61 protein-coding genes and 2 tRNA genes (2 of these 63 cut by a window edge) are annotated in these 53,264 nt (G+C 64.6%); 32 read left to right on the top strand and 31 right to left on the bottom strand.

Annotation, left to right across the window (positions count from 1 at the left end):
• Positions 1 to 1,004, bottom strand: the 5' portion of a protein-coding gene (gene nosP / locus ABC729_RS07065) for a nitric oxide-sensing protein NosP (RefSeq protein WP_495606927.1). Its footprint begins 136 nt before the window's first position; the window shows 1,004 of its 1,140 coding nt (coding positions 1-1,004); it begins with the start codon at positions 1,002 to 1,004; its stop codon lies off the left edge, out of view.
• Positions 1,005 to 1,208: 204 nt separating this feature from the next.
• Between nosP and ABC729_RS07060 the strand changes: the two genes are divergently transcribed.
• The 3 genes from ABC729_RS07060 (at position 1,209) to ABC729_RS07050 (ending at position 5,485) form a co-directional block, all read left to right on the top strand.
• The gene (locus ABC729_RS07060; RefSeq protein WP_495606926.1) at positions 1,209 to 2,390 is read left to right on the top strand and encodes an ABC transporter substrate-binding protein; all 1,182 of its coding nucleotides are present in this window, start codon (positions 1,209 to 1,211) and stop codon (positions 2,388 to 2,390) included.
• Positions 2,391 to 2,469: 79 nt separating this feature from the next.
• Positions 2,470 to 4,557 carry a 4Fe-4S binding protein gene (locus ABC729_RS07055; RefSeq protein ID WP_495606925.1) on the top strand — a complete coding sequence of 696 codons (2,088 nt, stop codon included), beginning with the start codon at positions 2,470 to 2,472 and terminating at the stop codon, positions 4,555 to 4,557.
• Positions 4,547 to 5,485: an FAD:protein FMN transferase gene (locus ABC729_RS07050; RefSeq protein ID WP_495606924.1), complete on the top strand. Its 939-nt coding sequence runs from the start codon at positions 4,547 to 4,549 to the stop codon at positions 5,483 to 5,485. The genes ABC729_RS07055 and ABC729_RS07050 overlap by 11 nt, the downstream gene beginning before the upstream one ends.
• On the opposite strand, the gene ABC729_RS07045 is transcribed toward ABC729_RS07050, so the two are convergent.
• On the bottom strand, positions 5,482 to 6,102 hold the full coding sequence (locus ABC729_RS07045; RefSeq protein WP_495606923.1) for a response regulator: 621 nt from the start codon (positions 6,100 to 6,102) through the stop codon (positions 5,482 to 5,484). The genes ABC729_RS07050 and ABC729_RS07045 overlap by 4 nt on opposite strands.
• Entirely contained in the window at positions 6,095 to 7,363 is a 1,269-nt protein-coding gene (locus tag ABC729_RS07040; RefSeq protein WP_495606922.1) for a sensor histidine kinase, read from the bottom strand. The genes ABC729_RS07045 and ABC729_RS07040 overlap by 8 nt, the downstream gene beginning before the upstream one ends.
• Positions 7,364 to 7,557: 194 nt before the next feature.
• Between ABC729_RS07040 and ABC729_RS07035 the strand changes: the two genes are divergently transcribed.
• A complete protein-coding gene (locus ABC729_RS07035; protein ID WP_495606921.1) occupies positions 7,558 to 9,825 on the top strand; it encodes a TonB-dependent receptor in 2,268 nt (755 codons plus the stop codon).
• Between the two features lie 27 nt (positions 9,826 to 9,852).
• On the opposite strand, the gene ABC729_RS07030 is transcribed toward ABC729_RS07035, so the two are convergent.
• From ABC729_RS07030 to ABC729_RS07020, 3 genes are all read right to left on the bottom strand, one after another.
• Positions 9,853 to 11,061 carry an NAD(P)/FAD-dependent oxidoreductase gene (locus ABC729_RS07030; RefSeq protein WP_495606920.1) on the bottom strand — a complete coding sequence of 403 codons (1,209 nt, stop codon included), beginning with the start codon at positions 11,059 to 11,061 and terminating at the stop codon, positions 9,853 to 9,855.
• Between the two features lie 126 nt (positions 11,062 to 11,187).
• Positions 11,188 to 11,730 carry an RrF2 family transcriptional regulator gene (locus ABC729_RS07025; protein ID WP_495606919.1) on the bottom strand — a complete coding sequence of 181 codons (543 nt, stop codon included), beginning with the start codon at positions 11,728 to 11,730 and terminating at the stop codon, positions 11,188 to 11,190.
• Positions 11,731 to 11,797: 67 nt separating this feature from the next.
• Positions 11,798 to 12,700 (bottom strand): LysR family transcriptional regulator, encoded by a 903-nt coding sequence (locus tag ABC729_RS07020; protein ID WP_495606918.1) that lies wholly within the window; start codon positions 12,698 to 12,700, stop codon positions 11,798 to 11,800.
• Positions 12,701 to 12,805: 105 nt separating this feature from the next.
• On the opposite strand from ABC729_RS07020, the gene ABC729_RS07015 reads away from it, so the two are divergent.
• The 4 genes from ABC729_RS07015 (at position 12,806) to ABC729_RS07000 (ending at position 15,385) form a co-directional block, all read left to right on the top strand.
• On the top strand, positions 12,806 to 13,984 hold the full coding sequence (locus ABC729_RS07015; protein ID WP_495606917.1) for an MFS transporter: 1,179 nt from the start codon (positions 12,806 to 12,808) through the stop codon (positions 13,982 to 13,984).
• 46 nt (positions 13,985 to 14,030) lie between these two features.
• Entirely contained in the window at positions 14,031 to 14,360 is a 330-nt protein-coding gene (locus tag ABC729_RS07010; protein ID WP_495606916.1) for an ArsR/SmtB family transcription factor, read from the top strand.
• Positions 14,357 to 14,815, top strand: a complete 459-nt coding sequence (locus tag ABC729_RS07005; RefSeq protein ID WP_495606915.1) for an SRPBCC family protein — start codon at positions 14,357 to 14,359, stop codon at positions 14,813 to 14,815. Before ABC729_RS07010 ends, ABC729_RS07005 begins: the two co-directional genes overlap by 4 nt.
• A gap of 102 nt (positions 14,816 to 14,917) precedes the next feature.
• Positions 14,918 to 15,385, top strand: coding sequence for an SRPBCC family protein (locus ABC729_RS07000; RefSeq protein WP_495606914.1), 468 nt, complete (start codon positions 14,918 to 14,920; stop codon positions 15,383 to 15,385).
• Here ABC729_RS07000 and ABC729_RS06995 read toward each other — a convergent pair.
• Entirely contained in the window at positions 15,367 to 16,266 is a 900-nt protein-coding gene (locus tag ABC729_RS06995) for an SDR family oxidoreductase (RefSeq protein WP_495606913.1), read from the bottom strand. The genes ABC729_RS07000 and ABC729_RS06995 overlap by 19 nt on opposite strands.
• Positions 16,267 to 16,384: 118 nt before the next feature.
• Between ABC729_RS06995 and ABC729_RS06990 the strand changes: the two genes are divergently transcribed.
• The 4 genes from ABC729_RS06990 (at position 16,385) to ABC729_RS06975 (ending at position 19,501) form a co-directional block, all read left to right on the top strand.
• Positions 16,385 to 17,308 (top strand): AraC family transcriptional regulator, encoded by a 924-nt coding sequence (locus ABC729_RS06990; protein ID WP_495606912.1) that lies wholly within the window; start codon positions 16,385 to 16,387, stop codon positions 17,306 to 17,308.
• 134 nt (positions 17,309 to 17,442) lie between these two features.
• A complete protein-coding gene (locus ABC729_RS06985; protein ID WP_495606911.1) occupies positions 17,443 to 18,627 on the top strand; it encodes an MFS transporter in 1,185 nt (394 codons plus the stop codon).
• A 90-nt stretch (positions 18,628 to 18,717) separates the two neighbouring features.
• Positions 18,718 to 19,035 carry an ElaB/YgaM/YqjD family protein gene (locus ABC729_RS06980; protein ID WP_495606910.1) on the top strand — a complete coding sequence of 106 codons (318 nt, stop codon included), beginning with the start codon at positions 18,718 to 18,720 and terminating at the stop codon, positions 19,033 to 19,035.
• 10 nt (positions 19,036 to 19,045) lie between these two features.
• Entirely contained in the window at positions 19,046 to 19,501 is a 456-nt protein-coding gene (locus tag ABC729_RS06975) for a hypothetical protein (RefSeq protein WP_495606909.1), read from the top strand.
• Here the strand turns inward: ABC729_RS06975 and ABC729_RS06970 are convergent.
• The 3 genes from ABC729_RS06970 to ABC729_RS06960 all read right to left on the bottom strand — a co-directional run bounded on the left by ABC729_RS06970 (position 19,486) and on the right by ABC729_RS06960 (position 20,711).
• Positions 19,486 to 19,788 (bottom strand): antibiotic biosynthesis monooxygenase family protein, encoded by a 303-nt coding sequence (locus ABC729_RS06970; protein WP_495606908.1) that lies wholly within the window; start codon positions 19,786 to 19,788, stop codon positions 19,486 to 19,488. The genes ABC729_RS06975 and ABC729_RS06970 overlap by 16 nt on opposite strands.
• Positions 19,785 to 20,096 (bottom strand): NIPSNAP family protein, encoded by a 312-nt coding sequence (locus ABC729_RS06965; RefSeq protein WP_495606907.1) that lies wholly within the window; start codon positions 20,094 to 20,096, stop codon positions 19,785 to 19,787. Before ABC729_RS06965 ends, ABC729_RS06970 begins: the two co-directional genes overlap by 4 nt.
• A gap of 72 nt (positions 20,097 to 20,168) precedes the next feature.
• Positions 20,169 to 20,711: a TetR/AcrR family transcriptional regulator gene (locus ABC729_RS06960; protein WP_495606906.1), complete on the bottom strand. Its 543-nt coding sequence runs from the start codon at positions 20,709 to 20,711 to the stop codon at positions 20,169 to 20,171.
• 87 nt (positions 20,712 to 20,798) lie between these two features.
• Between ABC729_RS06960 and ABC729_RS06955 the strand changes: the two genes are divergently transcribed.
• On the top strand, positions 20,799 to 21,185 hold the full coding sequence (locus ABC729_RS06955) for a hypothetical protein (RefSeq protein ID WP_495606905.1): 387 nt from the start codon (positions 20,799 to 20,801) through the stop codon (positions 21,183 to 21,185).
• A gap of 3 nt (positions 21,186 to 21,188) precedes the next feature.
• Here ABC729_RS06955 and ABC729_RS06950 read toward each other — a convergent pair whose 3' ends face one another.
• A complete protein-coding gene (locus ABC729_RS06950) occupies positions 21,189 to 21,887 on the bottom strand; it encodes an ArsR/SmtB family transcription factor (protein ID WP_495606904.1) in 699 nt (232 codons plus the stop codon).
• A gap of 169 nt (positions 21,888 to 22,056) precedes the next feature.
• On the opposite strand from ABC729_RS06950, the gene ABC729_RS06945 reads away from it, so the two are divergent.
• Entirely contained in the window at positions 22,057 to 22,944 is an 888-nt protein-coding gene (locus tag ABC729_RS06945) for a hypothetical protein (RefSeq protein WP_495606903.1), read from the top strand.
• Here ABC729_RS06945 and ABC729_RS06940 read toward each other — a convergent pair whose 3' ends face one another.
• The gene (locus ABC729_RS06940; protein ID WP_495606902.1) at positions 22,945 to 23,418 is read right to left on the bottom strand and encodes an Lrp/AsnC family transcriptional regulator; all 474 of its coding nucleotides are present in this window, start codon (positions 23,416 to 23,418) and stop codon (positions 22,945 to 22,947) included.
• Positions 23,419 to 23,519: 101 nt separating this feature from the next.
• Between ABC729_RS06940 and ABC729_RS06935 the strand changes: the two genes are divergently transcribed.
• From ABC729_RS06935 to ABC729_RS06925, 3 genes are all read left to right on the top strand, one after another.
• Complete coding sequence (locus ABC729_RS06935; protein ID WP_495606901.1) at positions 23,520 to 24,449, top strand: threonine ammonia-lyase; 930 nt, start codon at positions 23,520 to 23,522, stop codon at positions 24,447 to 24,449.
• A gap of 86 nt (positions 24,450 to 24,535) precedes the next feature.
• Entirely contained in the window at positions 24,536 to 24,898 is a 363-nt protein-coding gene (locus ABC729_RS06930; RefSeq protein ID WP_495606900.1) for a VOC family protein, read from the top strand.
• Positions 24,899 to 25,008: 110 nt separating this feature from the next.
• Entirely contained in the window at positions 25,009 to 25,908 is a 900-nt protein-coding gene (locus tag ABC729_RS06925) for a DMT family transporter (protein WP_495606899.1), read from the top strand.
• A gap of 266 nt (positions 25,909 to 26,174) precedes the next feature.
• Here the strand turns inward: ABC729_RS06925 and ABC729_RS06920 are convergent.
• The 10 genes from ABC729_RS06920 to ABC729_RS06875 form a co-directional block, all read right to left on the bottom strand.
• Positions 26,175 to 26,250 (bottom strand) — tRNA-Phe (locus ABC729_RS06920).
• Positions 26,251 to 26,367: 117 nt separating this feature from the next.
• Positions 26,368 to 26,568, bottom strand: a complete 201-nt coding sequence (locus ABC729_RS06915) for a DNA gyrase inhibitor YacG (protein ID WP_495606898.1) — start codon at positions 26,566 to 26,568, stop codon at positions 26,368 to 26,370.
• 12 nt (positions 26,569 to 26,580) lie between these two features.
• Entirely contained in the window at positions 26,581 to 27,732 is a 1,152-nt protein-coding gene (locus ABC729_RS06910) for a ribonuclease E/G (protein WP_495606897.1), read from the bottom strand.
• Positions 27,732 to 28,385, bottom strand: coding sequence for a Maf family protein (locus tag ABC729_RS06905; RefSeq protein WP_495606896.1), 654 nt, complete (start codon positions 28,383 to 28,385; stop codon positions 27,732 to 27,734). Before ABC729_RS06905 ends, ABC729_RS06910 begins: the two co-directional genes overlap by 1 nt.
• Positions 28,386 to 28,401: 16 nt before the next feature.
• A complete protein-coding gene (gene infA / locus ABC729_RS06900; protein WP_028097283.1) occupies positions 28,402 to 28,620 on the bottom strand; it encodes a translation initiation factor IF-1 in 219 nt (72 codons plus the stop codon).
• A gap of 128 nt (positions 28,621 to 28,748) precedes the next feature.
• Entirely contained in the window at positions 28,749 to 29,189 is a 441-nt protein-coding gene (locus ABC729_RS06895) for an arsenate reductase ArsC (RefSeq protein ID WP_495606895.1), read from the bottom strand.
• A gap of 11 nt (positions 29,190 to 29,200) precedes the next feature.
• Positions 29,201 to 29,683 carry a UPF0262 family protein gene (locus ABC729_RS06890; RefSeq protein WP_102111406.1) on the bottom strand — a complete coding sequence of 161 codons (483 nt, stop codon included), beginning with the start codon at positions 29,681 to 29,683 and terminating at the stop codon, positions 29,201 to 29,203.
• A 72-nt stretch (positions 29,684 to 29,755) separates the two neighbouring features.
• Positions 29,756 to 31,045, bottom strand: coding sequence for a histidinol dehydrogenase (gene hisD / locus ABC729_RS06885; protein WP_495606894.1), 1,290 nt, complete (start codon positions 31,043 to 31,045; stop codon positions 29,756 to 29,758).
• Positions 31,035 to 31,706 carry an ATP phosphoribosyltransferase gene (hisG, locus tag ABC729_RS06880; RefSeq protein ID WP_495608650.1) on the bottom strand — a complete coding sequence of 224 codons (672 nt, stop codon included), beginning with the start codon at positions 31,704 to 31,706 and terminating at the stop codon, positions 31,035 to 31,037. The genes hisD and hisG overlap by 11 nt, the downstream gene beginning before the upstream one ends.
• Positions 31,707 to 31,808: 102 nt before the next feature.
• A complete protein-coding gene (locus tag ABC729_RS06875; RefSeq protein WP_495606893.1) occupies positions 31,809 to 32,273 on the bottom strand; it encodes an Lrp/AsnC family transcriptional regulator in 465 nt (154 codons plus the stop codon).
• Positions 32,274 to 32,408: 135 nt separating this feature from the next.
• Here ABC729_RS06875 and ABC729_RS06870 point away from each other — a divergent pair, with 135 nt between their 5' ends.
• Together ABC729_RS06870 and gatB are read left to right on the top strand one after the other, a co-directional pair.
• A complete protein-coding gene (locus ABC729_RS06870; protein ID WP_495606892.1) occupies positions 32,409 to 33,326 on the top strand; it encodes an SMP-30/gluconolactonase/LRE family protein in 918 nt (305 codons plus the stop codon).
• A 116-nt stretch (positions 33,327 to 33,442) separates the two neighbouring features.
• Positions 33,443 to 34,897, top strand: coding sequence for an Asp-tRNA(Asn)/Glu-tRNA(Gln) amidotransferase subunit GatB (gatB, locus tag ABC729_RS06865; protein ID WP_495606891.1), 1,455 nt, complete (start codon positions 33,443 to 33,445; stop codon positions 34,895 to 34,897).
• Between the two features lie 51 nt (positions 34,898 to 34,948).
• On the opposite strand, the gene ABC729_RS06860 is transcribed toward gatB, so the two are convergent.
• Both ABC729_RS06860 and ABC729_RS06855 read right to left on the bottom strand, forming a co-directional pair.
• A complete protein-coding gene (locus ABC729_RS06860) occupies positions 34,949 to 35,914 on the bottom strand; it encodes a bile acid:sodium symporter family protein (protein ID WP_495606890.1) in 966 nt (321 codons plus the stop codon).
• A gap of 169 nt (positions 35,915 to 36,083) precedes the next feature.
• Positions 36,084 to 36,803: a DUF3313 family protein gene (locus ABC729_RS06855; RefSeq protein ID WP_495606889.1), complete on the bottom strand. Its 720-nt coding sequence runs from the start codon at positions 36,801 to 36,803 to the stop codon at positions 36,084 to 36,086.
• 223 nt (positions 36,804 to 37,026) lie between these two features.
• On the opposite strand from ABC729_RS06855, the gene ABC729_RS06850 reads away from it, so the two are divergent.
• From ABC729_RS06850 to ABC729_RS06830, 5 genes are all read left to right on the top strand, one after another.
• A tRNA-Ser gene (locus ABC729_RS06850) sits at positions 37,027 to 37,118 on the top strand.
• 178 nt (positions 37,119 to 37,296) lie between these two features.
• A complete protein-coding gene (locus ABC729_RS06845; protein ID WP_495606888.1) occupies positions 37,297 to 38,085 on the top strand; it encodes a LytR/AlgR family response regulator transcription factor in 789 nt (262 codons plus the stop codon).
• 102 nt (positions 38,086 to 38,187) lie between these two features.
• Positions 38,188 to 38,919 (top strand): TraB/GumN family protein, encoded by a 732-nt coding sequence (locus ABC729_RS06840; RefSeq protein WP_495606887.1) that lies wholly within the window; start codon positions 38,188 to 38,190, stop codon positions 38,917 to 38,919.
• Between the two features lie 33 nt (positions 38,920 to 38,952).
• Positions 38,953 to 39,372, top strand: a complete 420-nt coding sequence (locus ABC729_RS06835; protein ID WP_495606886.1) for a GFA family protein — start codon at positions 38,953 to 38,955, stop codon at positions 39,370 to 39,372.
• A gap of 248 nt (positions 39,373 to 39,620) precedes the next feature.
• Positions 39,621 to 40,478 carry an alpha/beta fold hydrolase gene (locus ABC729_RS06830; protein WP_495606885.1) on the top strand — a complete coding sequence of 286 codons (858 nt, stop codon included), beginning with the start codon at positions 39,621 to 39,623 and terminating at the stop codon, positions 40,476 to 40,478.
• Between the two features lie 23 nt (positions 40,479 to 40,501).
• On the opposite strand, the gene ABC729_RS06825 is transcribed toward ABC729_RS06830, so the two are convergent.
• Positions 40,502 to 41,788 (bottom strand): MFS transporter, encoded by a 1,287-nt coding sequence (locus tag ABC729_RS06825; RefSeq protein WP_495606884.1) that lies wholly within the window; start codon positions 41,786 to 41,788, stop codon positions 40,502 to 40,504.
• Between the two features lie 130 nt (positions 41,789 to 41,918).
• Between ABC729_RS06825 and ABC729_RS06820 the strand changes: the two genes are divergently transcribed.
• Positions 41,919 to 42,479, top strand: a complete 561-nt coding sequence (locus tag ABC729_RS06820) for a TetR/AcrR family transcriptional regulator (RefSeq protein ID WP_495606883.1) — start codon at positions 41,919 to 41,921, stop codon at positions 42,477 to 42,479.
• 151 nt (positions 42,480 to 42,630) lie between these two features.
• On the opposite strand, the gene ABC729_RS06815 is transcribed toward ABC729_RS06820, so the two are convergent.
• Complete coding sequence (locus ABC729_RS06815) at positions 42,631 to 43,494, bottom strand: universal stress protein (protein ID WP_495606882.1); 864 nt, start codon at positions 43,492 to 43,494, stop codon at positions 42,631 to 42,633.
• A 265-nt stretch (positions 43,495 to 43,759) separates the two neighbouring features.
• Here ABC729_RS06815 and ABC729_RS06810 point away from each other — a divergent pair, with 265 nt between their 5' ends.
• The 5 genes from ABC729_RS06810 to ABC729_RS06790 are packed head-to-tail and all read left to right on the top strand — an operon-like array spanning position 43,760 to position 46,832.
• The gene (locus ABC729_RS06810) at positions 43,760 to 44,260 is read left to right on the top strand and encodes a nuclear transport factor 2 family protein (protein WP_495606881.1); all 501 of its coding nucleotides are present in this window, start codon (positions 43,760 to 43,762) and stop codon (positions 44,258 to 44,260) included.
• A 49-nt stretch (positions 44,261 to 44,309) separates the two neighbouring features.
• Positions 44,310 to 45,458: an acetoin utilization protein AcuC gene (locus ABC729_RS06805; protein ID WP_495606880.1), complete on the top strand. Its 1,149-nt coding sequence runs from the start codon at positions 44,310 to 44,312 to the stop codon at positions 45,456 to 45,458.
• A gap of 6 nt (positions 45,459 to 45,464) precedes the next feature.
• Positions 45,465 to 45,998, top strand: a complete 534-nt coding sequence (locus ABC729_RS06800; protein ID WP_495606879.1) for a DUF192 domain-containing protein — start codon at positions 45,465 to 45,467, stop codon at positions 45,996 to 45,998.
• The gene (locus ABC729_RS06795) at positions 45,995 to 46,279 is read left to right on the top strand and encodes a TfoX/Sxy family protein (RefSeq protein ID WP_495606878.1); all 285 of its coding nucleotides are present in this window, start codon (positions 45,995 to 45,997) and stop codon (positions 46,277 to 46,279) included. The genes ABC729_RS06800 and ABC729_RS06795 overlap by 4 nt, the downstream gene beginning before the upstream one ends.
• 43 nt (positions 46,280 to 46,322) lie before the next feature.
• Complete coding sequence (locus ABC729_RS06790; RefSeq protein WP_495606877.1) at positions 46,323 to 46,832, top strand: hypothetical protein; 510 nt, start codon at positions 46,323 to 46,325, stop codon at positions 46,830 to 46,832.
• Positions 46,833 to 46,841: 9 nt separating this feature from the next.
• Here ABC729_RS06790 and ABC729_RS06785 read toward each other — a convergent pair whose 3' ends face one another.
• A complete protein-coding gene (locus ABC729_RS06785; RefSeq protein ID WP_495606876.1) occupies positions 46,842 to 48,494 on the bottom strand; it encodes a pectate lyase in 1,653 nt (550 codons plus the stop codon).
• 133 nt (positions 48,495 to 48,627) lie between these two features.
• Positions 48,628 to 48,999: a winged helix-turn-helix transcriptional regulator gene (locus ABC729_RS06780; RefSeq protein WP_495606875.1), complete on the bottom strand. Its 372-nt coding sequence runs from the start codon at positions 48,997 to 48,999 to the stop codon at positions 48,628 to 48,630.
• A gap of 144 nt (positions 49,000 to 49,143) precedes the next feature.
• On the opposite strand from ABC729_RS06780, the gene gstA reads away from it, so the two are divergent.
• A complete protein-coding gene (gene gstA / locus ABC729_RS06775) occupies positions 49,144 to 49,752 on the top strand; it encodes a glutathione transferase GstA (RefSeq protein WP_495606874.1) in 609 nt (202 codons plus the stop codon).
• Positions 49,752 to 50,147 (top strand): nuclear transport factor 2 family protein, encoded by a 396-nt coding sequence (locus ABC729_RS06770; RefSeq protein ID WP_495606873.1) that lies wholly within the window; start codon positions 49,752 to 49,754, stop codon positions 50,145 to 50,147. The genes gstA and ABC729_RS06770 overlap by 1 nt, the downstream gene beginning before the upstream one ends.
• On the opposite strand, the gene ABC729_RS06765 is transcribed toward ABC729_RS06770, so the two are convergent.
• The 3 genes in view from ABC729_RS06765 to ABC729_RS06755 are tightly spaced (at most 39 nt apart) and all read right to left on the bottom strand, a layout consistent with a single transcriptional unit that may run on beyond the window.
• Positions 50,144 to 50,872 carry an arginyltransferase gene (locus ABC729_RS06765; RefSeq protein WP_495606872.1) on the bottom strand — a complete coding sequence of 243 codons (729 nt, stop codon included), beginning with the start codon at positions 50,870 to 50,872 and terminating at the stop codon, positions 50,144 to 50,146. The two genes, ABC729_RS06770 and ABC729_RS06765, sit on opposite strands and share 4 nt — an antisense overlap.
• Before the next feature lie 39 nt (positions 50,873 to 50,911).
• Entirely contained in the window at positions 50,912 to 51,886 is a 975-nt protein-coding gene (locus tag ABC729_RS06760) for an alpha-E domain-containing protein (protein WP_102111367.1), read from the bottom strand.
• A gap of 14 nt (positions 51,887 to 51,900) precedes the next feature.
• Positions 51,901 to 53,264, bottom strand: partial view of a circularly permuted type 2 ATP-grasp protein gene (locus tag ABC729_RS06755; protein WP_495606871.1) — the 3' portion only. The gene runs 223 nt beyond the window's last position; only the last 1,364 of its 1,587 coding nucleotides appear in the window; its start codon lies off the right edge, out of view; it ends in the stop codon at positions 51,901 to 51,903.

Here is a 53,264-nt window from a genome sequence, read left to right as displayed (position 1 = left end):
TCGAGTTCCAGCGAGCGGAAAACGCAATCGAAGCCCAGGATCAGGTCGGGCCTGCCGATTTCCGCCGTCAGACCATCGAACAGTTCCTGAAGGTTGCGCACGATATCCACGCCGGTGGCCACCGTCAGCACGATGCCCTCATCAATGGCGCAGAAGAAGGTCAGGCTTTCATCCTCATTCACCTTCTGGATGGAGCGCACATAATATTCCCCGCCCACCCGGACCACGACCGGGTAGGAGGCGAAGATCATCGGCGTCAGCGGCTCGCCTTCCAGCCCCACCATGCGGGCATATTCGCGGGCCGCCGGTTCGGCATTGATTTCCGTGACGATGCGGCGGGTGGGGTCTGCCTGGGTGACCACCATCTTCTGGTCGGTATGAACAAAATGCTGGTTGCGGAACACCTTGAAGGGCCGCGTGGTGGTCAGGATCAGCAGCACGCCGGCATCGACATGGAATTCCCCATCATGCAGGACATGCGTCGCCTCAAACCGCATATCGTCGCCCGCCGACCCGCCGATCAGGGGCAAGCCGCCCAGCGCGTCATGCAGGGCGCTGATGATCAGTTCCTCCTTCACGCACAGGCCATCGACCAGGAACAGGGCGACATGACGGGCATCGGGGCCCATTTCGATGGCGGTATCCTCCGCCTCGGCCAGAAGCTCCCGCACCTTTGGCTTGGCGTCGCCGATCTCAAACCGGCTGACATGGTCAAAGCGCGCGATGCTGGCCGCGAAATCACCCTTGGGGAAGGCCACCGCCGTAATGGAGCCATCCATATATCCCAGCGGCGTCAGCTCCCCCGACGTCGTGCAGCCCACGGTCGGTACGCCCGGAAAGCGGGCGCGCAGCGAGGCCGCCACGGCGGGCAGGTCGTAGTGGGAGGAGCAGAACAGCACGATCAGTGCCGGATCTGCGGCTGCCAGATCGCTGTGAAGTTCGTCGATGGCCGCCGCCGGGTCCGCCAGATGTGTGCAGGCCCGTACCAGCGACCGGGTTGGCATTGGCGGCATACGCCCCTGGACCTCGGTTCTGTCACCCCCCGGCAACGGGCCGGGGGCTTTGACCGATGATGGTAAGGTGACGGACGGGTACTTGCCAAGCCGTCGTACCCGCACCGGCGCTTAGACCATAGTGCAATGTCACGCCTGCGCGCGCGGGCCTATCCGGGGATGGAGAATCCGCGTCGATGACGAGGGGGATGTTCCATGCTGCGCGCCCTGTTCCTTGCCCTGGCTTTATGCGGTGCCTTTCCTGCGCTGGCTGCCGATCCGGCGGTGACGCCGGGGGCGGGGATTGCCCGGCTTGCCATCGGCTTCATCGGCACCGACGACCCGCCCGCCACACCGCTTTCCTTTCTGGACCCGGTCATCCGCGATGGGGCGCTGATGGGCGCGCGGCTGGGTATTCAGGACGGTAATGTCACGGGCCGGTTCCTGAAGAAGGAGTTCATCCTGGTGGAGGGGCGGGAGGGTGATGTGGATGCCATGCTGGGCCAGGGCGTGCGCTTCATCGTCGCCGATCTGCCCAGCGATGCCTTGCTGCGCGTGGCGGACAAGGCGGCGGCCAAGGGAGCAATCGTGATCAATGCGCGGGCGCGCGATGATGGCCTGCGCAACGCGCAATGCCGCGCCAACCTGCTGCACACCATCCCCAGCCGGCGAATGCTGGCCGATGCGCTGGGTCAGTATCTGGTCACCCGGCGCTGGACCAGCTGGTTCCTGGTCACCGGTGCGGGGCCGGGGGACAAGCCCTTTGCCGATGCTGTGCGCCGCACGGCCAAACGCCTGGGGGCAAAGATCGCGGAGGAGAAGGATTGGACCTTCGATGTGGGCCATGCCCGCACCGATGACGGCTTCAGCAATGAACGTGACGTGGTGTCCACCTTCACGCGCGGGGCCGATCATGACGTGTTGATCGTCGCGGATGAAGACGGGGCATTTGGCGACTTCCTGTCCTACCGCACGTCCCGCCCGCGGCCCGTGGCCGGCACCGCCGAACTGACACCCACCGCCTGGTCGCGGGTGTTTGAGCAATGGGGCGGGACACAGCTTCAGAACCGGTTCCAGGTGTTGGCGGGACGGGTGATGACCGAACGCGACTATGCCGCCTGGACGGCAGTGCGCGCCGTGACAGAGGCGGCAGGCAAGGTGAAGAGCGGGGATGCGGCGGCGGTGGCGATGACGCTGAAAGACCCCGGTTTCACCCTGGCGGCGTTCAAGGGACAGGCGTTGAGCTTCCGTCCCTGGGACGGGCAGTTGCGGCAACCCGTGCTGATCACCTCTCCCCGCCTGCTGGTCTCCGTCTCCCCGCAGGAGGGCTATTTGCACCAACGCACGCCGCTGGACAGTCTGGGTGATGATGAGGGGGAGAGCCTGTGTCGGCGGTAAGGGGCCGCCCCTGAAACCAAAGTCCAATTCCCGCTTCCCGGCCAGCGTCATAGTTTTTCCCCAACATTTGGGGGATGCGATGCTGTTGCGCTGGGTCCTGTTGCTGCTGCTGCTGATATCTGGCGGGCCGGCGCGGGCGGCGTTGAGCGAGGCGGAGATGGCCCGCCTGCTGCCCGACGGCTACAGCCTGGGGGAGAAGGATCGGCAGGTGCCGGCCTGGCCGCTGATCAAGGCGGGGATGGTGGCGGGGTACATCTTTGAGACGGGGAGCCTGACGCCCATTCCGGGATTTTCCGGTACGCCCATGAACCTGTCGGTCGCCATGGATGATACGGGCCGGCTGCTGGACGTGCAGATCGTGTCGCAGCATGAACCGGTCTTCGTCGATGGGCTGGGCCCGCAGCCCTTCGCCGATTTCCTGACCCAGTATCGCGGCCTGACCATCCGGCAGAACATCAAGATCGGCAGCCAGTATGGCGCGTCAGATCGGGCGGGCAGCACGTCGGTCACGCTGGATGGGGTGGCAAAGGCCACGGCCAGCCTGCGCATCGCCAACCTGAGCATCATGGGTGCTGCGACCAAGGTGGCGCAGGCCAAGATGGCCGCCATCGCGCCCAAGCCGAAATCCCTGCCGCGCACCGATGCTGATGAAGTCATGGAGTGGGCGGCGCTGGTAGAACAGGGCCTTGTCCGGCATCTTCGCCTCAGCAATGCGCAGGTGGAGGCGGCGTACAGGGGCAGCATCTTTGCGGGGCTGGATATGGAGGGGATAGGAGACCCCGACGGCACCTTTGTCGACCTGTGGATCGCCTATCTGAACAGTCCCGGTATTGGGCGTTCCCTGCTGGGTGACGCGCAGCATGCCCATCTGATGGCGCGGTTGCAGCCTGGGGAGGAGGCGCTGCTGGTCATGTCCAGCGGGCGTTATTCCTACACCGGCCCTGATTTTGTGCCGGCCACGGTGCCGGACCGGCTGTCGGTCCGCCAAGCCGGCTTTCCCGTCAATATCCGCGACATGGTGCATGACTACACCCTGCCCGCCGGGGTGCCGGCGGCGGATGAGGTGCGGCTGTTCCGCATCGACGGTTCCGCCGCCTTCGACCCGGCCAGCCCCTGGACTCTGTCGCTGCGGGTGATCCGGGAAAAGGGCGTGATCCGACCGGAGCAGGGGATACAGGATTTCCCCCTGGATTACGCGCTGCCGCCCGACCTGTTCACGCGGCCTGTGGTGGAGGAGCCGACGCCGGAATGGTTGTTGGCCTGGAGTAGCCGGTTGCCGGAACTATCGGTGCTGGGCCTGATGCTGCTGGGTCTGACGGCGGGGTTGATCGCGCAGACGCGCCTGTCGCGGCGGGAGCGGCTGTTCTATTGGACGCGGATGGGGTTCCTGGCGGCGACGCTGGGCTTTATCGGCATCTACGCGCAGGGGCAGCTGTCCATCGTGACGGTGCAGGGGTTGGTGAAGGGGGCCGCGCGGGGGATGGATTTCGGCTTCCTGCTCTATGATCCCATCTCCCTGCTGCTTTGGGCCTATGTCGCGGTTGCGTCGATCATCTGGGGGCGGGGGACGTTCTGCGGCTGGCTGTGCCCGTTCGGGGCGTTGCAGGAATTTGCCGATGCGCTGGGCCGCCTGCTGCGGCTGCGGCAGGTGCGGGTGCCGGGATGGCTGGACGGTCGGCTGGTGCTGCTGAAATACGCGGTACTGGCGGTGCTGCTGGTCACCGCCTTGATCGCACCGACTGAGGCGGAGACGGTGGCGGAGGTGGAGCCGTTCAAGACGGCCATCACCCTGACCTTCCTGCGCGACCTGCCCTTTGTGATCTATGCCGGGTTCTGGCTGCTGCTGGGCACGGTGATGTTCAAGCCGTTCTGCCGCTATGTCTGTCCGCTGGGCGCGTTTCTGGCGCTGGCGGGACGGTTGCGGGTGCTGGACTGGATACCCAGGCGGACGGCCTGTGGCAGTCCGTGCCAGCTTTGCACCGCGCGCTGCCGGTACAAGGCCATCCGACGTGATGGCTCCATCCGTTATGACGAATGTTTCCAGTGTCTGGATTGTGTCGGCATCTATGCCGATGAAGGGCGCTGTGTGCCGCTGGTCGTGGCCGCCAAACATGGGGCCGGGGCGGCGGCGCGCATTGGGGGGAAGGGGAATGTTCATGCCACCTGAAACCCGGATCAGCCGCCGTCGCGTGCTGCGCCTGTCGGCGGTGGCGCTGGCCGGGGCGGGTGTCGCCCTGTGGCCCCGCAAACCGCCGCCCGTCACCTGGACGGGGCAGGCCATGGGCGGACCCGCCAGCCTGACCCTGCATGGGGTGGAGGAGGCGACGGCGCGGCGGCTCCTCGCGCGCGTGGCGGCGCTGGTGGATGCGATGGAGGGGCTGTTCAGCCTGCACCGGCCCGACAGCCTGCTGTCGCGCCTTAACCGGGAGGGGGAGGTGGGCGCCCCGCCCGCCGCCTTCACCGACCTGCTGCGTCAGGCGCTGTCGGTGGCGGCGGCCACAGGCGGGGCGTTCGATCCGACGGTACAGCGGCTATGGGACCTGTACCGTGGTGGGGAACCGGATGCGGAGGCACTTCGCGCCACCATGGGCACGGTCGGGTGGCGGCGGGTTTGGGTGGCGCGCGACCGGGTGCGGTTGGCACCCGGCACGCAGCTGACCCTGAACGGCATTGCCCAGGGCTATATCACTGACCGGGTAACCGATCTGCTGCTGTCCCATGGGGTGGGGCATATGCTGGTCGATATGGGCGAACCGCGCGGGATCGGCCTGCGCGAGGATGGACAGGAATGGCGGCTGGGCATTGCCGACCCGGATGCCGTGGGGCGCATCCTGTCAACGGTGCCCGTGTCGGGCCGGGCCATCGCCACGTCCGCCCCGCGCGGTACCTTGATCGATGCGGCGGGACGGTTCGGGCATATTCTGGACCCAACCACGGGACGGCCGGCGATGGCCTGGCGGCAGGTCAGTGTCGCGGCGAACACGGCGACCTTGGCCGATGCAATGTCCACCGCGATTGCGGCCACGGCACCGGCGCGCGCGGCATCCCTGATTGGGGGGAGCGGGGCGGCTGTGGTGATGGGGGTGGTGGCCTAACCCCCCGCCCGCCGCTGTACCGCCACCCTGACCAAATCTGCGGTGCGTCGGACGCCGAAGCGGTTTCGCAGGCGGACCAGGGTATTGGCGACGGTTTTATAGCTGATGCCCAGCCGGCGCCCGACATCATCAAGGTTCGTTGTGTCCGCCAGAATATCCAGGAGTTCGGCCTCCCGCTCCGTCAGGGCGGTTTCGCGGTTGGGCAGGGCCAGGGCGCGGGCGATGTCAGCGGACAGCCAGCGGTCGCCGCGCAGGGCGGCCTCCGCCGCCTGTACCAGAGCGTCGGGCGCGTCCGATTTGGTGACATAGGCGGCGGCCCCCATCTCCAGGCAGCGGCCCGCGATGCCCGGCGTTTCATGCATGGAAAACACCACCACCCGTCGCCCAGCCCCCGTCAGTTCCCGGACAAGGTCCAGCCCGCTGGGCGTGCCGGGCAGGTTCAGGTCGGCCACCACCAGATCGGGATTGTGTCGGGCCACCTGTTCACGGGCGGCAAGGCCATCGGCGGCTTCCACCACGCGGAAGCGGGACAAGGGCGGTTCCAGCAATTGCCGGCAGCCGCCACGCACGATGGCATGGTCGTCAACGACCAGGATCAGGGGAGCGGCGTCAGCCATGATGTTCCTGCGTTCGGGGGGATGAAAGCGGGATAGGCAGGGTGGCCTGCACCAGGGTCAGGCCGGCATCGTCAGTCAGGATCGTGAAATCCCCGCCCAGGGCACGCACCCGTTCACGCATGCCGATGATGCCATGGCCCGGCGGCGCGTCATTGCCCAGGCCACCGCCATTGTCGGTGACGCGCAGGGTTACGCCCTGATCATCGCCTTCAATTGAAAGGCCGACATGCGTCGGCCTGCCATGGCGCAGGGCGTTCAGCAGTGCCTCGTTGGCGATGCGGTACAGGGTCAGGTCGGCAGCTTCGGAACGGGTGAAGGCATCGTCGTCCAGGCTGGTGGTGAAGCGGATGTCCGTGTGCTGCCGCGCCAAGCCGTCCATCAGGTCGCGCAGGATGTCGGCGGCGTGCAGATGGTCCAGCCCCATGGGGCGCAGCCGGTTCAGGATACGGCGCGACAGATCCCGGATACCGGCAGCGGCGTTGGCGATGGCATCGGCCCGCGCGATGGCGTCGCCGGCGGGAACCGGCCCGGTGCCGGCCGCCCGTGCGATGGCATGGGCATCGACCCGGATACCGAACAGCATGGGCCCCAGCTCATCATGCAGGTCCCTGGCCAGCTGGGCGCGTTCCTGATCCTGCAGGGCGATCAGGCTGTGCGACAGGGCCGCGTTTTCCGCGCGCGCCGCCGTCAGTTCCCGGTCCAGGCGGGCAATACGCTGTCCGATGGCGGCCAGTTCCGGGATACCATCCCCGGTTGGCGTCTCTGCCGCACGGCCCTGGGCCAGCCGGTCGAGCGCCTGCGCGAACCCATGCAGCGGGGCCAGCGCGCGGCCGACCAGCAGGTAAAGGGCTGCCAGCAGCAGGGCCAGCGTCGCCAGCGCCGTCCAGGCCAGCGCTACCGTATCGGACCAGACCTCCGCCACCTCATCCACCGGGTCGGCGCGCAGCAGCCAGTGTCCACCGGGTGCGGGCAGCATTATGTCGGGTGCACCATCCCAGACCAGGGCCACGAACCAGTCGGGCACACCCGGATGCCGGGTGCCGGCCGGTGGAATGATGGTGCCGTCGGGGATGAACAGGCGGGTGACATGGCGGACATGGCCCGTGATGTTCGCCGGACGCGAATGGGCCAGATTCAGGGCGGCGTCGGTTTCGGCGCGTACCGCCACACGGGCGCTGCCCACCGTAACCGCCAGCCCCGCCAGCGCCGACAGGACCGCCGCCAGCATCACCAGCAGAATGATCCGCCATCGCAGGGACAAGCCGCCCTTCCTTTCAGGAGTTACTAAAAAAGTCCAGGTTAAGCTCTGCCTCCGGCACTAGCCATTGGTCGAAAGTATCAGGATGAATATCCCGCCATGGCCGGGAGGTTTTGCTGCCCCCATGGTCCAATTGCCGCCAACCCCTGCCCCGCGTCCCAATAGCGGCAACAAAGACCTGTTCCGGGGACGAAACAATGCGCCGCACCCATACGCTGTGCCTGCTGACCACCGCCTTGCTGACGCAGGCTGCCCTTGCCAACCCCGTGGCACGGACGGAGGAGGTGATTGTGATCGGCACCGCCGGTGGGCGCGAAGGCGTGCCGCTGGAAAGGTTGCCGGCGAATGGCCGCAACCTGGACAGCGCCGAGATGAACCGGCCCGGCACGGTCACAGCGACGGAAGGGTTGCAACGCCGGTTGGGCGCGGTGGCCGCCATCGACAGTCTGGGCAATCCCTGGCAGCAGGGTTTGGCCCTGCGCGGCTTCACGGCGGCCCCGGCCCTGGGTGAGCCGCAGGGCGTCGTCGTCTATCAGGACGGGATGCGGGTGAACGAGGCGTTTGGCGATGTGGTGCAATGGGACCTGTTGCCCGTGTTCGCCATCGGTCAGGCGCAGGTGGTGGCGGGGTCCAACCCGGTTTTCGGCCCCAACAGCCTGGGCGGTGCCGTGATCCTGTCCATGAAGGATGGGTTCGGTTACCAGGGGCTGGGCGGGGATATCAGCGCCGGATCGGATGGTTTCCTGTCCGTCACGGCAGAGGCCGGGGGCAGCGATGGCGATGTCGGTTATTATCTGGGCCTGTCGCAGGGGCGGGATGATGGCTGGCGTGATTTTTCGCCCAACCGCCTGTCGCGCGCCTATGGCGACGCCCTGTACCGGCCCGATGCGGCGACGGAGTTTGGTGTCTCCCTGACGGCGGCGACATCGGAACTGACAGGCAATGGGGCGGCACCGGGCGACCTTCTGGCGGAGAACCGGCGCGGGGTGTTCACCCATCCCGACGCCACCGACAGCGACCTTCTGGCGCTGGCCTTCCGTGGGAAGACGGAAGCCGGCGATGGCTGGACCTTGCGCGCCGCCGGTTACTGGCGTCACCTGAAACGACGCACGGCGAATGGCGATCAGGGGGAGTTTGAGGAATGCGGCACCGGCATCTGTTTTGAGGAAGGCGACGATCTGGAACCCGTGATCGGGGCCGATGGCCGCCCCGTCACGAGCCTGGATGAGGAACCGGACGCCGTGTTCAACCGTACCCGCACCCGCACCGACGGCCAGGGGATCAGTTGGCAGGCACGACAGGCAGGCGCGCTGGGCGGCATGGACAATATCCTGATCCTGGGGGCCAGTCTGGATCATGCCCGCACCCGCTATGGCAGCGGGACGGAACTGGGCGAACTGGACGCCACGCGCGGGGTGGAAAGCCTGGGCATCGCCATCGGCAATGACGAGTTCAATGTCGGGCTGAAGACCCGGTCCTGGATCGCGGGGGCCAGTGTTTCCGATACGCTGTCCCTGACGCCCGATCTGCATCTGACGGGGGCGCTGCGCCTGACCCATGCCGATCTGCGCCTGCGCGACCAGTTGGGCGATGATCTGGATGGGGATCACACCTATACGGCGTTGAACCCCGGTGTCGGGCTGGCCTGGAATGCGGGCGCCGACACCACGCTTTACGCAGCAGTGAATGAGAGCAACCGCATCCCGACGCCGGCGGAACTGTCCTGCGCCGATCCGGAAAAGCCCTGCCGCTTCCCCAATGCCTTCCTGGCCGATCCGCCGCTGGACGATGTGCGGTCGCGGACATGGGAGGTGGGGGCGCGGGGGCGACTGTCGGATGGCGCCGTCGAATGGTCGCTGTCAGCCTTCCGCACCGATAACCGCGACGACATCATCTTTATCTCTGCGGGGCCGATTGTGGGCACCGGCTATTTCGACAATGTCGGGCGCACGCGGCGCCAAGGTTTGGAGGCGGGGCTTTCCGGGGAGGCGGGGGCCGTCAGCTGGTTTGCCGATTACGCCCTGGTCAGGGCGAGCTTCCGCACGCCCCTGTCCATCCAGGCCCCGGACAATCCGGAGGCGAATGAAGAAGGGGAGATCGCGGTGGAACGTGGCGACCGTATTCCCGGCATCCCCCTGCACAGCCTTAAGATCGGGGCGGATATGGCGCTGACGGATCGGCTGACCGTGGGGGCGGAGATGCAATATTCATCCAGCCGTTATCTGCGCGGGGATGAAGCGAACCTGACCGACCCGATCGGCGGCTTTGCCCTGTTCAACCTGTCGGCCCGCTATCAGGTTCTGGACGGTGTGACCTTGCATGCGCGGGTCGATAACCGGTTCGACCGCCGCTACGCGACCTTCGGCATCTATGGGGAGGCGGATGAGATGGGGTTCGAGGATGCGCGTTTCCTGTCGCCCGGTGCCCCCCGGCGCTTCGTGGGTGGTCTGTCGGCGCGGTTTTGATGCCCGCGCCGACAGCGTGTTTTGGTTTTACGGGACAATCACATAGTCGGGATTGGCGACGGCAAAAACGGCGTCGCGGTCGGGGGCGGGCGGGTAGATCCAGATCTGGTTGATCTCCTGCTTGATCTTCTTGCCTTCTTCCCGCGTGAACCGAACCTGCCGGTCCCAGCCCTCGGTATACAAGGCACCCCAGGGGCCAAGGTCCAGGCAGGTGACATATTTCGGCTGGCTGTAGGGGTGGGTGGGAAGGCCCACCAGTTCAGCCGCCGCATTATGGCCCGCGACACGGCCCAGGCTCAGCCCATGCTGACAGGTCATGGGGGCGACATTGCCGATATCATCGGTGGCGGCGCGCACGGTATCACCGGTAACGAAAATGCCATCGGCGGCAGGTGCCCGCAGGAAGGCATCGCCCACCACACGGCCCAGATTGTCATGGTCGCCCGGTACCTGGGCCGCCAGCGGGTGGGCACGCATGCCGGCGGTCCAGATCACCGTCTGGGTCGGGATACGTTCGCCGTTCGACAGGGTCACGCTTTCGGCGTCGATGGCGGCAACGCGCAGGCCGGCACGCGGCTCCACCCCGGTTTCGGCCAGAGCCTCCCGGATGACGGGCAGGGGGCCGGTGCCGAATTCCGATCCGATCTCCGGTGCGGTATCCACGATGATGGTGCGGATGGCGGCCTGTTTACCCAGGATAGCGCGCAGGCGGGTGGGGATTTCGGTGGCGGTTTCCAGGCCCGTGAAGCCGCCGCCGGCGACCACCACGGTATTGCGGCCCAGGCTTTCGGGCCGGTTGGCCAGCGACTTCAGATGCGCGTCCAGGACCTGCGCGCCGTCCAGCGTATCGACATTAAAGCCATGTCCCTTCAACCCCGGAATGGGCGGCGTGAACAGGCGGCTGCCGGTGGCCAGCACGAACCGGTCATAGGGAAGGGTCCGCGGCGCGCCGTCACGGGGCAGGAAGGTCACTTGCTTGCGGTCGGCATCGATACTGTCCACGATCCCGGCCAGATGCGTCACGCCGACGGCGGCCAGCAGGGCGGAGATGTCGGGGGCCATATTCTCCAGCACCGCCTCGTACAGGCGGGGGCGGATGATCAGGTTGGGGGTGGGGGAGATCATGGTGATCGCCACCTCTTCCCCCTTACCGGCCAGATGGACCGCACGGGCGGCGGACAGGGCGGCCCAGAGGCCGGCAAAGCCGGACCCGGCGATAATGATCTGCTTGGTCATGGTCTTATCCTCTTGTCGGTGGGCATGGGGGTTCATTCCCGCCGGGTGGCGGGTCGGGGAAAGATGGACAAAGGGGTGGCGTCGGCGGGCGATGGTCTACCGTCAGTTTCTCAAAAGGAAATCAAATCAGTCCTGGTCGTCGCGGGGTGGGCGACCGCCGCGCGCGGTGCGTCCCTGCATACGGTCCCCGATCCAGGCCTGGATATCGGTGAAGAATTCTTGTGGCGCCTTTGACCCGAAACGCTGGGCCACCTTGCCCAGGGTCTGCGACGCCAGACTGTCGCGCATGGCCTTTTCCGCCTGCATCATGGCGGCATGCACCGCACAGACACCGGAGGTAGCCCAGCCCGGCGGGCTATTGCCGAATAATGCACAGCGGCCCCGTATTTCCTGACAGTCGAACAGGGGCTTGTCCCCTTCGATCGCGTCCACGATCGCCAGGAACGTGATCTCGTCCGCCGGGCGGGCCAGGCGGTAGCCGCCCCTGACCCCCTCGCTCGCCCTCACGATCCCGGCCTTTTCCAGTTTCTGGAAGATCTTGGCCAGGAAGCTGGGCGAGATACCCTGAAGCTCGGCGAGGTCACGGCTGGACAAAGCCGCATCCTCATTCCCGATCAGCCAGAGCAGGCCGTGTATCCCATATTCAACGCTTGCGGTGATGTGTGCCATAACGCGGACTGTATCGATCCGCGTTTGGTCCGTCAAGTGTAAAAACGCGGATAAAATCAGTCCGCGTTTATTTTTCTGGCGTCACCTTCATTCCGTCGACGGTCAGGGCGGCGCGCAGTGCCGCGATGAACACCCGTACCTTCTGCGGCAGCAGCCGGCTGGTGGGATAGACGGCCCAGATATTGATGGGTTCCGGCGACGCATCGGCCAGATCGACGCGGACCAGCCGGCCATTGGCGAGGTCTTCCGCCACGTTCCATTCCGACAGAAGGGTGATGCCGCCCCCGGCGCGGGCGGCGGCGCGGCAGCCCTGGACATTGCTGGCCGTAAAGCGGCTGTTCAGGCGCACATGTTTTTCGATTCCGTCGGCGATGAAGGTCCAATGGCTGGTCCCGAACAGGGACAGACAGGAGTGCAGGGCCAGATCGGCGGTGGTGGCGGGGTGGCCGTGGCGGGTCAGATAATCCGGGCTGGCCACCAGCAGGCGGGGATTATCGGCCAGCTTGCGCGCGATCAAGCCGCTGTCGCGCAGGCGGGCGATGCGGATGGCAAGGTCGGTGCCGCTGGCGATCAGGTCGGGCATGGTGTCGGACAGGTCCAGCGCGATGCGCAGATCGGGATGCCGGTCCAGCAGGCGCGGCACCAGCGGCGCTACATAGCGGGTGCCGAATGCCACCGTCGTTGACACCCGTAGCAGACCGGTGGCCGCCGCCTTGTCCGACCGCAGCCGGGCCAGCGCCTCCGCCTCGCTGTCCAGCAAGGCCTGGGCATAGGGGAGAAAGGTTTCTCCCTCCGGTGTCAGGGACAGGGCGCGGGTGGAGCGATGCAGAAGCCGGACACCCAGATGCGCTTCCAGGCTGGCCAACCGGCGGGTGGCCGCCATGGGCGTAATGCCCAACCGTCGCGCCGCCCCGGCCAGACTGCCGGCGCTGACCACATGGGTGAAGACTAGGGCGTCCTGCGTGTCCATTGTAACGACTTTCGTGATACTGGCTTAACGAACTCCCAGACTAAAACGAAAATCGTGGTTGGTATAGATGATGTGCATCGCAGCAATCGGGAAGAGGACCCGGAGATGCAATCGTCCAGCTTTCATCAACAGACCGTCGCCGCCCCCCTGGGCAAGGATGCCCTGTTCGGCATGGCGACGGCGGCGGGGCTTGCCGTCGCCAATATCTATTACAACCAGCCCATGCTGGGCCTGATCAGCGCGGAGTTCCAGCGACAGGGCGGGGCAGGGCCGGTCGCCACCGCCACACAGCTGGGCTATGCGTTGGGCCTGTTCTTTCTGGTGCCGCTGGGCGACATGCTGCCCCGGCGCTGGCTGATCATCGGGCAGTTCATGGCGCTGTTGCTGGCCCTGTCCCTGACGGCGGTGGCGCCATCGCCCCTGATGCTGTCGCTGTCGTCGCTGCTGGTCGGTGCGATGGCAACCGTGGCACAGCAGATCGTGCCGCTGGCCGCCAGCCTGTCCAGCCCGGAACGGCGTGGGACGACGGTGGGCACGGTGATGGCGGGGCTGCTGTCGGGCATTCTGTTCAGCCGTACCCTGGCCGGATTCGTCGCGTCCCATGCCGGGTGGCGGGAGATGTTCTGGCTGGGTGTGCCGTTGGCCATGTTAGGTGCTGTGCTGATGGTGCTGGTCCTGCCGGTGGAGTCGGAGACGCGCACAGGACCGCGTCCCCGGTACGCCGCGATCATGCGCTCGCTGATCCATCTGTGGCGGCGGGAACGGCTGCTGCGCACAGCCACATTGGTGCAGGCCAGCTTGTTTGCGTCCTTTACGGTGTTTTGGACGGTTTTGGCCTTCCGGTTGGAGGCTTTCGGGTTGGGCGCGGAGGCGGCGGGCCTGTTCGGGGTGGTCGGCGCGGTCGGCATTCTGGCGGCACCCGTGGCCGGGCGTCTGGCCGACCGGCATGGGGCCCATCCGGCCATCTGGCTGGGCGCCGCCGCGACCCTGATTGCGTGGGTCCTGTTCGGGATGTGGGCGGGGCTGGCGGCGCTGGTGGTCGGCGTTATCGTGCTGGATTTCGGCATCCAGGGGGCGCTGGTGTCGCATCAGCAGCAGATATTCGCCCTGGACCCCGCCGCGCGCAGCCGGATCAACACCCTTTTCATGACGGGCATGTTCCTGGGTGGTGCTGTGGGATCGGCCAGCGCCATTCGGGTCTGGGCTGACTTTGGCTGGGAAGGCACCTGTCTGCTGGGTGGTGGCTTCGCCCTGCTGGGCCTGCTGGTGAAGCGGCGGGAATGAATCATTAGTGTTGACTCATGATTTAGCCTGGGCTAATGATTTCTCCATGATCGAAGCCGAAGCCATCAACCATATCATGCGCGCGCTGGCGGACCCGACGCGGCGCGGCATGTTCGAACGGATCGCCAGCGAAGGCGAGGTCAGTGTCACCGACCTGACCCGCAGCAGCGGCGTGACGCAGGGGGCCGTATCCCAGCATCTGAAGGCCTTGAAACAGGCCGGTCTGGTGTTGGAGCGACCGGAGGGGCGCAAGGTTTATTACCGCGCCCGACCGGAAGGGTTGGAGCCCCTGTCCGCCTGGATGGACCATTACCGCGCGTTCTGGCGCGACCGGCTGGCCGATCTGCGCACCGTCCTGGAGGAAATGGACCCATGAGCGTGAGCATGACCAAGCCCCGCACCCGCGACATCGTGGAGGAAACGACATATCCCTATGAGGTGGAGCGCGTCTGGCGTGCCCTGACCGATGGCGAGCTGATGGCGAAATGGATGATGCGGCCCACGGGCTTCGCCGCCATTGTTGGCCAGCAATTCACCTTTCAGACCACGCCCGCCGGCGCCTGGGATGGCACCATCCGGTGTGAGGTGCTGGAGGTGCTGCCGGGGGAACGCCTGTCCTACGCCTGGCGGGGCGGTGATGCCCGCAATGTCGGTTATGGCTCGCTTCTTGACACCATCGTGACCTTTACCCTGACCAGGGTCGCGGGCGGAACGCGCCTACGGGTCGTCCATGCCGGCTTTGACCTGCCGCGCAACGAAACCGCCTTCACCAACATGGGCGAGGGCTGGAAAAAGGTCGTCCGCCGCCTGGAAGACGCCATTTCCCAGTAAGAAACCAGCGCTTCGTAAGAGGCCGTCGTCAGTCGTTCTCCATCCCATCCGACGCGATCCCGCGCCGGAAACGCCCTTGCTCACCCATGATAAGGAAGCATCATGCCTGATATCCTGCATCGTATCGGTTTCAAGAATGTCGCCCCGGAGGCGGTTTTCAACGCGCTGGTCAGTGTCGAAGGCCTGTCACGCTGGTGGACCGAGGGAACCACAGGTCGGGGAGCGGCGGTGGGTGACAGCCTGCATTTCGGCTTCGGCGACCGTGGCTTCTTCGACATGAAGGTGGAGACCGTGGAGGCACCGACGCATCTGCGCTGGCTGGTTACCGACGGGCCGGCGGAATGGATCGGTACCCATGTCACCTGGGACCTGCGGCGGGAGGGGGATTATACGATCCTGCTGTTCCGGCATCAGGGCTGGAGGGAGCCGGTGGAGTTCATGCACCATTGCAGCACGAAATGGGGCATCTTTCTGTTGAGCCTGAAGGACTTGATGGAAGGCCGCACGGCCAGCCCCTGGCCGCGCGACACCCATATCGATGACTGGTGTGATCAGGCGACCGGGAAATAAGCGTCGCTGTCCAGATCGGCCAGCAGGTCGGCTTCAACCGGGGTCCAGCCCAGTTGGGCGCGCGTATAATCGGCACTGGCCGGTACATCCATGGCGGTAAAGCCCCCGATCCAGCCGAAATGCGCGGCGGCAGCGGCCCCGTCGGTTGATACCTGCGGCAGATTCAGACGGCGGGCGATGATGGCGGTGATGTCGCGGAACGGCACCCCGCCATCCGCCACCCCATGCCAACGTGCCCCGGCCCGCGCCTTTTCCACCGCCAGCCGATAGAGGCGCGCGGCATCCAGCCGATGCACGGCGGGCCAGCGGTTGCCGCCATCCCCAACATGGGCGGCAACGCCCTTCTGCCGGGCAAGCGCGATCAGCATGGGCACGAACCCATGGTCGCCGGCCCCATGCACGCTGGGCGGCAGGCGGATGATGCCGGCATTGACGCCCTGATCCAGCAAGGCCACCGCCGCCTGTTCCGACGCCGCGCGGGGATGGGCGTGCGAACCGGTGGCGGGTTCCACATCCTCCGTCAGCAATCGTCCGGCGGGCAGGATACCGATGCCCGACGTGACCAGCAAAGGTCGGTCGCTGCCCGCCAGGGCCGAGCCCAGAGCGGCGATGACCCGCCGGTCCATCTCGCAATTGTCGCGGTATGTGGAGAAATCATGGTTGAAGGCGGTGTGGATGACGCCGTCGGCCCCCTCCGCCCCTGTGCGCAGGCTGTTGAGGTCGGTCAGGTCACCCCGATGGGCGGTGGCACCCAGACGGGCCAGGGTGTCGGCCCCCGCATCGCTGCGCACCAGCCCGGTGACCGTGTGCCCGGCATGGATCAGGTCGGTGACAATGGCGCTGCCGATGAAGCCCGTGGCGCCGGTGACGAAGATATGCATGGAACATTCCTATCAGAAAGGGCCGCGTCCAAACGGCCATAGCCGCATCTTGGCGCTGCTGGCGCGGACGATCCATGCTATGAAATCCATAATTTCTTCGTGATCGTCCGGAAATACTATGGACCCGCTGTCCGACATCCTGTCCCTGCTGAAACCCCGCAACCTACTGTCGGCCGGGTTCGCGGCGGGCGGTGACTGGGCGATCCAGTTCCCGAACCAGCAGGACAATATCAAGACCGGGGCCATCGTGCGGGGACGCTGCCTGCTGTGGGTGGAGGGGGAGGCGGGGCCTCTGTGTCTGGAACCGGGGGATTGCTTCCTGCTACCGGCGGGCCGTCCGTTCCGCATGGAGAGCGGACCGGATGTGGTGCCCCTGCCGGCACAGGAAGTGTTTGCCAATGCCCGACGGGGTGGGGTGGCACAGGTGGGGACGGGTGATGATTTCTTCTGTGTCAGCAGCCGTTTCGCGCTGGAGGGGCGGCATGCGGGGCTGCTGCTGTCGTTGCTGCCGCCGCTGGTGCATCTGCGCGATGCGGGGGACCGGTCGGGTCTGCGCTGGTCCATGGAACGCATGATGCTGGAACTGCGGGAGGATCGGCCCGGGGCCTTTCTGGTGCTGCGGCATCTGGCGCATATGATGCTGGTTCAGGCCCTGCGCCTGCACCTGGACAATAGCCTGCACGGCAGCCGGGCGGGGTGGCTGTTCGCCCTGTCCGACCGGCAAATTGGGGCGGCCATCGCGGCCATCCATGCCGATCCGGCCCATCCCTGGACCCTGTACGAACTGGCGCGACATGTCGGCTTGTCACGGTCCAGCTTCGCGGAGCGGTTCAAGCAGATGGTGGGCGACGCCCCAATGGAATATGTCACGCGCTGGCGCATGCTGCTGGCGGGGGACCGGCTGTTGTCCGGGCGGGAAACTGTGTCCGCCATTGCCCTGTCGGTCGGGTACCAGTCCGAAAGCGCCTTCAGCACCGCCTTCAAGCGGGTGCTGGGCTGCCCGCCGCGCGATTATGCCCGCCGGGATAGCAACGAAAGCTAATCATTCCGTAAGCCATGCAATTAATGCTGCGCTGCGGCGACGCGGGGCAACATTGTCACCCATGTCCTTGGATGCTCACATAAGGGGCGATTGTGCGGCGCAATGCGCCGGCCCGAAGCCCGGAAATATGCCCCATGTCCGCCTCCGTCGTCCGCCCCGGTCTTGTGCTGTTCGCCCTTGCCATGGGTGGGTTTGCCATTGGCACCACCGAATTCGCGGTGATGAGCCTGCTGCCCTTCTTCGCCCCGGATCTGGGGATTGATGAGCCGACGGCGGGCCATGTTATCAGCGCCTATGCGCTGGGCGTGGTGATCGGCGCGCCGGTGATTGCCGTGCTGGCGGCCAGGCTGTCGCGGCGAACCCTGCTGATCGCGTTGATGGTGGTGTTTGCACTGGCCAATACGGCGTCCGCGCTGGCCCCGACCTATGAGGCGATGCTGGCCTTCCGGTTCCTATCGGGCCTGCCGCACGGGGCCTATTTCGGGGTGGCGGCCCTGGTCGCGTCGGGTCTAGTGCCCGTCAACCGGCGGGCGCAGGCGGTGGCGCGTGTCATGCTGGGCCTGACGATTGCCACCATCATCGGCGTGCCGCTGGCCAATGGCATCGGGCAAATGGTGGGCTGGCGCTGGGGCTTTGCCCTGGTTGGCGCGCTGGGCGTCACCACCGTCACGCTGCTAACCCTCTATGCGCCCAAGGATAAGCCGGTGCCGGGGGCCAGTCCCCTGCGGGAGTTGAACGCGCTGGGGCAGCGGCAGGTCTGGCTGACGCTGGGCATCGGGGCCATCGGGTTTGGCGGCATGTTCTGTGTCTATACTTACCTTGCTTCCACCATGATGGAGGTGACGGGGGTGGCGCCGGCGACCGTGCCGCTGGCCCTGGCCGTGTTCGGCGTGGGGCTGACGGTGGGCAATCTGGCCGGCGCCTGGGCCGCCGACCGCGCCCTGATGCCGTCGGTGGGGGGTATCCTGTTGTGGAGTGCGGGGTCGCTGGCCCTGTTCACCTTTGCCGTCCATGATCTGTGGTCGGTGATGGTCACGATCTTCATGATTGGCTGCGGCGGCGGGCTGGGGACAGGGTTGCAGACCCGCCTGATGGATGTGGCGCGGGATGCACAGACGCTGGCCGCCGCGCTGAACCACAGCGCCTTTAACTTCGCCAACGCGCTGGGGCCGTGGCTGGGCGGGCTGGCAATTGCCGGAGGTTATGGCTGGGCCTCCACCGGTTGGGTCGGGTCGGCGCTGGCGCTGGGCGGGTTCGCCGTCTGGGTGCTGGCCGTTCTGGATGACCGGCAGCGGCAGCCCGTCGAACAGGGTGCCTGAGATTGAGCCTTCTTCCACAAAGGGTTGGAACCTTTCCCGCGTTGCAGCGTTGGGGAAGGGTGCAACGACCTCAAGTGGAAGGAGGAACAAATGGCTTCCGTTAAGGACACCGCCGATAACGCGACCACGGATATCGAGGCGCAGCTGAAGCAACTGCGTGCCGATCTCTCGGCGCTTGCCTCCACCGTGGCGGCGGCCGGATCCGACAAGGCCGATGGCTATAAGGCCCGGGTGGGCGAAATGGCGTCCAACGTCAAGGATGCGTCCGTCACCGCCATCCAGAACCTGCGCGAAGAATTGAAGGGCCTGGAAGGCAAGGTGGAAGCGCATGTTCGCGACCGCCCGGTGCAGTCGGTGGGCATCGCCGTCGCCGCCGGCTTTGCGCTGGCCCTGCTCTGTCGCCGTTAAGCGTTCAGTGATGCTGGACCGACTTGTCCCGCTGCTGATGCCGCTTCTGTCGCGGGAGATCGGTGACACCGCCCGGCAGGTGGGGCGTGACGGCATTCTTTATGCCGCCATGGCCCTGCTCGGCCTCATTGGCTTCGCGCTGGCGGTGGCCGGGGCAATCGTCTGGCTCGGCACTCTGATCGGCACCGGCCCCGCCTTGCTGACGGTGGCCGGTGCCGTGCTGCTGCCCATTCCCATCATTCTGGGGTTGATGACCCATTGGCATCGCGCCGAACAGAAAAGGCGGGAGCAGGAACGTGAGCAGGATATGATGGCCAACGCGCTGCGGCTTGGCGCGTCCGTCCTGCTGCCACTGTTGGTGCGCGCACCAGCGGCGTTTCTGGCGGTGGCGGCGGGGCTGGTGGTGTTCCTGCTGTTCCTGGATGGGAACGAGAAGAAGGCCGATCCCGATCAGGGGCCGGCATAGTCGCGCAGGACCTGTGCCACCCGGATACGGTAATGGCGGAACAGGCCGTCACGGCCCGCCGCCTGCGCCACCCGGTGCCCTTCATGGTTGCGCCATTGCGCCACCGCCGTCTCATCCTCGAAAAATGACAGGGACAGGTACTTGCCGGGCTGGGTCAGGCTTTGGAACCGTTCGACGGAAATGAAACCGGGAATGGTTTCCAGCTCCGGCCGCAAACGGGCAGCATGGTCCAGATAGGGTTCCATCCCGTTTTCGGCGGGCTCCACCTCAAAGATCACCGCGATCATGCTACCTCCACCTGACGCAGGAAGCTGCGCTCTTCCGACAGGATGAAGCGCTGATCCTGCGCCATCTGGAAATTGGCGGCACCATCGGGATCGGCGCGCAGCCGCTCGCGATAAGCCTCATAGGCTGCGAGGCTGGGGAAGGAGATCAGGCCGAAAGCGATGTCGTTGGTGCCTTCATGCGGCAGCCAATATCCCAACAGATCCCCGCCGCAGGCTGGGATGATGCGCAGCCAGGCCTGGGCGTAGCGCTCAAAAGCCGCCCGCTGGAACGGGTCGATGCGGTAGCGGATGAAAACTGTGATGGTCATGGATATCTCCTGTCGCTGATATCCTGTTTTGGCACTGGGGCCAGGGCCGATGCTTCGGTGCGGGCCGTAACGTCAGGTCAGCAGTAAGGGCAGCATCCGATCCAGACTGTCCGACAGCCAGTTGCCGCTGCTGTCCGCCTCCTGCCGCGTGAATTGCCCGATCAGGGCCAGATAGCCGAAGCGGGCGCGGGCCAGGGCCGTGTCGGCATCGCAACCGATTTCCGCGAAGCGGGCCACCAGATAGGCGATGCGGCGTTCATCGACGCTGGCTACCACCGTCTGTGCCAGTGCATCATGGGCGGCCCAGGCACGCATGGCCCGTTCCAGACGCCCATCCGCCGACGCGGTCAACCGGAACAGCCGTTCCAGCCGGTCGTGCGGCGTGCCGCCCGCTGCCTCCACCCTTGCGGCCACATCCACGGTGGAGCGTTCGCGCCAGGCGTCACACAGGGCAGACAGCAGCGCCGGGCGGTCGGCAAAATGCCAGTAGAAGCTGCCCTTGGTGACGCCCAGCCGCTTGGCCAGCGGTTCCACCCGCACAGAATCCACCCCCGCCTCGCGCAGCAGGCGCAGGCCTTCATTGATCCAGTCTTCGCGGGCCAGTCGGTTGCTCATGCTGTATTCCATACGGTGGCGTATTGACAAAGGCAAGGGGCGGGCGCATCCATACGGCACCGTATGGAAAGCTGAATGGAGGGTGCGATGGCGGGTTCGGATATGGCTTTGTTGCTGGCTTGCCTGTGTCTGCTTGGGCTGGGGCTGGTGCATTCCTGGCTGGGGGAGGTGAAGCTGATCGGGCCGCTGCTGTCGCCGGCAGGGCGTTCAGGGATGCTGGTTCACAGCCGGTTTGCCCGCAATGTCCTGCGCTTTGCCTGGCACCTGACCAGTCTGGCCTGGTGGGGAATGGGGATTTCCGTGGCGATGCTGGCGGCACCGTTTTCGGTGGAACCGCGTCTGGCCCTGTTGGCGGGCACCGGCGTGACCTGCCTGATTACCGGGCTTTTGATCCTGGTGATCGGTCGCGGGCGGCATCTGGCCTGGCCCGTGTTCCTGGTGGCGGCGTTCTGCTGCTGGGTACCGCTGGCATGAGGGTCAGAACCCGGCCAGATCGACGTCGAAATGCCGTTTCAGGTGGGTCGCGCCCATGGGCGTGACGCTGACGGCGCGGGTGCCGTCCACACGGCGGATCCACCCCTGATCGAAGGCGTGAGTGCAAAGGGCGCGGCCCAGGGCGCCGGCCAGATGGGGCCGCCGCTCGCTCCAATCCAGACAGGGGCGGCAGAAGGCACGGGCGGTACCGGTGCCGGGCAGCGGCAGGCCCAGGTTTGACAGGAAGTCGCGCCCCTGTGCCGTGATCAGGCCGGCATCATCGGCCAGTTCCACATGCCCGCCCGCCACCATGGCATCGGCCAGCGCCACGCCCAGACGCCCGGCCAGATGATCGTAACAGGTGCGGGCCTGGGCCAGCGCCCGGTCACGGGGACCGGTGCGCACCGGGCGGGGGACGGGAACGCGGTCGGAAGCCACCTGCATGATGCTCTCCATCATCCGCGCCACGGCGGGGCTGGCCAGCCGGTGATAGCGGTGGCGGCCCTGCGGTTCCACCCATAACAGGCCCGCCGCCACCATGCGGGACAGATGGCCGCTGGCCGTCTGCGCCGTGATGCCGGCGGCATGGGCCAGTTCGGCGGCGGTCAACGCCCGGCCATCCATCAGCGCCTGTAACATGCAGGCCCGCGCCGGATCACCAGCCAGGGCCGCAATCTCCGCGAAATCTGCCGTGCTGACCATTATTCCTCCCGCCATCCTTGTGGTCCACCTTACCATAGGGCAGGGCCGGTCCCCATGGTTCGGCGGATACCGAAACATGGTTGCAGAGAGCGGGCAGAATGGATAAAATTTGATCCATTCGGGCCGGCGGAGGGGCGCCATCGACCCGACAGCAGACATGGGGAATGTCATGGTGTCGGTCCTGGGCGCGGCCAGCGGTGTTTTCGCCGTTTCGGCCCGGCAGTTTCAAAGCAAGACGCAGGAAATCTGGCAGGGTCTGAAAAAAGACGCGGCCAATGGGGCTTCTGCGTCGGCCACCCGACCGACGACCGTTCAGGACATGGTTGATCCTGATACGCGCGCCCGGCTGGACGCGATGCGCAAGGATGCCGATGCGCTGGCCACCAAGCTGTCCAGCGGTGGGGAGGATGCCAAGGAGGCCGCCGCCCGCAAGAAGGAGGAGGCCAAGCAGAAGCTGAAAATGCTGAAGCTTCAGGCCCAATTGGCCGCCGCCAGCGGCGACAAAAAGGCCGCTGCCCGCATCGCCAAGGAAGCTGCATCGGTGGCCAAGGAACTGGGCCAGGCCGCCAAGGATTATGCCGGTGGCGGGGAGGCGGCGACCGCCAAGCCCGATGGCGCGTTGCAGAACAGTGACACCACCCCGGCAGCGGGCGGAGATGCCGCCGCCAGTGCAGAGGCGCAGGCGGTGGCCCAGCAGGCGACCCAGACCGCCAATCAAGGTGGGGGTGAGGGGGCGGCGGCGGACACGCCCGCCAAGAACCCTGCCAATGATACGCTTCAGGCGCAGCGGGACGCCATCCTGCGCGATGGTGCGGCCCGATCCGCCGATGCCCAGTTTGAAAGCGACACGCGCGGCCTGATGGACCAACTGCGCGCCATCCATCAGCAGATGAAGAACCTGGCCCGCAAGGACGGGTCTGCTGGCACCAAGGCCGAAATGGAACGCGCCGAGCAGGACATGGCGGAGGGCGACCGCACCCTGAACGAAGCCTTTGGCCCACCCGGCCCGTCGGTCGAAGCGGCGGCATCCCCCGCCCGCGTCGATATCAAGGTCTGATCAATCGGCGTCGGGAATGGGCACGGCCAGCCCGCGCTTTGAAATACCTAACGCCACATTGGTGGTGAAGCGGCGGACGGTGGGGTTATCGGCCATCAGCCGGCCCATCAGCGCGTCATAGGCCTCCACATCCGGGGCGGCGATGACCAGGATGAAGTCGGTGCCGCCCGTGACATAGAACACTTCCTGCACCTGATCTTCTGTTGACAGCCAGCGGCGCAGGGCGGCCAGCATCTCCGGCCGTTCGCGTTCAATCTCCAGACCTGCGATGAAGAAGGTCGGCTTGCCGACCTTGGCCGGATCGACCAGGGCGACGGTGGCGGTGATGACGCCATCTGCCTTCAACCGTTTCAGTCGGCGGGAGACAGCGGAGGCAGACAAGCCGACCTGTTCAGCCAGGATGTCCGCCGTCTGGTCGGCATCCTTCTGTACCAGGGCCAGCAATTTGCGGTCGAAACTGTCGAGTTCGGGCATGCGCATCATCCCGGCAGAATGACAGCCAGAAATGCTGAAATAAAGCGTCAGCAAGGGGCAGATTGCCGAAAATCGGCGTCAAGCCGCCGTAAAATCCGGCCATGAGATACCCAACCCCCGACGGCATCCACGCCGCCCTTGATCGGATCGACCCGGTGTTCCGCCGGTCGCCGGTCAGAAAATCCGCCGCCTTGAACCGGCTGTTCGGTGCCGAACTTTGGTTCAAGGATGAAACCGCCAATCCGATCCGCAGCTTCAAAGGGCGCGGGGCCTGTGCCTTTGTGACGGGGCTGGGCGATGATGACCGGCCTCTGGTTTGCGGGTCCGCTGGCAATTTCGGGCAGGGGCTGGCCTTTGCCGCCCGCGCCCATGGTCGCCGCCTGACGGTGTTCGCGGCGGAGAATGCGGTGCGGCGCAAGGTGCAGGCCATGCGCGACTTAGGCGCCGATGTCCGTCTGCAGGGTGCGGATTTCGACGAAGCAAAGGAAGCCGCCACCCGGTTCGCCACGCAGAACAACCACCATCTGGTCGTGGATGGGGATGAGGTGCTGATCGCTGAGGGGGCGGGGACCATCGCCCTGGAAGCGATGGAGGCGGTGCCGGGCATCGACATGGTTCTGGCCCCGCTGGGCAATGGTGCCTTGGCGTCGGGCATGGGCACCTGGGTCAAGCATGCCGCACCAGAGGCCCGCATGCTGGCCGTGGTGGCGGCCGGCGCACCCGTCATGGCGCATGCGCTGCGCGGCCTGCCGATGACGGGGCGGGAAGGGGCGGACAGCATCGCCGATGGCATCGCGGTGCGCGTGCCCATCCCCTATGCCGTGGACAGTCTGCGCCGCGTCCTGGACGGCACCATCATGGTGCCCGACGCCGCCATCCTGCGTGCGATGGAATTGCTGCGCCAGCATCTGGATCTGGTGGTGGAGCCAGCGGGTGCGGCGGGTCTGGCGGCCATGCTGGCCGATCCCGCCGTCTGGGGTGGACGCCGCATCCTGATCCCGCTCTGTGGTGGCAATGTCGATGCCGCCTGAAGGCCACTCTTGCAAGCGCCTCAATCGCCGGCCTCCACCGGTCAAAGTTTTGACCGGTGGGATAATTTTGAAAATGTGAGGGAAAGATGATCGACCATATCGAACTGAAGACCACTGACCTGCCGGCCAGCCAGCATTTCTACGCGACCCTGCTGGCCCCGCTGGGATACCGGCTGGAGGTGGATGGGGCGGTGAAGGGGTTTGGCGATGGCAAGACCCTGGATTTCTTCCTGGCCCCCGGCGAGGTCGCCGCCCGTGACGTGCATTACGCCTTCACCAGCCCCGACCGCGCCACCGTGGACCGTATTTATGCTGTGGGGCAGGCGGCGGGACTGCATCTGGACCGGGCACCGGCCCTGATGCCGCATGTCCATGCCAGCTATTATGCGGGGTTCCTGCGCGATCCCGACGGGCGGCTGGTGGAATTCGTCTGTCATAAACCGGAATAGGGTTTGTATGCATGCCGGCCCCGGCCTGAATGCTGCGGCCATGACCGAAGCATGGGGGCACTGGCTCTGCTATTCACAAGGGCAGGACAATCGGGTGCGTGGATCGGGTGATGGGCGACAGGCCGTTGATGATCAAGGAATTGCTGCTGCTTCTGCTGCTGGCGACGCTGTGGGGCTCGTCTTATACCTTCATCAAGATCGGGGTGGAGACCATCCCGCCCGTCACCCTGATTGCGGTCCGCACCCTGATCGCCGGGTCCATCCTGCTGCTGGTCATGCGGTGGCAGGGGATTTCAATGCCGCGTGACCCTGTGGTCTGGCGGCAATTCATGTTCCAGGCGGTGATGAATTCCGCCGTTCCCTTTACCCTTGTCGCGTGGGGGGAGAAGTCGGTCGATGCCGGGCTGGCCGCCATCCTGAATTCCACGACGCCGATCTTCACCTTCCTGCTGACGGCGCTGATCACCCGGCATGAGCCGGTGACATGGCGGAAACTGTTCGGGGTGACAGCCGGCCTGATCGGCATCTGCCTGATCATCGGGATGGAGGCGCTGGACGGGCTGGGCGATCAGCTTCTTGCCCAGATCGCCATCGTAGCGGCCACTGTCTCCTATGCGGGTGCCGCCATCTATGGAAAGAACTTCAAGGGGCTGCACCCGATGCAGCCAGCGGCGGGGTCAATGCTGTGCGGGGCTGTCCTTTTGCTGCCGGTCAGCCTGATTGTAGACCGGCCCTGGACTTTGGCGCCGTCCATGCCCTCCATCGGGGCGCTGTTGTGCCTGTCGGTTTTCTCCACCGCCATCGCCTTCACCATCTATTTCCGGCTGATGCAGACGCTGGGATCAATCGGCACCACGTCGCAGGCCTATCTGCGCGTTCCCATCGGCGTGGGGCTGGGTATCCTGTTCCTGGGGGAAAGCCTGTCACGCACAGCCCTGGGCGGCTTGGTCTGCGTCGTCGCCGCCGTTATCGCCATGACCTTGCCCGCCCGCGCCAGGCGAGCCGGTTGATCAGCCACAGGATTCCGACCGGGAACGGGCGACGCCTTCGTCGGTGATGGGAACGAATCGAAAGATCAATGGCGATGATCTTGATATAAAATGAATTTGCCGATACAGCCCAGAAACGAAAAAGGCGGCCCATTGGCCGCCGCTTTTCATTCGTCCATCGCGTCAGGCGACGGTTAGTATAAAGATCGTAGGACCAACTTGGTAAGCAGCGTGACGCTCTGGCTTAACAGGCCCAGTGAAGCTTTTGATTTCATTGAATTTCGAAGTGGTGCCCAGGGACGGAATCGAACCGCCGACACGGGGATTTTCAATCCCCTGCTCTACCGACTGAGCTACCTGGGCACACCGTACTTCGTAACCACCGAGGCGTTTGTTTGTCACCGCCGCCCGGTGTGGTGCGCCTTATAGACAAGGCATCCGGGGCTGTAAAGCATTGAATTGCGCATCTGCGAAATTTTTTCAGCGGCCTTCATCGTCGCCCGGTGCCTCATCCACAGGCACACGGTAGACCTCGCCCAGCCAGCGGTTCAGGTCCACGTCGGCGCAGCGCTTGGAACAGAAGGGACGAAAATCCAGCACCGGGGTGCGGCCACAGATGGGGCATCCGGCGGCCTTCCTGGGCTTGCGCAGGGCGGACAAATCAATGGGATCATCACTCATGGGGTGGCATCCTTACAGCAGCAGATCGGCCAGTGGCGGGCCGCGGCGGGCGCGGGTGACCTCCACCAGGCCCAGGCGCGACATGCCATAGACATGGGTGGCGACCGGATCATCCGCCACCGCCGATGACAGGCGCTGGATCACCGCCTCCCGGTCGCTGGCGCGGGCCATGTTCACAAAATCCACGACCACGATGCCGCCGATATTGCGCAGGCGGAGCTGTCGCGCGATCTCCATACAGGCATCCAGGTTAGTGGCCAGCGGGTTGCCGCGTTCGCCGCTATTGACGTCGATGACGGTCAGCGCCTCTGTCCGGTCGATGACCAGCGATCCCCCTTGGCCCAGATCGATGCGGCGGTCGGTCAGGGCGGCAATGGCGCTGTCGGCATCACCCTGATCGAACAGAGGGCGGGGGGCCTTGTGCGGGACGATCAGGGGCAGCAGGTCGGGTGCCAGGGTCAGGGCGGTGCTTTTCACAGCCGCCAGCATCTCCGGCCCTTCCACGGCGATTTCCGTCAGCCCGTCGCGTGGCAGCTCCACCAGGGCGCGCCGGATGGCGTCGGGCGCGGGAAGGAGCGTCGCGGGGGATGTGCCGCCCGCCGCCCGTTGTGCCCGGTAGGCGTCGGCCAGCAGGGCCTCTGCCTCGCCCAGCACCAAGGCGGGGTCAGCCGACAAAGCCTCCGCCCGCACGATCCAGCCGCCCTGGTTAGGCAGGGTGGCGGAGAGACGCTGGCGCAGCGCCTGAACCTCCGGTCCCTTGCCCAGGCGTTTGGAAATATGGATGCCGTCGCCGAGCGGGGTGTAGACCAGGAAACGGCCGGGCAGAGACAGGTCCATGGTGAGGACCGCCCCCTTGCCGTCATGGGCGTCGGCCTTCACTTGCGCCATGATCATCTGGCCCGTGCGCAACAATTGCCCGATACGGGCGTCGCGTCGACCGGGCCGGATATCGGCGGCGGAGAGGAAGCCTGGGGTGCTGTCACCGAATTCCACGAAGGCGGCGTCCAGCCCGGCCACGACGCGCGTCACGCGGCCCAGCACGATGGCACCCAGCCAGGCCGGGCGTTCGGTATGGTCAAGGGCCAGATCGGTCAGGATGCCGTCGGACAGCATGGCGCAGCGCCGCAAGGGCCCGCGCTGGTCGATCAGCAGCCGGCGGCGCATCAGCCCCGTGATGTGGCTTGGGCGGCGGCCAGCGCCAGCGCATCGATTCCGGCGGCGCGCAAAATACCTGCCACCTCCGTCAGCGGCAGGCCGACGACATTGCTGTAGCTGCCGGAAAGCTGCCGCACGAACAGGCTGGCCAGCCCCTGGATGGCATAGCCCCCGGCCTTGCCCTTCCAGTCGCCGGTGGCCAGATACTGGTCGATCTCATCCCGCGACAGGGTGCGGAAGATTACCTGGCTTTCGACCACGCGGCTCCAGACCTTGCCATCCGTGCCAACCAGGGCGATGCCAGTATAGACGCGGTGGCGACGCCCCTGAAGAAGGTTCAGGCAGCGGCGTGCGGTGTCCGCATCATCCGCCTTAGGCAGGATGCGCCGGCCCAGCCCCACCACCGTGTCGGCGGCCAGGACGATGGCCCCGGCGTGGCGTGCCGCCACAATCCCCGCCTTTTCCCGCGACAGGCGCTGGGCATGGGGGGAGGGGAGTTCGTCCGTCAGAGGAGATTCGTCAATATCCGCCGGATCAATGGCATCCGGCACCAGCCCGATCTGGGCCAGCAGTTCCCGCCGCCGGGGGGACCCGGAGGCAAGGATCAGGCGCGGACGGTCAATGCCGGGTTGGTCGGGCGTTGCCGCCGCGCGCGCGTTCATCGTCAAATCCTGCCGCTCACTTGAAGCGGAAGGTGATCCGACCCTTGGTCAGGTCGTAGGGGGTCATTTCGACGTTGACGCGATCACCCGCCAGCACGCGGATGCGGTTCTTGCGCATCTTGCCAGAGGTGTGGGCCAGCACTTCATGTTCGTTATCGAGCTTCACGCGGAACATCGCGTTGGGCAGCAGTTCAGTCACCGTGCCAGAAAACTCGATCAGATCTTCCTTGGCCATGTTTTCCTGATTTCGGGATGGTAAAACGCGCACATAGGTGAGCGTCACAGCCGCGCGGGTCAAGTGTTTTCAGCGCAAAGCAAGGGCGTTTCACACGCTGGGCAGGGTGCACGAACGGCACCCCCGGCTTATTCCACCCCGAACCGCTTTTTCATGCGGCGGAGCAACGTATCGCGCACCTGGCGATAGGCATCGAGTCGCGCCTCGCGGCTGCCTTCCACCAGGGTGGGATCGAATGTATTCCAGAATTCGACGTCGCAGGCCGTGGTGCGGGTCATTTCAACGGCCCGGTGCTGCGCCTCCGGCGACAGGGAGATGACGAGGTCGAAACTGTCATCCTCCAGCTGGTCGAACGTCTTGCAGCGGTGGCGCGACATGTCGATGCCCAGTTCGGCCATGACGGTCGTCACGAACGGGTCGGGCTCGCCTTCGCGCACGCCGGCGCTGTCGACATAGATTTGCCGCCCCATCAGATGCTTCAACAGCCCTTCGGCCATGGGCGAGCGGATGGCGTTATAGGTGCAGGCGAACAGGACGGAGGAGATTCGGGTCGGGCTGATTTCGGCCATCGACGCGACACTCAGTTCCGGATATGCAGCACGCAGATGAGCGTGAACAGGCGCCGGGCCGTGTTCAGGTCCATTTCGGCCTTGCCGGCCAGCCGCTCCCGCAGCAGTTCCGATCCTTCATTGTGCAGGCCGCGCCGTCCCATATCGATGGCTTCGATCTGGGACGGGGACGCCGTCTTGATGGCTTTGTAATAGCTGTCGCAGATCATGAAATAGTCGCGCACGATGGTGCGAAACGGGGTCAGCGGCAGGGTCAGCCGGTTCAACGGGCTGTCATCTTCCTTGCGGACATCAAAGATCAGCCGGTTATCTTCCGCCGACAGGAACAGGCGAAACGGTCCTTCGTCCGGTGTCTCCACCAGGGCGAAGCGGTTCTCATCCATGAGGTCGAACAGGGCGACGGCGCGTTCATGCTCCACCTCCATGTTGCGGCGGATGACATTCTTCTCCACCAGTTCCACATGGACGATGCGGTGGTGCGGCGCGTTCATCATCCCTCCCCGGTGGTTGTCTTTATGTTTTCTTAACCTGCCTGCCCAGCACCCCGCTTGGCAAGCTGGAACGCGTCAGCGCAGACGGATCGCCACCGACAAGGCGTGGGCGCCCAGCCCTTCGGAATTGGCCAGCGACACTGCCGCCGGGCCGATCTTCGCGAGGCTTTCAGGCGTGCAGCCAACAAGCGTGGTGCGCTTCATGAAGTCCAAGACGTTCAGACCGCTGGAGAAGCGGGCCGAGCGGGCCGTGGGCAGCACATGGTTAGGGCCAGCGACATAATCACCGATGGCTTCCGGTGTGTAGCGGCCCAGGAAGATGGCGCCGGCATTGCGGATATTGGCGGCGAGCGCATCGGGATCGGCCACGGCCAATTCCAGGTGTTCGGGTGCCAGCCGGTCCACCAGCGGCACCGCATCGTCCAGACGATCCACCAGGATGATGGCCCCATGGTCGCGCCAGGAGGTCCCGGCGATTTCCGCGCGAGGCAGGGTGGCCAGATGCGTATCGACCGCCGCTGCCACGGCATCGGCAAAGGCCGCATCGTCGGTGATCAGGATGCTTTGCGCGCTGGTGTCGTGTTCGGCCTGCGACAGCAGGTCGGCGGCGATCCAGGCGGGGTCGTTCTGCCCATCGGCGACCACCAGGATTTCCGACGGGCCGGCGATCATGTCGATGCCGACAGTGCCGAAAACCTGCCGCTTAGCGGCGGCGACAAAGGCATTGCCGGGGCCGGTGATCTTGTCCACCGGCTTGATGGTTTCGGTTCCGAAGGCCAAGGCCCCGACCGCCTGCGCCCCGCCGATACGGTAAATCTCCGTCACGCCAGCCAGTTGGGCGGCGGCCAGGACCAGCGGATTGATCACGCCATCGGGCGTGGGAACCACCATGGCGATGCGCGGCACACCCGCCACCTTGGCCGGGATGGCATTCATCAACACGGAGGAGGGGTAGGAAGCCAGACCGCCCGGCACGTAAAGACCGACCGCACCGACCGGCGTCCAGCGCGCGCCTAAGCGCACGCCAGCGGGATCGGTGAAGAAGGAGGATTCGATGGGTTGTGTGCGGTGGAACGCCTCAATCCGCGCGGCGGCCAGTTTCAGGGCGTCCAGCGTTTCGGCGTCGCACTTGGATACCGCATCGGCGATTTCGTCCGCCGTGAAGGCCATGGCGTCGGCGGTGATGTCCAGACGGTCCCAGCGCTTGGTGTACTCCAGAACCGCCGCGTCGCCGCGTGCCTTCACATCGTTCAAGATGGATGTCACGGCATTGTTCAGGTCTTCCTGAACCTCACGCTTAGCACCCAGCAGCTCCTGAAAACGGGCCTCGAAATCGGCGTCGCGGGTGGAGAATTTAACCGGCATTGCCGATGGCCTCCTGAAAACGGTCGATCCAGCCCTGGATTTCGCCGTGGCGCGTCTTGAAAGCGGCGCGGTTGACGACAAGGCGGGAGGAGATATCGGCGATATGCTCGATCTCAACCAATCCATTGGCCTTCAAGGTGGTGCCGGTGGAGACAAGGTCAACGATGCGCGAGCATAGGCCAAGGTTGGGGGCCAGTTCCATGGCGCCGTTCAGCTTGATGCATTCGGCCTGTACGCCGCGCGCCGCGAAATGTCGGCGGGTTATCTCCGGGTATTTGGTGGCGACGCGCACATGGGACCAGCGTGACGGATCGTCACTGGTGGACAGGTCCACCGGCTCGGCAACCGCGATGCGGCACTTGCCGATACCCAGGTCCAGCGGCGTGTAGATATCCGGATAGTCGAATTCCATCAGCACGTCGCTGCCGCACACACCCAGATGGGCGGCGCCGAAGGCCACGAAGGTGGCGACATCAAAGCTGCGCACACGGATGATCTTCACATGTGGAAGATTGGTGTCGAACTTCAGGGCGCGGGATTTCGGATTGTCGAAATCGGCTTCCGGCACGATGCCGACATGATGCAGCAACGGCCTCACCTCATCCAGAATCCGACCCTTGGGCAGGGCCAGTACCAGCAGGTCATTGGCGGCGGGCGACATCATGTCCTGGACGCTCCAGGTGGGTTGAATAGGGCTGCTTACATGGCACGCCAGGGCGGACCCGTCCACCCGCCGCAGCGAAGGGCGGGGTTGCGTGAAACTTCAATCAAGCGGCAGGGACAGGCCGGACTTGACCGGCGACAGGGCAAAAATGGTGGAAAATTTCTGGATCAGGGCATTGTCCATCAGGACGCGGCGCGTGAAGGCGTCGTAATCCGCCATGTCGCGGGCGGTTACCACGGCCACGAAATCCGCATCGCCCGCCGTGTACCAGCATTGCTGTACCTCCGGTGCCGCCCGCAACTGCCGGCCCATCTCGTCCACCACCACTGACCCGCCGCACGCCAGGGTGATGGACACGATGGCGGTCGGGGGGCGGCCCACCTTGGCTGGCGACAGAACCAGCGGTTCCGCCTGAATCACGCCGTCGGCGCGAAGACGCTTCAGCCGCCGCTGCACCGCCGTGGGGGACAGGCCCACCCGTTCGGCCACAGCGTCGGATTTCAGGCGCGCATCGTCCTGCATCAAGGCCAGGATGGCGCAGTCAAAGGGGTCGAGCTCGCTCATGAGCGCAGGATAAAGGCGCTGCCACCGCAGGCCAAGGCCGCAACGCGGCGGCAAGCGGTAGCAAAAAGCCGTAAGGCGGCTTTACTTATCATATAATATCCCCGCCATCGTAGCTTCTGGCCCTTCGGAGACAGCATGTCCGACGCCGATTTCATCATCCATGACCCGGTGCGCGCCCGCGCCGTGATCCGCCGTTCCGCGAAGGTAGAGAAACTGTATGGCGATTGCCGCTGGGCGGAGGGGCCGGCCTATTTCCCGGCGCACCGCACCCTGATCTGGTCCGACATTCCCAATGAACGCATGCTGCGCTTTGACGAGGCGACGGGGGCGGTGGGGGAATTCCGGCGCCCATCCGGCTTTTCCAATGGTAACACCGTGGACCGGCAGGGGCGTCTGGTCACCTGCGAACATGGCGGGCGGCGCGTGGTGCGCACCGAACATGATGGCAGCATCACCGTTCTGGCCGACCGTTGGAATGGCAAGCGCCTGAACAGCCCCAATGATGTGGTGGTGAAATCCGACGGCTCCATCTGGTTTACCGACCCGACCTATGGAATCGACAGCGATTATGAGGGTTACAAGGCCGTCAGTGAGATCGGGGGCAGCCATGTCTATCGCATCGACCCCGTTACCGGGGCCGTGGATGTGGTGGCCGATGATTTTGTGAAGCCTAACGGCATCTGTTTCTCCCCCGACGAGAAGACGCTTTATGTGGTGGATACGGGCCGCACGCACCGGCCCGACGGCCCCTGCCATGTCCGGGCCTTCCGGGTGGGCGATGAGGGGCGTTTGTCAGGCGGAGAGGTGTTTGCCACATCCGAACAGGCGGGGTTCGATGGGCTGCGCTGTGACGAGTTGGGCCATCTCTGGATGGCGGAGGATGACGGGGTCCATTGTTATCACCCCGATGGCAGCCTGATCGCCCGTGTGCTGGTGCCGGAATGGGTGGCGAATGTGGAGTTCGGGGGCGCACGCGGCAACCGGCTTTATATATGTGCGACCAGCGGTCTTTATGCCGTCATGCTGGCGGTACGGGGCGCAAAACGATTTTAAGCGACCGTGTAATGGTGTCGCTTCAACCCTCTATGGCGTCCAACCCCCTTGCCCTTTGCCCCGAATCCGGCCATGAAAAGCCCTTAGTCTTTCCGTTATCACAGAGTGCAGAGACGATGGCTTACCGGATTCAGGGCGAAACGGGTGAATGGGAAGTGGTGATCGGGCTGGAGGTCCATGCCCAGGTCATTTCCAATGCCAAGCTGTTTAGCGGGGCCGCCACGGCCTTTGGCGCGGCCCCCAACAGCCAAGTCAGCTTCGTCGATGCCGGCTTCCCCGGCATGCTGCCTGTGATCAATCAGGTCTGCGTGGAACAGGCGGTTAAGACCGGCCTGGGCCTGAAGGCGCAGATCAATCTGCGCAGCGTCTTCGACCGTAAGAATTATTTCTACGCCGACCTGCCGTCGGGATATCAGATCAGCCAGTTCAAGCAGCCCATCGTGGGCGAGGGCACGCTGATCCTGGATCTGGCCGATGGTGCCACGCGGGAAGTGGGGATTGAGCGCCTGCATCTGGAAATGGATGCCGGCAAGTCGATGCATGACCAGCATCCGTCCAAGACCTATGTCGACCTGAACCGGGCCGGCGTGGCGTTGATGGAGATCGTGTCGAAGCCCGACATGCGCAGCCCGGAAGAGGCGGCGGCTTACCTGCGCAAGCTGCGCACCATCCTGCGCTATCTGGAAACCTGCGACGGCAACATGGAAGAAGGCTCCATGCGCTGCGACATCAACGTGTCGGTGCGCAAGCCGGGCGGGCCGCTGGGCACGCGGACGGAGACGAAGAACGTCAATTCCATCCGCTATGTGCAGCAGGCCATTGAGTATGAGGCGCAGCGCCAGATCGAAGTGATCGAGGAAGGCGGCACCATCGTCCAGGAAACCCGCCTGTGGGATCCGGGCAAGGGCGTGACCCGTTCCATGCGGTCCAAGGAAGAAGCGCATGATTACCGTTACTTCCCCGATCCGGACCTGCTGCCGCTGGTTCTGGAGCAGGAACTGGTGGATCAGATCAAGGCGACCCTCCCCGAACTGCCCGACGATAAGAAGGCGCGGTTCATGGAGCAGTATAAGCTGACCTCCTATGATGCCGGCGTTCTGGTGGCCGAAAAGGCCCGTGGCGACTTCTATGAGGAAGTGGCCAAGGGTCGTGACCCGAAGATGGCCGCTAACTTCCTGATCGGTGATCTGCTGGGTGCCTTGAACAAGACGGGCAAGGACATCACCGAATCGCCGATCAGTGCCGCTGACCTGGGCGGTTTGATCGATCTGGTGGCGGACAACACCATCTCCGGCCGTCTGGCCAAGGATGTGTTCGCGCTGATGCTGGAGACGGGCAAGTTGGCCATCGCCATCGTCGATGAGAAGGGCCTGCGTCAGGTCACCGATACGGGCGCCATCGATGCCGTCATCGCCCAGGTGATGGAGGCCAACCCCGATAAGGTGGCCGAATATCGGTCCGGCAAGGACAAGCTGTTCGGCTTCTTCGTCGGTCAGGTGATGAAGGCCAGTCAGGGCAAGGCCAACCCGGCCATGGTGAATGAAATCCTGGCGGCCAAGCTTAAGGGCTGAGGCTTTCAAACAGGTGAGTGGAAGGCCGCCGGCGCGATCCGGCGGCCTTTTTCATGCCGACTGGCGATACCGCGCCGCCAGCCAGGTGCAGACCACCAACTGTATCTGGTGAAAGATCATCAGCGGCAGGATGATCAGGCCGACCTGCGCCACGGGGAACAGCACGCCCGCCATGGGCACGCCCGACACCAGGCTCTTCTTCGAACCGCAAAAGACCAGCACGATCCGGTCGGCCCGGGTGAAGCCCAGCCAGCGGCCGATCAGCGCCGTTACACCCAGGACGACAGCCAGCAGGATGATGCTAGCCGTACTGATCACCAGCAGATCGGAAAGGGCCACCTTATGCCACAGCCCCTCAACCACGGCGGCGCTAAAGGCGGAATAGACCACCAGCAGGATTGATCCCCGGTCGGTGTAGGAAATGGTCTGTTTATGCTTCTGCACGAACCGCCCAATCAGGGGGCGGGCAAGGTGACCGACGATGAAGGGCACCAGCAGTTGCAGGATGATTGCTTCCAGCGCCGCCAGTGAGATGCCGCCCTGTCCGCCGGTATTCATCAGCAGACCCACCATCAGCGGGGTAATGAAGATGCCCAGCAGGTTGGAGGCCGACGCCGAACAGATGGCCGCCGGCACATTGCCGCCCGCGATGGAGACAAAGGCGATGGAGCTTTGCACCGTGGAGGGCAGCAGGCAGAGATAAAGGATGCCTGTGGCGATGACCGGCGAGAGAGCGGAGGCCGGCAGCAGGCCCGCCGCCAGCCCCAGCAGCGGGAACAGAACAAACGTGCTGGCCAGTACCGTCAGGTGCAGACGCCAGTGGCCCATGCCGGCTAGGATGGCGTCGCGCGACAGCTTGGCCCCGTGGAAGAAGAACAACAGCGCGATGGCGATGTCGGCCACGATATCGACAATGCCCGCCACAGTTCCCGCGGCGGGTAACAGGGCCGCCAGCCCCACTGTCGCCAGAAGGGCCAGCAGGAACGGGTCGACGATGGCAGCAAGGAAATGGTTCATCAATAGGCATCCAAGGGCGGGCAGGGGACCCGCGATGGAGAACACTATGCCTGCGCCCGGATGTTGTGCGGCAGTCCCGATTCCTCCGGGGTGGCTTGTGCGCCACGCACAGAAAAGGCGCCGGGTGTGACCCCGGCGCCTGATCAGTCCATCACTGTTGTCAACAAGGTCAGCTGGCGGCGTCGCCCGTCACCAGCTTGGCGATCTGCTTGGCCCAGCGGCGGGTGAACCGGTCCGCATCGCCATAAATCGTGTAGCTGTTGATATTGTCGGGGAAGGGCAGCCCCATATCGGCATCGGCGATGACGGCCACCACCTGACCTGTCTGGCTATCCGTCAGGGTCGCCTGAAAGGCGGCACGGCCAACGGAATAGACGCGGTCAACGGTGCCGCCGCCGCGTGCCTTCTCGGCGTGGAAGGAGCGGTTGGGGACATAGTCGGTGAAGGTGATGGCCAGCTTTAGGACACCCGGCCCCGGCTCCTTCACCATGGCCGGCCCGAACGCTTCTTCCAGTTGCTTGGTCATGTACTCAAACGCATGGTCGCGTTCGCGCACCGACAGCAGCACCTCGTCAAAGCGGCGCTCAATGGCGGTATCCATGGGGGCCAACATCACCTTGCCATAAGAGGCGAGATTGACGCCGGGCTTCACAAAGACCTTGTCGAGATTGGCATGGTCCTGTTCGGTCAGCCCCTCGGTCACCAGCTTTGGCGCCTTCTTGGATGGGATACCGTCCCAGGCGCTTTCGGCGGCAGCGGCGGTGCCGGCAGCCAGAACCATCAGGGACAGACCCAGGATGCCGGCCAGAAGGCCAGCCTTGAAACCAGTGCCATCGGCACGAATCACGGCGGTGTCGGTCATGGCGATGGGCTTTTCATGTCCGAACATGGTGTCGAACTCCATTCATAGGGCGCGGGGACGAACCCGTGCGATACCGCGTTTGTGCGGCGGAGAACCGGGCCGCCCCCGTCCCGGTATGTCCCGCGCATCACTGCCGGGATCACTTTTTAAGAATGGGGTGTTGCAGCGCCGTTGACAAGCCCGCTTCATGCCACTAAACACCCCTCTCACCGACGCAGCCCCGGTTCAACCGGTCTGCTGCAGACGGTGCGGAGGGGTGGCCGAGCGGCTGAAGGCAACGGTTTGCTAAACCGTCGTACCGGGAAACTGGTACCGTGGGTTCGAATCCCATCCCCTCCGCCATTCTCCCCATGACATATACGGCAGTTCGGCAGACGCCAGGGGCGCTGCTTATCGCTCTTGTTCGCCGCAACAATGCGCGCGGGGGCCGATATTCGACACGGACGATGCCGTGACCCAGGCAGACCAACACGCCCCGATCAGTGAACCTGTTCCCGAAACCCGGCGGTGGCCGCTATGGGTGGTTTCAGCCTTAGTCTGGTTGTGCGTTGCGCTGATCAGCACGGTGCAGGGGCAGATTTTTGCGGCTTATACGGGCCGGGTGCAGGCATGGTGGCCGGCCTTTCATTATACGGTGGCGGTCTTTTCAGTTTGGGGGCTGTTGACGCCGGCGGTGCTGCGGGCGGCAAGGGCGGTGGAGCAGCGGCGGTTGGGTCGGGCCGCCACCGTCTGCGTGTGGCTGGCGGGTTATCCGCTGACCGTCCTTCTGCATCTCACATTGTTCGTTCTGCTGTACTGGCCGATCTATGGCGGGCAGGGGCTGTCACTGCTGACCATGGCGAAGGCGGTGTTCTTCGCGAACCTGGACAATTCTGCCTTTGCCTATATCGCCCTGATCGCGCTTGCCCGCCTCCGCCGACAATGGAACCCGCCCGTCATGGCACCGGTGGTGGTGGCGACGCCATCGCCGGCACCGGTGGGCGCGGAGGGGCTGTGGGTGCGCGTGGCTGGCGGGTTGCAGTTTGTACCGTTTCAGGACATCGACTGGATCGCGGCGGCAGGCGATTATGCCGAAATCCATGCTGGTGGCCGCACGCTGCTGACGGACCGGAGCCTGACTTCACTGACCGAGGAATTGCCCAGTACCACCTTTGTCCGGGTGCATCGCGGTGCCATCGTGCGGTTGGACCGAGTGCGGGAGGTGCGAAGCCTGGGCCGGGGGGATGCCAGCCTGATTCTGCATAATGGTGACATTCTGCGCCTCAGTCGGCGGTATCGCGACGGTTTCAAGTCCCTTCTGCCGTCCTGATCCCGGTTGCCGACCGGGCGGTCCCGCTTGCCGATACGTGCTGGCGGCTTGGGGTGTGACACATGAACCCTGGTTCTGTTCATTGTCACAACGGAACCTGCCATGATCTTTCGACTGCGTTCCTTGCTTCTGGCCCTGCCGCTTCTGCTGGCGGCGCCGACCAGTGCTGATACAGCCATGCCGGACGGCCCGGTCCTGATTGTCGGCGCGTTGCATCAGTTGCACGATCGTGAACCGGCCTTCGGGTATGACCGGCTGCGCGCATCCATCCTGGCCTTCAAACCCGATATTCTCGTGCTGGAGGTGCGGCCCGACGAGTTGGCGGAGCGCAAGGCGACACCGGGCCGGCCGGAATATCCCGCCATGGTGTGGCCGCTTCTGACCGAGATGCGGGTGGACGCGGTCGCCATGGAGCCCGGTGGGGAGATGTTCAAGGAACTTGCCGGTGAAGCGGGTGCAGCCTTTGCGGCGTTGAGCCAGCGCGATCCAGAGGGGGCGGCGGCCCTGTCGCGTCTGGAAAAAGCCATGGATGATGTTCTGCTGGCCTATTGGCAGTCACCGGCGCAGGTGCAGGACGAACAGACGGCTGCCATCGCCGCTGGGGTTCAGGCGGCGCAGTTCGCCCTGGCCGGCCCGTCATTCGCGGCGGCGCAGGCGCGGTGGGACAGCCATATGGCCGGGCAGGTGGTCCGCACCGTCCGGTCCCATCCCGGCAAACGGGTGATGGTCATCGCCAGCTATAAGAACCGCGCCTTGCTGGAACGCCTGGTGCGGAAGGCGGTGGCGGGCCGGGTGGTCGATGCGGCCCCCTGGTTCACAGCGACCGCCAATTGACCGCCCCCAAATCCTGAACGCGTGGATCACAAAATGACGACAAAGCATTGGTATCATGGCAGCTGCCATTGTGGGGCTGTCCGGTTCCGGGCGCATCTGGACATCCATTCCGGCACCAGCAAATGCAACTGCACCTTCTGCTGGAAGCAGCGGAACTGGAATGTCTGCGGGTTGAAGCCGGAAGATTTCGAACTGCTGTCCGGTGCGGATCTCTTGTCCACTTACGCCCGTAAGACGGAGACGTTTGAGCTGTCTCACAGGTTCTGCGCCAAATGTGGAACGCACACCCATGGCGATGGCTATCTGGAGGAACTGGGCGGTGCCATGGTGTCGGTACGGGTGGCGGCGCTTGACGATCTCAGCATTGAGGATCTGGTCTCTGCGCCCGTTACCTATTGCGATGGGCGGCGGGATAATTGGTGGAACCCGCCAGAAGAGATACGGCACCTCTGACCGCAGTGTGGTGGGCAGGGGGATTGCCAGCAGGGGCCGGGCGGGTTATCCTCCCGCCCGGTCGGCAGTTCACCCAGGCGTCGCCGTTCCCTTCCGGGAAAGCTAAACCTGCCATCGCGAAATGGTTTTCACGATTATTCCCACATTTCTTCCATCGACCGACCGCTTTTCCTGAAAAGCCGTGCCAGGTCGGAAGCCGGCGACCACCGACATCCATCATGGATCGGCACGACAGACGGGGAACAGCCATGTCCATGTCGATTGCTGAAGCAACGGCCGCGACGCCACGCGGCCTTATCCATTATGCCGATGCCGGGGAAGGTCCGGCGGTTCTGTCCCTGCATGGGGCCATGGGCGGAACGGACCAGGGAATGATCCTGGCCCGTGTCACCGGGGCCGATGCCGGGCGCGTTATCGCGCCGGCGCGTCCGGGTTATCCCGGTACGCCGCTGTCATCCGGCCGCACGCCGGAGGCGCAGGCCGATCTCTATGTCGCCCTGCTGGACCATCTGGGTCTGGACCGGGTCGCGGTCATCGCCGTATCGGGCGGGGGTGCATCGGCCCTGATGTTCGCCCTGCGCCATCCCGGACGCTGCCGGGGGCTGGTGCTGGTTTCCACCTGTGCGGGGCCGGAGCCGATGCCGATCCCGCCGGGCTTTCAACTGTTCAGGCTGCTGGCCCGCTGGCCCGCCTTTGTCGGGTGGATGAAGGGCAGGGCGCTGCGCAATCCCGACCGGATTTCCAGCCGATCAATCCCCGACCCGGAACATCAACGCATCTTGCGCGCCGATGCGGTCGCCATGCCGCTGTATCGTGACCTGCGGGCCGGCATGTTCGACCGGTTGGCGGAACGGTTGCCAGGGACGGAGAATGATATCGGCGTGACCCGCAGACAGCATTTCCCCCTGGCGGAGATCGGCGTGCCCACCCTGGTGGTGCATGGCACGTGCGATCCCCTGTTGCCCTATGAAAGACATGGGGTGGAACTGGCACGCCGCATTCCGGGGGCGGAGTTGCTGACGGTAGAGGAAGGCGGGCATGCCGCCATCTTCACCCACCGTGCGCTGATCGGCCCCCGTGTGGCGGGGTTCCTGGCGGCGTTGTAGGGCTGGCCGCAGCCGGTGGCGGGTTACGCCGCCGCCGGCTGTACCTTCCGGCCCATGGTCGGGCACATCAGCGCCGCGAACAGGCAGAGCACACCCGCGACATAGAAGGCCGGCATGTAGCTTTCCAGATAGGTGCGGGAGAAGCCGCCGCCGAAGGCCGCACAGGCGGCCCCCAACTGATGGCCCGCGAAGACCCAGCCGAAGACGAGGTTCGCCTTTTCCCGCCCGAACCGTTCCGCTGTCAGCTTCACGGTCGGCGGCACGGTGGCCACCCAGTCCAGGCCATAGAAGACAGCGAATAGCGACAGGCCATAGAAGGTGAAGTCAGAATAGGGCAGGTAGAGCAGCGACAGTCCGCGCAGGCCGTAATACCAGAACAGCAGCCAGCGATTGTCATAGCGGTCGGACAGCCAGCCCGACGCCACGGTACCGATGAAATCGAAAATGCCGATCAGGGCCAGCATACCCGCCGCCTTTACCGCCGGCATGCCGAAATCCACGCACATCGGCACCAGATGCGTCTGGATCAGGCCGTTGGTGCTGGCCCCGCAGACGAAGAAGGTGGCGAACAGTACCCAGAAGACCTTGGTCTTCGCCGCCATGCGCAACGTGTCGATGGCAGCGAAGGCCACCGATCCGGCGGGGGGCGGCGGGGCGGGGTCCGGTGCCCCCGGTGCCTCCCCATAGGCGCGCAGGCCCACATCCCCCGGCCGGTCGCGCATCAGCAGCAGCACACCGGTGGCGGCCACAGCCAGCATGGCGCAGATCACCGACAGGGCGGTGCGCCAGCCGATCTCTTCCGCCAACCACGCCGTCATCGGGATGAAAACCAGCTGCCCGGTGGCCGAACTGGCTGTCAGCAGGCCGATCACCAGCCCGCGCCGGGCCGTAAACCAGCGGGTGGCGATGGTGGCGCCCAGCACCAGGGCCGTCATGCCGGTGCCCAGCCCGACCACCACACCCCACAACAGGACCAGTTCCCACAGGCTGTTCATCCCCAGCGACAGGATCATGCCGCCGCCGATGATGGAGAGCGAGGTCAGCGCCATGCGCCGCACCCCGAACCGGTTGATCAGTGCCGCCGCGAACGGTCCCATCAGGCCGAACAGCACCAGACGGATGGCCAGCGCCGTTGAAATTTCTGACGCGGTCCAACCGAACTCCTTCTGCAACGGGATCATCAACACGCCCGGCGCACCCACGGCCCCGGCGGCGGTGATGGAGGTGAGGAAGGTCGCGGCCACCACGACCCAGCCATAATGGATGTTGCGCGCGGCCAGCCGCGCCGCCAGACGATCAGACAGGAACAAGCCACACCCCCCGTCACCAGCCCTTGCGAAAGCCGCTGGTAATGATGATGATCATAATGATAAATTATTCATGATGATTATCATCAAAACGGTCAAGCAGGATCGTTGGCATTTTTAGGGGAGGTGGGTTGTGCGTGTGTCGAAGCAGAAGGCGGGGGAGCATCGCGACGCCATCCTGACGGCGGCATCACGCCTGTTCCGTGCCCGCGGCTTTGACAAGGTGGGTGTGGCGGAGGTGACGCAGGCTGCCGGCCTGACCCATGGCGGCTTCTACGGGCATTTTGCGTCGAAGGAGGCGCTGGCGGCAGAGGTCTGCGACCTCAGCTTCGGGAATGCCGTGCGGCGGGTCCAGGCATCGGCCAGCCTGGAGGAATATGTCGATTATTATGCGTCGGTCGAACATCGCGACCGGGAGGGGCCGTGCCCCATGGTGGCGCTGGGAGGCGATGTTTCGCGCCTGTCCGGGCCGGTGCGGGCGCATTTCTCCGCCGGGGTGGCCCGCTATATCGCCGCCATCCGTGCGCATCTGCCGGGTGACGAGCCCATGGCGGAGGGCAGGGCGTCGGCCCTGGTTTCCATCCTGGTTGGCGGCATGAACCTAGCCCGCGCCGTCGCTGCCACCGACCCCGCCCTTTCGGAAAATATCCTGGCAGGGGTGCGGCAGCAGGCGCGGGCCGTGATACGCGGATAATACCACCGGTCATTTATTTGACCGGTGGTACGGCGGCGACGACCGCCGCGCCGCACATGCGGCGTTAGCCAAACCCACGGATGTGGGTGCCGGCACCTGAGGGGCATGAAAGATTGACCACAGGTCAAGATTTCATGCCGCTGGTATCGAGTCAGTGCGCCAGTAGCAGGGACAGCGTCGTCTGGTTCAGCATGGCGCGGGTGACGCCGCCCAGGATCAGTTCACGCAGCCGTGAATGGCCGTATCCGCCCATGACCAGCAGGTCGGCCCCGACCTCTGCGCAGGCATCCTGTAGCTGCTGCGCCACGCTGCCCGCGCCGGACAGTTTGTGATATTGCGCCGGGATATTGTGCCAGGCGAGGTAATCGACGACGGGGGCCGCTTCCTCCGCGTCGGTGCGCATTGTATCAACGCCCAGCACATGCACCGCATCGGCCCCCGACAGCAGCGGCATGGCCAGCGCCAGGGCCCGGGCCGACTGGGTCCGACCATTCCAGGCGATGGCCACGCGGCGGCCCAGGACAGCGGGCGTCTGTTCCGGTGCCACCAGCAGTGGCCGCCCGCCCTCCAGCAAGGCGGCTTCAAGCCCGACCAGTACGGCGGTGCGGTCCTCGTTGGCAACCGACGGGAAGACGGTGACGTCGGACAGGCGGGCGGCGGCGGCCATCACATCCTCTGTCACGCCCGCTGCCTCTGCGAAGCTGCCGCTGACCCGGTCGCTGCCGGGGGCGCGGTCGCAATAGACGCCGCCAATGGCGGCCAAGGCCTTCTCCAGATGGTCGCGGGCCTTGGCGGCGTGGCTTTTATTCTCTTGTTCCAGCGATTTCATCAGATCCTGGATCAGTGCGCCCGACAGACCCTCGCCCACCATCGGCATCACATCACGCGGGTCGGCGCGCAGATAAAGGGCGGCGACATTGCCCTTGGCGGGTGCCGCCAGCAGCAACGCCGATCCGAGGGCAGCAGCGTCGCGCGCGCCGCCGGTGACGAAACAGGTGATCTTGCGAAAAGCCATGACCGGTCCCCCTTGTGCCGTTTCGCGGCCATTGCCGCTTGGAAACGCATCCTTGACCCAGCATCACGCCATACGCGGAACCGGGCATTGACATGGATCACCCAGCACCGAACCCGACTATAACAGATTGGCGGGAAAAATGTTGAACGGCAGGGGGCGATAAGGAACACATCGGTATTGGCCCCTGCGGCAGTGCCGCCGCCGGCTCTTGGCGTGGGCGATTGGATGCCGTCTGATGCGGGCAGATTGATCAAGGGGTCATGATATGCGTTGCACCATCCTTATAGCCGCACTGCTTTCCGCGCTGGCCTTTCCGGTCGCTGCCGCCACCCTGCCGGAGGGGCCGGCGCTGACCGCCGCCATCGAAAAGGCGGATGCAGAATTCTTCGATGTATTCTTTGAAGGCTGCGACCCCGACCGGGTCGCGCGCATGCTGACGCCCGATTTCGAGATGTATCACGACAAGGGTGGGGAAGTGGCGCGGTCCGCCACCGCCATGCTGGACCTTTACCGCAAGAATTGTGAAGCCCGCAAAGCCCCCGATGCCTGGCGTTCGCGACGGGAACTGGTGCGGGGCAGCATGACCCTGCACCCAATCGCCGGCATCGGCGTGTTCCAGCAAGGTGACCACGTCTTTTATGAACGCAAGGGCGACGGCCCGGAAAAGCTGGCGGGCAAGGCCCGATTCAGCCAGCTCTGGCGGCTGGAACCCGATGGCTGGAAACTGTCGCGCGTCTTTTCCTATGATCACGAAGCGGTGAAATAATTTTCAAACCCTTGTGCCATGTGGCGGCGCAACATAAGTTACGATTATCATGCCCGACAGCGTCGCCAAGATCGTTTCCGCCGCCACCATGGCCCGCCCGCTTTACCTGGGCGGGGAGATCTACCGTCATTCCAGTTATGGCCGGAAACATCCGCTTTCCATTCCGCGCGTATCGGTGGCAACCGATCTGATCCGCGCCATGGGCTGGCTGGAGGATAACCGCTTTATCGACAGCCCGCAGGCGACGCCCGAACAGCTGGCCCGTTTCCATGATCGCGATTACATCGCGGCGGTGCAGCGGGCGGAGCGGGATCAGAAGGTCGATCTGGACACCGCACTTCGTTATGCGCTGGGCAAACTGGAGAATCCGGTTTTCCCGGAAATGTACCGCCGCCCCGCCATCGCCGCCGGCGCCGCCATCCTGGCGGCCGATCTTGTCCGTGATGGGGGTGTAGTGCACTCCCCGGCCAGCGGCACACATCACGCGCGCCCCGGTCGGGCCAGTGGCTTTTGCTTCTTCAATGCACCCGTGCTGGGCATTATGGCGCTGCTGGACCAAGGGCTTGATCGTATCCTTTACGTTGATCTGGATGCCCATCATGGTGATGGGGTGCAGGACGCCTTTCACGATGATGAACGTGTCCTGACCATCTCCACCCACGAAGAGGCGCGGTGGCCCTACACGGGCAAGCTGGAGGACCGGGCCGGTGGCTTGGCCCGCAACATCCCGCTGCCTGCCGGTCTGAATGATGATGAGTTCCGTCATGTGGTGGAGGAAGCGATCATCCCGCTGGCCGTCGCCTTCCGGCCCCAGGCCATGATGATCCAGACGGGGGCCGACGCCCTGGCCGACGATCCCTTGTCGCGCCTGTCGCTGTCCAATCGCGCCCTCTGGCGGGCCGTGGGCGATTTGGTGGGGCTGGCCCCGCGCACCATCGTGGTTGGCGGTGGCGGCTACAATCCCTGGTCGGTGGGCCGTGCCTGGGCCGGTATCTGGGCTGTGTTGAATGGCATTGACCCGACGGACACCCCCCTGACCCCGGCGGCGGTGGATGTTCTGAAGTCGCTGACCTGGGACCGGCGGGAAGGACGCAACCCGCCTGCACGCTGGTTCGACAGTCTGGTCGATCCACCGCATGAGGGGCCTATCCGCGACATGGTGCGGCAGGCCGCAGCATCCGTGCGCGACCTGTGGTAAGGTCTGATGGAACGTAACCCCGCGCTGGGAACCATCATGCTGCTGCGCCGTCTGGCCTTTGCACTGCTGCTGTCGCTGTCGCTGTCGCCAATCATCCTGCCCGCCGCCATTCCCGATGCCGCTGCCCAGATGGGACCGCAAACAGGGTTGAATCGCGACAATCTGGTCATCGAAACCAAGGGCGGCCAGCGCCACAGCTTCAATGTCGATCTGGCCCTGACCCCGCAGCAGCAGGCCATTGGCCTGATGTTCGTGGAGAAAATGGCAGACGAGAAGGGGATGCTGTTCCTGAACGATGAAGAACGGCCATTGTCCTTCTGGATGAAGAACACCCTGATCCCGCTGGACATCATCTTCATCGACGCCAACGGCTATATCCTGAACATCCAGCATGGCAAGCCGCTGGACCTGACGCCGCTGCCGTCTGCTGGCCCGGCGCTGGCCGTGCTGGAGCTGAATGCCGGCCTGTCGGCCAAGCTGGGGATCAAGCCGGGGGACCGGCTGCTGCATCCGGCCTTTGGGGTGAAACGCCCGCAGTGACCGATCTGGAAAAACTGCCCGGCCTTGGTCCCAAGACCGTTCGATGGCTTCTGGAAGCTGACATCGATAGCGTGGCGACACTTCGGTCGGTCGGGGCCGTTGCTGCCTATCTGCGTCTGAAGCATATCCGGCCACGCGATGTATCGCTCAATGCGCTTTGGGGCCTGTATGGCGCCTTGAACGGCATTGCCTGGAATCGAATAGATCAGGAAACCAAACAATCTCTGCTCGCACAGGTTTCCTATGCGTCAGAAAGGAGACGAGGTTCGTTGATCCCTTGAAATCAACGGACCTGCCGCCGTCTGGCGCGTGATAAAATCAACAATGGTTTTCTATACGCCCCCTTTGCAGCGACTGCCCACGCCGGTGACGCCGCCGTCGAAGGATCGTCACGTCCTGGGCGTAAACCGGATTGAAGAACGGCAACGGCGGGAAGAAAAGGGGAGGGAGGGACGCAGCCTTCGCCATCGCCTGATTGATCTGGTGATGGATGAGGTTGAAAGCCTTCCCGACCTGTCAACGCCGCAGAAGCAGCGTATCCGTCACAATCTGGGCCGCTTCGCCGACCGGCAGCCCGATCATCCCGCCGGCCAGCCGCCACCGCCGCCGCCCACGCCGGAACAGGCATTGGCTGCCATGACGGCGGATGAGCCTGCGCCGGTCGAAGACCTAGTCTCTCCGGTAATCAACGATGGAGTGGATGCCGTCGAACTGGGCCGGCAGATGCAGGTGCTTCTGGGCCTGCACAGTGAGCGGGCCACCAAGATATCCAATTACATCCACGCCCTGATGGCCGTCACCCCGGACAGCCATCAGGTCAGCCTTGATATCTGACGCGGGTCTTTATTTCCCCAACGCCTTAATCAGTTCGCCCATATTTTTGACGAACGCGGCGGTCGAAATGCCTTCCACCGGGTAATCAGCATTGTAGGGGGAGGTGTCATAGAGATCACCCACCCGCGTGGCCCGATATTCCCCGCCCGTCGGCGTGGCGGGACCATCGCCGACATAGGGGTTGGACGTCGCGGTCAGCTTCACCGGCCAGTATCCACGTGTGTTCAAGCCTCGGACCAAGTCTGCCAGCTTGTCGGCACCCGCCACCTTTTCTTCTTTGTCCTTCTTCATCATGTCGAACACATCGACGTCGCGCAGCGTGAAATAGCGGGGCAGGGCATAGGTGCCGGGTTTCGCCAGCAAGGGAGACCCTTTCGCAGCCTCTTCTCCCTTGGTGGCCGCCAGCTTCTGATATTCTGAGCGTAGGGCGGCGGTGTCGATGGACCGGAAGGAGCCGTAATGGGCGATCACCTCATTCGGGCTGTCGCTGGTGTAATATTCGCCATTCACCACATTCGATCCGCGCCGATGCAGATACAGCGGCTTATCCGTCCCGATCTCCAGGAAGGTCGGGTGCGTCCGGCCTTGGGTCCGAAGATTCTGTGGTGACTGCACCTTGTCCAGCCAGTCCAGCGCCTCCGGCACGCGCGCCAGATATTTGGCATCGCCGGTCAGGCGGTAGAAGCTCAACAACTGCTTGATATTGTTGGCTGTCGTATGGGTGGCAAAGGCCTCCGGCTCATAGGTGCGGGCACCCGCCGGCTTCAGGTCGGTGGTGCGGTGCTGCAGGCCCCAGGCGGGTTGCGGCTGTGGCTGCTGCGTCGCGATGAAGATGTCCATGCCGCGCCGGATAGGATCGATCAGCTTCTTATCGCCCAACACCTGATAGGCGAAGATCAGAACCTCCAGATTCTCGCCTGACACATCGTCATTAAAGGTGATGTAGCCGGTATAGTCCGGCTTGCCATGCAGCCCGCCATCCTTGACCAGGGGGAAACGCTGCGGCCAGCCGCCATTGGGATATTGCGCGTTCAGGATGAAGCCCAGCGCCTTGTCCAGCGCCTTCTTGAGGCCCTTGTCCTTCTTCTCCAGATACAGGCGCAGCAGGAACTGCGTTGCCTCGGCAGTGCCGGCATCGTCAAAGGTGCCATTGCCGTAATAATGATGGAATTCCTCCATCCGCCAGGCGTTCTTGCCGTAAGTATCGTACCAGCGCTTCAGCGAGTCCTCACCCGCCGTATCAATGACATAGTTCCATCCGCCGCTTTCCAACTGCCCCTTAATCAGCGCGTCCGCCGTCTTCATGGCGGCATCCAGATACCAGCTGTCGCCCGTGGCGTGCCAGGCATCGAGGAACAGGTGCCCCACCGTGGCTGTGCCCGGCGGCTGTACCCAGATCATGGTCTTGTTGGCTTCCAATTCCCCCCAACGGCGGGAAAAGTCGGGCAGATATTGCCAGACATAGCCACCATTGACGGCCGCTTCCTCCATCATGAACCGGGCCGCCCGCTTCATGGTGGCCAGGATTTCGTCACGACTTGGGGCCTGTACGGCCTCCTGCTTGGCAGGACTGTTGGTGGCGGACTGGGCATGGCCGGGCAGTGCCAGCATCAACGGTAGGCAGGCACAGATCAGGGCGCGCTTGAAAGCGGCAATGGGCATTCGAACATCTCCGGGCTTCTCTCCATCGGCGGCTCTGCCGGCCACCTCTCAAGTCCCGAGTAAATCATACATGACACCGGTTTCCTAGTACGATCATGTCGCAAACTGTCACCGGTGTCAGAGTAATGGCTGATCAGGCCGCCTCGTCGCAGGTTTCCTGGCCCGTCCGTCCCAGCTTCAGCTTCCACCCGACATCCGCAATGGCGCGCAGAACCGGGAAAACCTCCTGCCCCAGATCGGTCAGCCTATATTCGGTGGAGGGTGGAGAGGTGGGCATGACGGTTCGCGCCACCAGCCCGTGCTGTTCCAGCATGCGCAGCCGGGCGGTGAGGGTCTTGGCCGAAATATCCGGCATGTCCACCCGCAATTCACCAAAGCGGCGAGGCGTTGCCTGCAAATGCCACAGAACATGCGTGGTCCAGGCACCGCTCAACAGGTTCATGAATTCCGACACGGGGCAGTAGGGTGCTGGCACAACGGGGTTCTTGCGGATTTTCAAGGCCATGGCGCGGAGATTCCGGTTACCGGTTCGAAACTTCAAAATGCAGGTTACCAGAAGTTACCAGCTATACAATCGCAACTTCATTCGCCATCCTCCGCGCCATCGCAAACCCCTGAGGGGCCTTACGTTCAATAATTGAGGATCACCATGAAGCTCTACTACAAGGCCGGTGCCTGCTCCCTTGCTTCCCATATCGCCCTGCGCGAGGCCGGTTTCAATCCGGAGATTGAGGCCGTGGACCTGCCGACGCACAAGACCGCTGGCGGTGTTGATTTCTATACGATCAACCCCAAGGGCTATGTTCCTGCCCTGGTCACGGACGAAGGGGAGCTGCTGACCGAGGGTGCGGCCATCATGCAGTATGTGGCCGATCTGAAGCCTGAGGCCAAGCTGCTGCCGCCGCCGGCCACACTGGCCCGTGCCCGTGTGCAGGAAGCCCTGAACTTCATCGCGACCGAGGTCCATAAGGGCTTCAGCCCCTTCTTCAACCCGGCCACGCACCCCGACACCAAGGCCGCCGTGCCGACTAATGTCAGCCGCCGCTTCGACGCGCTGGAGGTGCAACTGGCCGATGGCCGTGAGTATCTGCTGGGTGCCGATTTTACGGTGGCCGATGGCTATCTGTTCACGGTGCTGGGCTGGTCGCCCTATGTCGGGCTGGATCTGGTGAAGTGGCCGAACCTGTCGGCCTATCGCGCCCGCATCGCGGCCCGTCCGGGCGTGCAGGCGGCGTTGAAGGCGGAAGGTCTGATCTGATGGATGGCACGACCCCGGCTGATGCCGACTTCGCCGGGGTCACCGCCCTGATGGCCGAGTATTTCGGCGGGCTGTATCATTCCGATGCAGCCCGTCTTGGCCAGATTTTCCATCCGCAGGCCGTCTATGCCTGCGCGACGGAGGGGCGGTTGACCCATCTGACCATGGATGCCTATCTGCCCATCGTGGCCGCCCGGCAATCCCCCGCCAGCCGGGGAGAAGTGCCGCGCGATGAAGTGGTCTCCATCACCTTTGCCGGCCCCGTGACGGCCCTGGTCCATGCCCGGTGCGCCATGGGACCGAAGTTCTTCACCGACTTTTTGAGCCTGGTGAAGCTGGATGGGCGCTGGCAGATCATTGCCAAGACCTTCCATTTCGACCTGATGGAAGCCTAAATCGTGAGGGGCGCCCAGCCGTCGCGGCCCAAGGCCTCCAGCGGCTGGAAATTCGCCTTATATTCCATCTTGGGGCTGCCCTCGATCCAATAGCCTAAATAGAGATAGGGCAGCCCTTCCTGGCGACAGCGTTCGATCATGGCCAGGATCAGATGCGTGCCCAGGCTGCGCCTGGGTTCGTCGGGATCATAGAAGCTGTAGACGGCGGAATAGCCATCTTCCAGCCGGTCCACCAGCATGGCCCCACGCAGGCGGCCCGCGGGATCGCGGGTTTCCGCCATGAAGGTGTTGACGCGGCCTTCATCCACCATGGAGGCGAAATCGCCCGGCGTCATGCGGTTCATGTCGCTGTCGCTGTGGCGGGCGTCCTGGTAGAGAGCGAAGAGCTGGAACTGTTCGGGCGTGGAGGCGGCGGGCACCACGTCCAGCACCAGATCGGCATTGGCCCGCAGAATGCGGCGGTTGGTCCGGTTGGGGGCGAAGGTCGCCACGGGTACGCGCACCGGCACACACGAACTGCATCCCGGACAGACGGGGCGATAGACGATGTCATGACTGCGCCGGAACCCGGCCCGCGACAGGGCCGAATTCACCTCCGCCGCCTGCGGCCCCACCAGCCGCGTGAACAGCTTCCGCTCGACCCGGCCCAGCAGGTAGGGGCAGGGCATGGGGCCGGAGCGGAAGAATTGCTGCAGGGGCCGGTGCAGGGGCGGGATGACGCTCATTCGTGGCCCTGGCGCGGGGTGGGGTGGAGGGAGGATGGATCAGGCCGATAGCGTACCCGGTTCGTCGATCAGGAAAAAGGCCTGTGCGATGTCATTGGACAGCTTGCCGAAATTGATCTGCAAACCATCCAGATATTCATGCAGGCCCACGGAAATGACGGACTCGATGGTCTGGTTCGACAGGTTCCCCAACAGCTCGTCCGAGCGTTCCAGCGGCAGGGTGCCCCGACGCAGACGGTACTTGCTGTTCAGCCGGTTCAACAGGCTATCCACCTCCCGCATGCAGACCAGGACCGAACGCGGGAAATTGTCATTGAACAGCAGGAAGCCTGCCACCGCCGCCGGCGTCATGCCGCGCGGATAGACGCGGCGGAAGGCGTGATAACCGGCGGCCGAGCGCAGCAGGCTATTCCACTGGCTGATATCGATGGGGGTGCCGACATCGCGCGGGCTGGGCAGCAGGGTGTGGTACTTGATGTCCAGCACGCGGGTCGCCTGATCCGCCCGCTCCAGATTGCGGCCCAGCTGATAGAAGTACCAGCCCTGATCGCGGAAGAAGGTGCCCTCCGTAATGCCGGTATGGGTCTGGCAGGCCTCCTTGATGGAGGCGCAAAGCCGCTGGATATTGTGCTGGGCCAGATCGGTGGCGGGTTCCAGCGCCAGCAGCCGGTTATAGAACATATTCAGATGCGCCCACATCTCGGTCGAGATCAGGGGCCGCAGCTGCCGCGCATTCTCTCTAGCGGCCGCGATGGCCGCGATGATGGAGGTGGGGTTGTTCTGATCCAGCACGTAGAAATTCAGCACATTCTTGACGCTGGCCGTGGGGTACAGCTCAAAGAAGCGCTTTTCATCGGCGTTCAGGCGCAGGATCGGCAACCAGTTGGTGGAGCCGAAACTGTCGCGGGCAAAGGTCTCATGCACATCCAGGATGCGGGCCAGATTTTCGGCCCGCTCCATATAGCGGGCCATCCAGAAGATGCATTCGGCGTAACGGGCGAGAAGGGCTGCCATGTCCGGTTCTCCCCTTACTGGCTTTGCGACTGGGACTGGGATGACGAGGACTGGGATTGTGACTGCGACTGGGTGTGGAACGGATCGGTGCTGTCATCGGCCACCGGCTCCGCCTCCGCTTCCCCGCCCTCCGTCAGGACCCAGGTATCCTTCGAACCGCCACCCTGGCTGGAATTCACGATCAGCGTGCCCTTCTTCAGCGCGACGCGCGTCAGCCCGCCGGGCAGCACCCAGGTGCTTTTGGCGGTGATGGCGAAGGGGCGCAGGTCGACATGGCGCGGCTCAATCCCTTCCTCCGTCAAGGTGGGGCAGACCGACAGCGGCACCATGGGCTGGCTGATATAATTGGCCGGGTCCTCCAGCAGCTTGGCCCGGCATTCGTCCAGCTCGGCCTTTGTGGCGCGCGGGCCGATGGTGATGCCGTAACCGCCAGCCTCGCCCACCGGCTTCACCACCAGCTTGTCCAGATTGTCGAGCGTATATTGCAGCGCGTCAGGCTCGCGGCAGATATATGTGTCGACATTGGGGATGATGGCGTCTTCGCCCAGGTAATATTTGATCATGCGCGGGACATAGGCATAGACGGCCTTGTCATCGGCCACGCCGGTGCCGATGGCATTGGCCAGCGCCACATTGCCCTTGCGATAGGCCTCAAAAATCCCCGGAACGCCCAGCAAACTGTCGGGATTGAAGGCCTTGGGGTCCAGGAAATCATCGCCGATGCGGCGATAGATGCTGTCCACCCGGCGCAGGCCGCCGGTGGTCTTCATATAGACCTTGTCGTCGATGACGGCCAGATCACGCCCTTCGACCAGAGGCACGCCCATTTCGCGCGCCAGGAAGATATGTTCGAAATAGGCGGAGTTATAGGCACCGGGCGACAGCAGCACGACCTGCGGGTCGCGGCCATCATCCTCATTCGGGCGGGGCGGTGCGATCTCGCACATGGCCTCCAGCAGCTTGGCGCCGTAATTCTCCACATTGCGCAGGCCGATATCGCCCATCAGGTCGGGGAAGGCGCGCAGCATCATGTGGCGGTTCTCCACCACATAGGACACGCCCGACGGCACGCGGCCATTATCCTCCAGCACCCGGAACGTGCCCTCATGGTCGCGGACCAGATCGACGCCAGCAATGTGGATATAGGTCTTGAAGGGTAGGGTGATGCCCTGCATCTGCGGCCGGTAATTGGCATTGCCCAACACCAGCTCTGCCGGGATGATCCCGTCCTTCAGCACATGCTGATCATGATAGATATCATGCAGGAACATGTTCAGCGCCGCGATGCGCTGCTGCACGCCCTTTTCCAGATGGGCCCATTCCTTGGCCGCGATGATGCGGGGGATCACATCGAAGGGCAGGATACGGTCCACGGCCT

This window comes from Niveispirillum sp. CC-CTL257 (assembly GCF_059489915.1).
This window is presented reverse-complemented; position numbering and strand designations above follow the sequence as displayed.

Coding starts and splice junctions, on each gene's coding strand:
- ABC729_RS07060 (WP_495606926.1), top strand. CDS start 1,209: ATGCTGCGCGCCCTGTTCCTTGCCCTGGCTTTATGCGGTGCCTTTCCT.
- ABC729_RS07055 (WP_495606925.1), top strand. CDS start 2,470: ATGCTGTTGCGCTGGGTCCTGTTGCTGCTGCTGCTGATATCTGGCGGG.
- ABC729_RS07050 (WP_495606924.1), top strand. CDS start 4,547: ATGCCACCTGAAACCCGGATCAGCCGCCGTCGCGTGCTGCGCCTGTCG.
- ABC729_RS07045 (WP_495606923.1), bottom strand. CDS start 6,102: ATGGCTGACGCCGCTCCCCTGATCCTGGTCGTTGACGACCATGCCATC.
- ABC729_RS07035 (WP_495606921.1), top strand. CDS start 7,558: ATGCGCCGCACCCATACGCTGTGCCTGCTGACCACCGCCTTGCTGACG.
- ABC729_RS07030 (WP_495606920.1), bottom strand. CDS start 11,061: ATGACCAAGCAGATCATTATCGCCGGGTCCGGCTTTGCCGGCCTCTGG.
- ABC729_RS07025 (WP_495606919.1), bottom strand. CDS start 11,730: ATGGCACACATCACCGCAAGCGTTGAATATGGGATACACGGCCTGCTC.
- ABC729_RS07020 (WP_495606918.1), bottom strand. CDS start 12,700: ATGGACACGCAGGACGCCCTAGTCTTCACCCATGTGGTCAGCGCCGGC.
- ABC729_RS07015 (WP_495606917.1), top strand. CDS start 12,806: ATGCAATCGTCCAGCTTTCATCAACAGACCGTCGCCGCCCCCCTGGGC.
- ABC729_RS07010 (WP_495606916.1), top strand. CDS start 14,031: ATGATCGAAGCCGAAGCCATCAACCATATCATGCGCGCGCTGGCGGAC.
- ABC729_RS07005 (WP_495606915.1), top strand. CDS start 14,357: ATGAGCGTGAGCATGACCAAGCCCCGCACCCGCGACATCGTGGAGGAA.
- ABC729_RS07000 (WP_495606914.1), top strand. CDS start 14,918: ATGCCTGATATCCTGCATCGTATCGGTTTCAAGAATGTCGCCCCGGAG.
- ABC729_RS06995 (WP_495606913.1), bottom strand. CDS start 16,266: ATGCATATCTTCGTCACCGGCGCCACGGGCTTCATCGGCAGCGCCATT.
- ABC729_RS06990 (WP_495606912.1), top strand. CDS start 16,385: ATGGACCCGCTGTCCGACATCCTGTCCCTGCTGAAACCCCGCAACCTA.
- ABC729_RS06985 (WP_495606911.1), top strand. CDS start 17,443: ATGTCCGCCTCCGTCGTCCGCCCCGGTCTTGTGCTGTTCGCCCTTGCC.
- ABC729_RS06980 (WP_495606910.1), top strand. CDS start 18,718: ATGGCTTCCGTTAAGGACACCGCCGATAACGCGACCACGGATATCGAG.
- ABC729_RS06975 (WP_495606909.1), top strand. CDS start 19,046: ATGCTGGACCGACTTGTCCCGCTGCTGATGCCGCTTCTGTCGCGGGAG.
- ABC729_RS06970 (WP_495606908.1), bottom strand. CDS start 19,788: ATGATCGCGGTGATCTTTGAGGTGGAGCCCGCCGAAAACGGGATGGAA.
- ABC729_RS06965 (WP_495606907.1), bottom strand. CDS start 20,096: ATGACCATCACAGTTTTCATCCGCTACCGCATCGACCCGTTCCAGCGG.
- ABC729_RS06960 (WP_495606906.1), bottom strand. CDS start 20,711: ATGAGCAACCGACTGGCCCGCGAAGACTGGATCAATGAAGGCCTGCGC.
- ABC729_RS06955 (WP_495606905.1), top strand. CDS start 20,799: ATGGCGGGTTCGGATATGGCTTTGTTGCTGGCTTGCCTGTGTCTGCTT.
- ABC729_RS06950 (WP_495606904.1), bottom strand. CDS start 21,887: ATGGTCAGCACGGCAGATTTCGCGGAGATTGCGGCCCTGGCTGGTGAT.
- ABC729_RS06945 (WP_495606903.1), top strand. CDS start 22,057: ATGGTGTCGGTCCTGGGCGCGGCCAGCGGTGTTTTCGCCGTTTCGGCC.
- ABC729_RS06940 (WP_495606902.1), bottom strand. CDS start 23,418: ATGCCCGAACTCGACAGTTTCGACCGCAAATTGCTGGCCCTGGTACAG.
- ABC729_RS06935 (WP_495606901.1), top strand. CDS start 23,520: ATGAGATACCCAACCCCCGACGGCATCCACGCCGCCCTTGATCGGATC.
- ABC729_RS06930 (WP_495606900.1), top strand. CDS start 24,536: ATGATCGACCATATCGAACTGAAGACCACTGACCTGCCGGCCAGCCAG.
- ABC729_RS06925 (WP_495606899.1), top strand. CDS start 25,009: ATGGGCGACAGGCCGTTGATGATCAAGGAATTGCTGCTGCTTCTGCTG.
- ABC729_RS06915 (WP_495606898.1), bottom strand. CDS start 26,568: ATGAGTGATGATCCCATTGATTTGTCCGCCCTGCGCAAGCCCAGGAAG.
- ABC729_RS06910 (WP_495606897.1), bottom strand. CDS start 27,732: ATGCGCCGCCGGCTGCTGATCGACCAGCGCGGGCCCTTGCGGCGCTGC.
- ABC729_RS06905 (WP_495606896.1), bottom strand. CDS start 28,385: ATGAACGCGCGCGCGGCGGCAACGCCCGACCAACCCGGCATTGACCGT.
- infA (WP_028097283.1), bottom strand. CDS start 28,620: ATGGCCAAGGAAGATCTGATCGAGTTTTCTGGCACGGTGACTGAACTG.
- ABC729_RS06895 (WP_495606895.1), bottom strand. CDS start 29,189: ATGGCCGAAATCAGCCCGACCCGAATCTCCTCCGTCCTGTTCGCCTGC.
- ABC729_RS06890 (WP_102111406.1), bottom strand. CDS start 29,683: ATGATGAACGCGCCGCACCACCGCATCGTCCATGTGGAACTGGTGGAG.
- hisD (WP_495606894.1), bottom strand. CDS start 31,045: ATGCCGGTTAAATTCTCCACCCGCGACGCCGATTTCGAGGCCCGTTTT.
- hisG (WP_495608650.1), bottom strand. CDS start 31,706: ATGTCGCCCGCCGCCAATGACCTGCTGGTACTGGCCCTGCCCAAGGGT.
- ABC729_RS06875 (WP_495606893.1), bottom strand. CDS start 32,273: ATGAGCGAGCTCGACCCCTTTGACTGCGCCATCCTGGCCTTGATGCAG.
- ABC729_RS06870 (WP_495606892.1), top strand. CDS start 32,409: ATGTCCGACGCCGATTTCATCATCCATGACCCGGTGCGCGCCCGCGCC.
- gatB (WP_495606891.1), top strand. CDS start 33,443: ATGGCTTACCGGATTCAGGGCGAAACGGGTGAATGGGAAGTGGTGATC.
- ABC729_RS06860 (WP_495606890.1), bottom strand. CDS start 35,914: ATGAACCATTTCCTTGCTGCCATCGTCGACCCGTTCCTGCTGGCCCTT.
- ABC729_RS06855 (WP_495606889.1), bottom strand. CDS start 36,803: ATGTTCGGACATGAAAAGCCCATCGCCATGACCGACACCGCCGTGATT.
- ABC729_RS06840 (WP_495606887.1), top strand. CDS start 38,188: ATGATCTTTCGACTGCGTTCCTTGCTTCTGGCCCTGCCGCTTCTGCTG.
- ABC729_RS06835 (WP_495606886.1), top strand. CDS start 38,953: ATGACGACAAAGCATTGGTATCATGGCAGCTGCCATTGTGGGGCTGTC.
- ABC729_RS06830 (WP_495606885.1), top strand. CDS start 39,621: ATGTCCATGTCGATTGCTGAAGCAACGGCCGCGACGCCACGCGGCCTT.
- ABC729_RS06815 (WP_495606882.1), bottom strand. CDS start 43,494: ATGGCTTTTCGCAAGATCACCTGTTTCGTCACCGGCGGCGCGCGCGAC.
- ABC729_RS06810 (WP_495606881.1), top strand. CDS start 43,760: ATGCGTTGCACCATCCTTATAGCCGCACTGCTTTCCGCGCTGGCCTTT.
- ABC729_RS06805 (WP_495606880.1), top strand. CDS start 44,310: ATGCCCGACAGCGTCGCCAAGATCGTTTCCGCCGCCACCATGGCCCGC.
- ABC729_RS06800 (WP_495606879.1), top strand. CDS start 45,465: ATGGAACGTAACCCCGCGCTGGGAACCATCATGCTGCTGCGCCGTCTG.
- ABC729_RS06790 (WP_495606877.1), top strand. CDS start 46,323: ATGGTTTTCTATACGCCCCCTTTGCAGCGACTGCCCACGCCGGTGACG.
- ABC729_RS06785 (WP_495606876.1), bottom strand. CDS start 48,494: ATGCCCATTGCCGCTTTCAAGCGCGCCCTGATCTGTGCCTGCCTACCG.
- ABC729_RS06780 (WP_495606875.1), bottom strand. CDS start 48,999: ATGGCCTTGAAAATCCGCAAGAACCCCGTTGTGCCAGCACCCTACTGC.
- gstA (WP_495606874.1), top strand. CDS start 49,144: ATGAAGCTCTACTACAAGGCCGGTGCCTGCTCCCTTGCTTCCCATATC.
- ABC729_RS06770 (WP_495606873.1), top strand. CDS start 49,752: ATGGATGGCACGACCCCGGCTGATGCCGACTTCGCCGGGGTCACCGCC.
- ABC729_RS06765 (WP_495606872.1), bottom strand. CDS start 50,872: ATGAGCGTCATCCCGCCCCTGCACCGGCCCCTGCAGCAATTCTTCCGC.
- ABC729_RS06760 (WP_102111367.1), bottom strand. CDS start 51,886: ATGGCAGCCCTTCTCGCCCGTTACGCCGAATGCATCTTCTGGATGGCC.